Source organism: Leucobacter sp. PH1c (assembly GCF_000633415.1).
Taxonomy (GTDB): domain Bacteria; phylum Actinomycetota; class Actinomycetes; order Actinomycetales; family Microbacteriaceae; genus Leucobacter.
This window is the reverse complement of the sequence record NZ_AYMV01000005.1, coordinates 1-54,533: the sequence shown is the minus strand read 5'-3', so window position 1 is coordinate 54,533 and position 54,533 is coordinate 1. Positions and strand designations below refer to the sequence as shown.

Sequence of the window (54,533 nt, the reverse complement as noted above, 5' to 3'; positions counted from 1 at the left end):
GATCGCACTCGCCTGAGTGCTGTGCGGGCCGGCGGCCCGCGGACCGGGCCGCGGACCCGCGCTACCGCACCGAGGCCCGGCGCATCGCGAACCAGGTGCCCACGAGGGCGAGCAGGATCGCGATGGCGGCGGCGAGCGCGAGGCCCCCGCGGGTGATCCCCGCGAAGATCTCCCCGAGGTTCGGGGCGAGGATCAGCACGAGCAGCGCGAGCGCGAGGCCGAGCAGCAGGCCGAGGACGCCTGGGCCCTTCGAGCCGAAGCGCACCCACACGGCACCGAAGAGCCCGCCGACTGTCAGGCAGAACAGCACTCCGACGAAGCCCGTCACAGCCAGGATCAGCGGATTCCCCGAACCCACCGCGTACGTGTCGAGCACGTACGTGTGCGAGAACCAGTGCCCGGTGAGCAGCTCGAGGCCGAGCAGCACCACGAGCAGCACCGCCACGTAGGCCGCCTGCAGCGCGTTCGAGAGCATCGTGCCGAGGATGAAGTTGCGGCGGGTCGTGCCGAGGGCGAGCGCGAAGGGGTAGGTCGTCGCGACCGCCTGCACCCCGTAGTAGACGAGGAAGCCGGGGAGCGACCAGACCACGCCCATGTTCATCCGCGCGCCGTCGACGTAGTCGGCGCTGCCGATCTCGACGCCCGTCGCCCGCTGGATCGCGAGCGCGATGATGATCGACACCACCAGCACGATCGCGAGGATCGCCGCGGGCACGGTGAGGAAGCTGTCCAGCTTGTTGAGGTGCAGCCGGGTGACCTTGAGCACGCGGTTCATGCGCGGTGTCCTTCCGTGCGGAGCGAGGGGGTGGGATCCGCCGCGGCCTCGTCGCCCACGCCGTAGGCGGCGACGAGATCCTGCAGCGACACGGGGCTGAGCTCGAGCCCGGCCTCGGCGGCTGCGGCTCGGGTCTCGGGGGTGAGCGCCTCATCGACGACCGCCGAGGCGAGCCCGCCGATGCCGCGCCGGGAGAGCAGCGGCCGGCCGGCGAGGAAGGCGTCGAGCGCGGCCGCGCGGCCGGCCACCTGGAAGGCGCCGCCGCGCAGCTCCTCGACGTCCGCGTGGCGCACCACGCGGCCCTGGTCGAGCACGATGACGCGCTCCAGCAGCCGGTCCATCTCGTCGATCAGGTGCGTGGAGAGGATGATCGTGCGGGGGTGGGCCACGTAGTCGCTCAGCAGCTCGTCGTAGAAGATGGCCCGCGCCGTGGCGTCGAGGCCGAGGTAGGGCTCGTCGAAGAACGTGATCGGGGCGCGCGAAGCGAGGCCGAGCACGATCCCGAGCGCGGAGAGCTGGCCGCGAGAAAACTTCTTGACGATGGGCTTGCTCGGGATCCGGAAGGCCTCGATGAGCCGATCGGCGAGCTCCTGCGACCAGTTCGGGTAGAAGATCGCGGCCGCCCGGATGGCGTGCTTCAGCTTGTAGTCGTCGGGGTAGCGCTGGTTGTCGCGCACGAAGCACAGCTGCTCGAGGGTCTCGGCCCGCTCGAACGGGTCGTGCCCCGCGACGCGGAGCGTGCCGGAGCTCGGGCGATCCTGGGCCGTGAGGAGCGACATGAGGGTCGTCTTCCCGGCGCCGTTGCGGCCGAGCAGGCCCGTGATGGTGTTCGCCCGGATGTCGAGCGTGACCCCGTCGAGCGCCACGGCGCCGCGGTAGCGACGGCTGAGCTCGCGGGTCTCGATGGCGATGTCGGTCATGAGGTCGGTTCCCCCTTCTCGGAGATGATGCGGATCAGTTCGTCGGTGGTGAGGCCCAGCGAGCGGGCCTCCGTGAGGAGCGGGTCGATAAACCGCTCGGTGAAGTCGCGCTGGCGCTCCGCCTGGATCTGCTCGCGCGCGCCGGGGGCGACGAACATGCCGATCCCGCGCCGCTTCTCGAGCACCCCCTGCTCCACGAGGAGCCCGAGGGCCTTCCCCGCGGTGGCCGGATTGATGCGGAGGTGCGCTGCGAGCTCGTTCGTCGAGGGCACCTGCTCCCCCGCGGCGTAGACCCCGCGCAGCACCTCGTCGGCGATGCGGTCGGCCAGCTGCAGAAAGATCGGCCGGGTGTCGTCGAACACGCCCCCTCCTTCCCTGGTTCATTACTTCACTAATGAACCTAAGCACCGGAGCGGGCCTTGTCAAGCGGACGCAATCATCAGATGATTGATCCGGGGCTCGGAATCGGCCACGTCCCCGCGGCCGGACCCCCGTATTCGCACGAGATCAGGAGCGCTTCATGCCCGCGCAGAACATCACGGTCAGCCACGCAGACTCGGGGCTCGTCACGGCCCAGGTCACCCGGGCCGAGCGTCTCTCGCCCGGCTTCGTGCGGGTCACGATCGCGGGCGAAGAGCTCGCGGCGTGGCGCCACCTTGGCTTCGACCAGTGGTTCCGGCTCGCCATCCCCGTCGCGGGCGAGGCCACCCGCTTCGACCGGATGTCCGAGCGCTTCGACATGCGCGGCTACCTCCGCTACCTCACGCTGCCGAAGGCGACCCGGCCCGCGATCCGCAACTACACCGTGCGCGAGTTCCGGGCGGACGCGCGCGAGCTGGACATCGACTTCGTGATCCACGGCGGCGCGGCTCCGGGCAGTGCGGCTCCGGGCGGCGCGGACCCCGACGGTTCCCGGCACGATGCGGCCGGACACGACGGCGGGATCGCCGGCCCCTGGGCCGCGACCCTCCCGCTCGGCGCGCGCGTCGCGCTGATCGACCAGGGCTGCGGCTTCGCCGCGCCGGGCGAGCCGGCGCCGCGCGTCCTCCTCGCGGGCGACGAGAGTGCGCTCCCTGCCGTCGCCGGGATCCTCCGCGACCTTCCCGCGGACGCGACGGGCGACGCGATCGTCGAGGTGCCGGATTCCGCCGACCGGCAGGAGCTCGCGCACCCCGCCGGTGTACGCGTGCACTGGCTCGACCGCGCGGCGGAGCCCGCCGCGCGTCCAGGCGCCGCGGCCCTCCGAGCGCTCCGCGAGCTCGACGCCCCGGCCCCGCACCGCGCCTTCGTCGCGGGCGAGCAGCAGCTCGCGAGCGGCGGCCGGAAGCACCTCGTCGGCGCACTCGGGGTGCCCCGCGAGGCCGTCACCTTCTGCGGATACTGGCGGCAGAAGTAGGGCCCGCGCACCCTCCCGGAATTGTGCCGCGCGGGCTATCGTGAGGGGAGGGCGCTGCCGTCCCGGCCCGCCCACCGTCGCGCAAAGGAGCCAGCCGTGACCGCAGCCGACCGCCCCGTTCCCCTGCACCCCATGCACCGGCGCCCGGGGGACCCGGCCTCCGTCGCCCGGCACCGCATCCCCGAGCAGGGCATGGACCCGCTCACCGCCTTCCACGCGGTGCGCGACGAGACGATGCTCGACGGGAACGCCCGCCTGAACCTCGCCACCTTCGTCACCACGTGGATGGAGGAGGAGGCCTCCGAGCTGTACCGGGAGGCCTTCGACAAGAACATGATCGACAAGGACGAGTACCCGCAGACGGCGGCGATCGAGCAGCGCTGCCAGCGGATCATCGCGGACCTCTGGCACGCGCCGGATCCGGAGGCTGCCCCCGCGACCTCGACCGTGGGGTCGAGCGAGGCCTGCATGCTCGCGGGGATCGCCCTCAAGCGGCGCTGGCAGCACCGGCGAGAGGCGGCGGGCGCCGACACCGCGCGGCCGAACCTCGTGATGTCGAGCGCCGTGCAGGTGTGCTGGGAGAAGTTCTGCAACTACTTCGAGGTGGAGCCGCGCTTCGTCCCGGTGAGCGACGCACACCCCATGCTCGACGGCAGCGCCCTCGATGCGGTGGTCGATGAGCGCACGATCGGGGTCGTGGGCATCCTGGGCGTGACGTACACGGGCGCGTACGAGCCGATTGCCGATCTCGCGGCCGCCCTCGACGCGATCGAGGCCGCGCGCGGACTCGACATCCCGATCCACGTCGACGCGGCCTCCGGCGGGATGGTGGCACCGTTCATCCAGCCCGAGCTGGAGTGGGACTTCCGGCTGCCCCGCGTGGCCTCGATCAACACCTCGGGCCACAAGTACGGCCTCGTCTACCCGGGCCTCGGCTGGGTGGTCTGGCGCGACGCGGAGGCGCTGCCCGAGTCGATGATCTTCCGGGTGAGCTACCTCGGCGGCGAGACGCCCACCCTCGCGCTCAACTTCTCACGGCCCGGCGCGCAGGTCCTGCTGCAGTTCTACCTGTTCCTGCGCCTCGGCCGCTCCGGCTACGCCGACGTGCAGGCCGAATCGCAGCGCATCGCGCTCCACCTCTCGGGCGCGATCGGGGCCATGCCGGCCTTCGAGCTCGTGAGCGACGGGTCGACGATCCCGGTGTTCGCGTGGCGGCTGCGGGACGGCCATACGGAGAACTGGACGCTCTTCGACCTCTCCGACCGGCTGCGGATGCGCGGCTGGCTCGTCCCGGCATACCCCATGCCCGACGATCTCTCGGCGCAGACCGTGCAGCGGATCGTGGTGCGCAACGGTCTCACGATGGACCTCGCCGATGCCTTGCTCGACGCGATCCGCGAAGAGACCGCCTACCTGGAGGCGCTCACGAGCCCGCTGCCGCACCCGACCGCGCACCCGGCGTTCAGCCACTAGGCGGCCGGGAGGCGCACCACGACGCGGAGACCGCCGCCGGGGCGCGGAGCGAGCTCGAGCGCGCCGCAGTGCGCCCGCACGATGCTCTCGGCGATGGCGAGGCCGAGGCCCACGCCGTGCGCGGCGCCGGGCGGGCCGCCGCGGGTGCGCGCCGCCCCGCGCTGGAACGGCTCTGTGAGCGTGCGCACGAGCTCGGGGTCGAGCACCGGCCCCGTGTTCTCGACCCGGATCTCCACCGTGCCCGCGGGCGGGCGGGCTCCCGCCGCGCCCGCCGCCGTCTCGACGCGCACCTCGCCGCCGCTCGGCAGGTTGTGCACGATCGCGTTGTGCACGAGGTTCGTCACGAGCTGCCCGAGCAGGGCGGGAGACCCGCTCGCGTGGACGACGGGTCCGTCGATGCGCACGGCGACCCCGTGCCCCTCCGCGAGGCCGAGCAGCGTCTCGCCGGCCTCCTCGGCGACGAGCGAGAGGTCGACGGGCTCGGGCGTGACGGAGCGGTGCCCGCTTCGGCTGAGGAGCAGCAGGGCCTCGGTCAGCTCGATCGCCCGCTCGTTCACGGCGGAGAGCCGTTCGACGAGCGCGTCGGCGTCGAGATCGGGATCGCGCCGCGCCACCTCGAGCGTGGTGCGGGTGATCGCGAGCGGCGTGCGCAGCTCGTGCGACGCGTTCGCGGCGAAGCGCTGCTGCTCGGCCAGGTGCTCCTGGAGCTGCGCGAGCATCGCGTCGAAGCTGTCGGCCAGCTCGCGGAACTCGTCGCCCGGGCCGGGGAGCGCGACGCGCACGTCGAGATCGCCCGCACCGGCCGCGCGGGCGACGGCCGTGATCCGGTCGAGCGGGGCGAGCATGCGCCCGGCGAGGAGCCACCCGCCGACGACCGCGAGGAGCAGGAGGAAGCCGAGCGCCCAGGCCGCAGCGGGGAGGAACGCGCGCACGAGATCGTCGCGCCCCGGCATGAAGCCGTCCGGGATCCAGGCCGCCTCCTGCGGCACGTAGCGGAGGAGGAACGCCCAGACCACCGCGAGGAGCAGCACGCCGGAGACCATGAGGAACCCGACGTAGCTGAGCGTGAGCTTCAGCCGGGCGCTCAGCCCCGGAGCCCGCGTCACGCGGGGGCCTCGCCCGTGTCGATGCGGTAGCCCACGCCGGGCACGGTCGCGATCACTCCCGGCTCGCCGAGGCGCTTCCGGAGCGCGGAGACGGTGATGCGCACGGCGTTCGTGAACGGGTCGGCGTTCTCGTCCCACGCCCGCTCAAGCAGCTGCTCGGCGCTCACGATGCCGCCCTCGGCGGCGACGAGCACCTCGAGCACGGCGAACTGCTTGCGGGTGAGGGCGATGTACTTCCCCTCCCGGAAGACCTCGCGGCGGAACGGGTCGACGCGCAGGCCCGCGAGCTCGCGCACGGGCGGCCGGTGGTGCGCGCGCCGCCGATCGAGCGCGCGCAGCCGCAGCACGAGCTCCTGCAGCGCGAACGGTTTCGTGAGGTAGTCGTCGGCGCCCAGCTCGAAGCCGGAGGCCTTGTCGTCGAGCCGGTCGGCCGCGGTGAGCATGAGGATCGGCATGCCGGAGCCGGAGGCGACGATGCGCTGCGCGATCTCATCCCCGGAGGGGCCGGGGATGTCGCGGTCGAGCACCGCGAGGTCGTACTCCGTGATGCTCAGGAGTTCGAGCGCGGTGTCGCCGTCGCCGGCGATGTCGGCGGCGATCGCTTCGAGGCGCAGGCCATCGCGGATCGCCTCGGCCAGGGCGGGTTCGTCCTCCACGAGCAGCACGCGCATGGCTCCATGGTACGAGGGCGCGCATATCGCGGGCGTATCGAAATCCGGGCGGCCCCGGGAGACCTGAACTACACAGGTGTAATTTCCATCCACAGACCTGTCCCCAACATGTGGATAGATTTGTCCACTGGGTGTGCAGTTCGGGATCCGGCGCGCCCGGGCGTCGCTCGCAGCGGGCCCGGAGCGCCCCGCGACGCGCCCGGAGGCTCACCGCGGCGGCACCCCGGGAGCCCCCGGAACGCCGTGATTCCGCGGAACTCCCGCGCGCGTCGCTCGAGCACCGCTCAGAAAAAACTACACAGGTGTAATTCTCCACAGCCTGGGGACAGCCCTGTGGAGAAGTTGTTAAAAACCTGCGGAATTGAGTATTCCGAACTCCATGGCGCGGGTCACGGCCCGCGTCCGATCGGACACGTCGAGCTTCTCGAAGACGTGGAGCAGGTGGGTCTTCACGGTCGACTCCCCGATGACGAGCTGCGCCGCGATCTCGGGGTTGCTGAGGCCCTGCGCGACCAGGCTCAGGATCTCGGTCTCGCGCGGGGTGAGGCGGGGCCGCATGATGGGCTCGCGCATGCGCGCGACGAGCTGCGCGGCAATCGACGGGGCGAGCACGGTCTGCCCCGCGGCGACCGCCTCCACCGCGGCGATGAGTTCGGCCGCGGGCGCCGCCTTCACGAGGTAGCCGCTCGCCCCCGCCTCGATCGCCGCGAGGATCTGCTCGTCCTCCTCGTAGGTCGTGAACACCAGCACACCCGGGATCGGCCGGGCCAGCTCGCTGGCCGAGGGTTCTGATCGCGGCGGGTATACGGGGAAGGGGTCGGTGAACAGCGGCAGCCGGGGCCGGAGCGAGGCCGGGCCGGAGCCCGGACCCGAGTACTCGCCCCTGCTGATGCTCCGCGTCGCCTCGACGCCGCCGATGCCCGGCATGCGCAGGTCCATGAGGACGACATCGGGCCAGTTCGCGGGCTCCGCGGCGGCGAGGAAGGCGAGGGCGGCCTCCCCGGACTCGGCCTCGCCGACGACGGTGATGCCCGCCTCGGTCTCGAGGAGGCCGACGATGCCGGCGCGGACGATGGGGTGGTCGTCGACCACGAGTACACGGCTCATCGAGCTTCCTCCTGCCCCGCGCCCCGCGGCGCGAGCTCGACCTCGAGAACGGATCCGGCGGAGCTCCCCGGGCCGAAGCGGACGGCCCCGCCCAGCGCCCGCGCGCGATCCGCGAGCCCGGTGAGCCCGAAGCCGCCGGGCGCGGGTCCCGCGGGCTCCTCGTGCCCGCGCGCAGGCCCCACCCCGTCATCGGCGACCGTGAGCAGCGCGCCGCCGCCCGGGGTCCCGGCGAGCCGCAGCTCGACCCGGGAGGCGCGGGCGTGCCTGCGCGCGTTCGCAAGCCCCTCCTGCGCCGCGCGCAGCAGCACCACCTCCTGCTCCCGGTCGAGCGGTAGCGCGGCGAGGTGGCGCTCGACCACGAGCCCCGTGTCGGCCTCCAGCCGGGCCGCCACGCGCTCGAGGGACGCGGTGAGCCCGCCGTCGCCGAGCGGCTGGGTCGTCGCGACGAGCGCCCGCGCCTCGATGACCGATTCGCGCGCGGCCGCGGACACGCGCCCCGCGCGCTCGGCCGCCCGCGCCGCGTCCCCCGCGGCGAGCGCGCGCTCGGTCTGCTCGCTCAGCATCACGAGGCCGGCGAGGGTCTGCGTGAGCGTGTCGTGGAGCTCGCGCGAGAGACGCTCGCGCTCGGCGGCCGCGCCGCTCGCCGCGGAGAGCGCGGCGACCTCCTCCTGCGCGCGGCGGAGCTGCTCCGCGAGCGCGCGGTGCCGCTCCCCCTGCTCGTAGATCGCGGTGATCCACATGCCGAGGATGACGGCGAAGCCGAACGACACCGCGCCGACGCCGAGCGCGGTGCCGAGCGCGTGGTCCATGCCGTACCGCTCATAGGCGAGGAACGAACCCGCGGTCATCGCGAGCGCGAGCGCCCCGCTCCAGCCGACCGCGCGGAGCCGCCCGCGCGTGCGCGCCGCGGCGGGAGCGAGCCGGGCAAGATCGGCGGGACCCACGCCCGCGATGACCCAGATCATGGGGAACACGATGGCCTGCAGGGTGGCGAAGCTCGGGCTGACCGCCGCGCCGCCACCGACGAGGAGCACCAGGGCGGCGAGGAAGCCGAGATCGATGGGCTTCCGCGGCAGATCCCACGCCGCCCGCCGCAGCGCGGGCCGCCCGAGCGCCAGGTAGAGCACCAGGAAGACGGCGAGCACGGCGAGCGGACCCCACACGGTCGCGTCGACCGGGCCGCCCCAGGCGAACGCGCCGATCCCACCCGGGACGCACAGCACCAGGAGCAGCACCGCGACCCCCGCGTCCCACCAGAGGAGGGGGCGGGGGCGCTGGGGCGCGGCCGTGGTCATGGAGTCACTCTCTCACGGACCCCGGACAGAATCACGAGCGCCGCTGCCAGCGGAAGGTGAGCCGGCTGAGCACGAGCCCGATCAGGAGCCAGATCCCGAGCATGAGCACGACCGTGCCGATCGCCCAGCCGCCCCCGAGCTCCGCCGCGGCGAAGTGCTCGGGCAGGAAGACGCTGCGCATGCCCTGCGCGAGCCACTTCAGCGGGAAGATCTCGGCGATGCGCTGCAGCCACTCGGGCAGCATCGTGAACTGCAGGAAGACGCCCGAGATGAACTGCAGCACGAGCACCACGGGGAGCACGACCGCCGTCGCACTGCGCGAGGAACGCGGCAGGGCCGAGAGCGCCACGCCGAGCAGCGTCATGGTCGCGGTGCCGAGCGCGAAGAGCCCCGCGAAGCGCGCCCAGAGTTCCGGTTCGCTCGGCAGTTCGACCCCGAACACGAGCACCGCGAAGGCGAGCAGCAGCGCGAGCTGCGCGAGCACCGTGACGATGGTCACGCCAGCCTTCCCGATGAAGTAGCTGACCGGGGAGAGCGGGGTGGCGCCCAGCCTGCCGAGCCAGCCCTCGCTGCGCTCGCGCGCGATGTCGATCGCGATGTTCTGCACACCGGCGAGGAACGGCCCGGCGGCGATCAGGCCGGGCAGCGAGTACGCGGCCATCGAGATGCCCCCCGTCCCATCGGGGCCGGCGCCCACATCGCCCGCTGCGCTGAACGCCGCGCCGAAGATCCCGAGCAGGAGCACCGGGAAGAGGAAGGTGAAGAACACCACGTCGGGCACCCGGAAGTAGCCGCGCAGCTCGAAGCCGACGGCGCGGATCCCGTCGCCCAGCACCCGCTGCAGCGCGCTCATCGCGTCTCCTCCCGGCCGTCGCGGTCCGCGGGCTCCGCGGTCGCTGCGGGCTCGATCAACCCGAGGTACACCGATTCGAGATCCGGGCGCCGCACCTGCAGCTCCGCGGGCTCGCCGCCAGCGATCCCCGCGGCGAGCGCCTCCTCGCGCAGCCGGGCCACGATCGCCGCGGGCGCCGCACTCCGCTCCTCGCGCGCATTGCCGTCGGCGTCGCGCCAGCTCACCACGGGCACCCGCGCCGCAGCGCCGCCGAGCTCGGCGGGCGGAGCCTCCGCCACGATACGGCCGCCCGAGAGCACGCCGACGCGGTCGGCGAGCCGCGCGGCCTCGTCGAGGTAGTGGGTGGTGAGGAGGATCGCGGTGCCCTCGCCCGAGAGTCCCTCGAGCATGTCCCAGAACTGGCGCCGGGACGCGGGATCGAAGCCCGTCGTCGGCTCGTCGAGGAGGAGCAGGCGCGGCCGGCCGACGATCCCGAGGGCGACATCGAGCCGCCGCTGCTGCCCGCCCGAGAGCTTCGCGGCGCGCGTGCGCGCCTGGGCGCCGAGGCCGACGAGGTCGAGCACCTCGTCGGTGGGCCGCGCGTCGGCGTAGAGGCCGCCGAAGTGGGCAACGAGCTCCCGCGTCGTGTACGGCCCGAGGTCGCCCGTGCGCTGCGCGACGACGCCGAGCCCCGCACGCCAGCTCCGCGGCGCGGCGAGCGGGTCGACCCCGAGGACGCGCACCTCGCCGCGGTCGGCGCGACGCACCCCCTCGAGGATCCCGATCGTGGTGCTCTTGCCCGCCCCGTTCGGGCCGAGCAGCGCGTACGTCTCCCCCGGGGCGACCGCCAGATCGATCCCGGCGAGCACCTCGCGATCGCCGTAGCGCTTGCGGAGCCCGCGCACGCGCACGGGCATCGTCTCCTGCTGCTGTGTCATGCTCCCAGCCTCCCGGGATCGCGGCCCGCGCGGCAGCGACCGGGCGGCGGATCTTCGCATCCACCGATCGGTGGACCCCGCGCGCCGCTCGCGGGCGTAGGCTGGGGCGGTGACCAGCACCGCAGCTTCGACGCCCGCCCCGCTCCCCCGTTCCTTCGCCTCGGACAACTGGGCGGGAGCCCACCCGGAGGTGCTCGACGCCGTCGTCGCGGCGAACGCGGGCCACGCCCCCGCGTACGGCGGGGATCCCTGGACCGCGCGGTTCTCGGAGCTCGCCCGGGAGCTCTTCGGGGCCGAGACGGAGGCCTTTCCCGTGTTCAACGGGACGGGGGCGAACGTGCTCGCACTGCAGGCGGCGCTGCCCCGCTGGGGCGCCGTGATCACCGCCCGCACGGCGCACATCAACGGCGACGAGGCGGGCGCCCCGGAGAAGACGGGCGGCCTGAAGCTGCTCACGGTCGACGCCCCGGACGGGAAGCTCACCCCGGAGCTCGCGGCGCGCGAGGCCTGGGGCTTCGGATCGGAGCACCGAGCGCAGCCGCTCGCGCTCTCCATCTCGCAGGTGACCGAGCTCGGCACCTGCTACACCCCGGACGAGATCCGCGCGCTCGCGGAGTTTGCTCACGGGCACGGCATGGTGCTGCACGTCGACGGCTCACGACTCGGGAACGCGGCGGCCCACCTCGGCGTCTCCCTCGCGGCGCTCACGAGCGCGGCCGGCGCGGACCTCCTGAGCCTCGGCGGCACGAAGAACGGCCTGCTCGGCGCCGAGGCAGTGCTCGTCCTGCGGCCGGAGACCGCGCCGGGCACGACGTTCCTCCGGAAGATCAACCTCCAGCTCGCGTCGAAGATGCGGTTCATCTCGGCGCAGCTCGTCGCGCTCTACGGCGGAGAGCTGTGGCACCGCTCCGCGAGCCACGCGAACGCGATGGCGGCCCGGCTCGCGGCGGGCATCGAGGCGATCGACGGGATCCGGATCGCGCAGCCCGTCGAGTCGAACGCCGTGTTCGCGACGATGCCCCGAGCCACCGCCGCCCGCGCGCAGGAGCGCTTCGCGTTCGGCGCGTGGCCCGGGGATCCCGAGCTCTACCGGCTCATGTGCGCGTGGGACACGACGCCCGAGGACGTCGACGCGCTGCTCGCCGCGCTCGCGGCCTGAGCGGGGGCTACCCCGCCTGCGGCGCGCGGCGCGGGGTGAACCGGGACAGCGCGAACGCGAGCACGAGCGCCGCGATGATCCCGACAACGGGCGGAATCCCGATCCCGAGCTCGCCGGCACCCCAGGCGAGCGCGCACGCGACCGCGTACACGCCGAGGTTCACCCAGTTGACGCGGGGCAGCGCCTCGCCCTCGGGCATCTGCGTGCGCCGCCAGCGGGCGAGGTAGTCGCCGATGATCACGCCACCGAGCGGCGGGATGAACGTGCCGAGCAGGCCGAGGTACTGCGGCAGGTGCTCGCCGACGCCGACGAGCGCGAGCACGGTGCCGATCACGGAGCCCGCGATGACGAACGGCGTCTTGCTCGGGCGCTCGAACAGCTCGGCGCCCGCGACGCCGAAGGAGTACGCGGCGTCGGCGTTCGATTTCCAGAGGTTGCCGAACAGCAGGAAAAGCCCCCAGCCGATGAGGCCGAGCTGGAACAGCACGAGCACGAAGTCGCCCTCGCCGAAGGTGATCGCGCCGATGGCGCCGAAGAAGATCATGAGGCCGTTGCCGATGAGGAAGCCGACGACGCACGCGATGACGGCCTGCTTGCCGGTGCGCCCGAAGCGGGTCCAGTTGGGCGCCTGCGTTCCCGCGGAGACGAAGGTGCCGACGACGGTGGTCACGGCGACCGCGAGCGTCATCTCCCCCGCGGGCTCGATCGCGGCGAGGCCGGCCCAGCCGCCCACCTCCTCGAGCGAGCGGAACATGACCCAGAAGGCCAGGATCAGGATCAGCGGCGTCGAGATGAGCGACACCCAGTACATGCCGCGGTAGCCGTAGACGGCCGTGGCGCACATGAGCGCGCTCACGACCACCATCACGATCGCGCGGGGCCCCGCGCCGTCCCACTCGAAGGCCTGCGCCGTGAGCTCGCCGATCGTGCCGACGACCACGCCGTACCAGCCGATCTGCGTGCCGCCGAGGAGCACGGAGGCGAGCTTCGAGCCGCGGGTGCCGAGCGTGTAGCGCGCCATCACGACCGTGGTGAGGCCCGTGCGGGCGCCGATCCAGCCGAGCACCGCGACGTAGGCGCCCAGCACGAGCGAGCCGATCGCGATGACGACGAGCAGCTCGCGCAGCCCGAAGGCCTCGCCGAGCGCGGCCCCCGCGAGCATCGTCGGGGTGAAGACCGTGAAGCCAAGCAGCACGACCATCAGGGAGAAGAAGCCCTTGCGCGCGTGCGCGGGCACGGGGCTGACCGGGTAGTCGGCGTCGACGACCGGAGCGGTCTCGGCGGACTCGGCGGCGGTGGACTCGGGAGCGGTGCCCCGGCTCACGCGCGGGGCTCGATGCCCGCGGCGGCGGTGCCGAGCTCGGCCGTCTCCACGCCGATGTCCTCGGCCCAGATCTCGGGACGCTCGTCCATCATGCGCTGCATGAGCCCGCGGCAGGTGTCGTCGTCGGCGGCGACGAGCTCCACGCCGCGGCTGCGGAGCCAGGCCTCGGAGGCCTCGAAGCTGTCGCTCTCCCCGATGACGATGCGGGGGATGTCGTAGAGGATCGCGGTGCCCGCGCACATCGTGCACGGCGACAGCGTCGTGTAGAGGGTGCACTCGCGGTACACGCTCGCGGGGAGGCGCCCGGCGCGCTCGAGGCAGTCGGTCTCGCCGTGGCGGATCACGCTGCCGTCCTGCACGCGGCGGTTGCGGCCCACCGCGAGCACGCGGTCGCCCTCGGGCCCGTGGTGCACGAGCGCGGCGCCGATCGGCACGCCGCCCTCGTCCCAGCCGAGCTGCGCCTGCTCGATCGCGAGGTCGAGGTATGTCCGGTCGTGTTCGCTCAATGCCATGACGCACATCGTACCGCGCAGGGGGTCTGCGCCCGGCGCGGGGCGGGGTGCCCGGAGCCCGCCCCGCGCCTCCCGGCTAGCGCGCGGTCGCGCCCGCCCGCCGCCGCGCGCGGATCCGCCCGCTCACCGCGAAGCCGAGGACGAGCAGGAGCAGGCCGTAGAGCACGAGCACGATCGGCCCCTGCACGAGCACCGCGAAGTCCCCGTTCGCGCTCATGGTCGCGTCGCGCAGGCTCGTCTCGGCGAGCGGCCCGAGCACCATCCCGATGATGAGCGGGGCGAGCGGGTAGTCGAGCGCGCGCATGAGGAAGCCGACGAGCCCGATCCCGAGCAGCATGAGGAGGTCGAAGACCGATCCCGAGGTCGAGTAGATCCCGAGCGCGCAGAACACCGTGATTCCCGCGTACAGGTACGGCCTCGGGATGAGCAGCAGCTTCGCCCACAGCATCGCGAAGGGCAGATTCAGGATGAGCAGCACGATCATGGCGATGAAGAAACTCGCGAGCAGCGCCCAGACGAGATCCGGCGCGCGCTCGAACAGCAGCGGGCCGGGCTGCAAGCCGTACTGACGGAACGCCGCCAGCATGATCGCGGCCGTCGCGGAGACGGGGAGGCCAAGCGCGAGGAGCGCACCCATCGCCATGCCCGTCGTCGAGTTGCCCGCGGCCTCCGGGGCCGCGAGCCCGCGGATGGCCCCCGTGCCGAAGCGCGGCCGGGAGCGGCGCGCGTCGAGGCGCTTCTCGAGGCCGTAGGCGAGGAACGTGGGAATCTCCGATCCGCCCGCGGGGATCACGCCGAACGGGAGCCCGATCACGGTGCCCCGAGCCCAGGCGGGCGCCGCCTCGCGGAACTCGGCGCGCGACAGCCAGGGGCGCCCGGTCGGCCGGATCAGCGCCCGGTTCGAGAGGTGCCGTTCGAGGCATGCGACCGTGATGACCTCGCCGAGCGCGAGCACCGCGACCGTGACCGTCACGAGCGAGACGCCGTCGAACAGGTGCGGGGAGTCGAGCGTGAACCGGGGCGCCCCGGAGACGCCGTCGATGCCGATCACGGCGATCCCGAGGCCGATGAACAGGGAGGCGAGGCCCTTCACCGCGCTGTCGGTCACGACGGACGACGTGGCGGCGAACGCGAACACGGCGAGGGCGAAGAACTCGGCGGGCCCGAAGCGCGTCGAGAAGTCGGCGAGCACGGGGGCGAGGAAGACCACGACGATCGAGGCGACGAAGCCGCCGACGAACGCTCCGATGGCCGCCGTGGCGAGCGCCTGGGCGGCGCGCCCGTTCAGCGCCATCTTGTGGCCCTCGAACGTCGACGCGATCGCCGAGGCCTGGCCTGGGGTGTTCATGAGGATGCCCATGGTCGAGTCCCCGAAGAGCCCGCCGAAGTAGACGCCGGCGAACATGATGAACGCGGCCGTCGGCTCGAGCGAGAACGTGACCGGCAGGAGCAGGGCGACCGCCATCGACGAGCCGAGGCCGGGCATCACGCCGACGGCGGTGCCGAGGAGGCAGCCGACGAGCACCCAGACGAGGTTCTGCCAGGTGAGGGCTCCCGCGAAGCCCTCGGCAAGCAACTGCAGCGCATCCATCTCAGAACCCCCAGCCCAGCACGCCCGAGGGGAGCGACATCCCGAGGGCCATATCGAAGACGATGTAGATGATCGAGCTCACCGTGCACCCCGCGACGAGGCTCGCGATGGGGCGCCGGAGGCCGAAACCGCGCGCCACGCCCCAGAAGAGGAGCCCCGCGGCGATGATCCACCCGAGCACCGGGAGCAGCAGCGCGAACGCGAGGAAGCTGAGCACGACCCAGGCGAAGGAGCGCCAGTCCAGGCGCGTGGGCGGCGCCCCGTCGGGGCTGCCCGGCTCGGCGTCAACAGGTGCAGGGCTGCCCGGCTCGGCTTCGGCGGCGGGCCCGGCGGCGGACTCTGCGGCGGGCTCTGCGGCGGGCCCGCGGAACGCGGCGATCCCGAGGATCACCGCGAAGAGCGCGAGCCCCGCGGCGATGATCCCCGGGAAGAACCGCGGCCCGGGGAATGCCGCCCCCTCGGGCACGCGCATCGTCACGATGCCGATGAGCAGGAACGCGGCGAAGGCCAGGAGCACGGCGGGCATGATGAGCCCCGTGAGCACGCGAGCGCGTCGCCCGCGCCCCGGCGCGAGCTCGATCTCCTCGCCGATCACCGCGGACATGGCGGTGGGGTTGTTCGTCGATGTCATCGGCCCATCTCCTCGTACAGGCGCGCGATCCGCTCGCGCTCGTCCGCGAGGAACCCGGCGACGCCGGCCCCCGTGATCACCCGCTCGTTCCAGTGGTAACGCTCGACCGCCGCGGCCCACTCGGGCGTCGCGAGGGAGTCCTCGACGAGCTGCGTGAGCTGCGCGGTCTCCTCCGCCGTGATCTCGGGCGGCGCGGCGAGCATGCGCCAGTTGGCGAGGGTGACGTCGTACCCCTGCTCGCGCGCCGTGGGGATGTCGATGCCAGGCACGGGCTCCTCCGACACGAGCGCGAGCGCGCGGAGCCGCCCCGATTCGATCTGGTCGATGTTGTCGGGGTAGCCGCCGGCGGCCGCGTGCGCCGTGCCGTTCAGCAGGGCGGCGACGGCCTCGCCGCCGCCGTCCGAGGAGATGTAGTTCGTGTCGACCGGGTCGATGCCGGCGGCGAGCGCGAGATCCGTCACCACGAGCTGGTCGAAGGAGCCGCCGCCCGTCCAGGGGACGGCCCCCGGATCCTCCCGCCAGGCGCCGATCAGCTCGTCGAGGCTGTCGTAGGGCGAGTCCGCGGGGACCACGATCACGTCGTACTCGTCGAACAGCACCGCGAGCGGGGTGACATCGTCGAGCGTGGTCGCCGAGCCGTACTGGATCGTCGCGGCGAGGAGCCCCGTCCCGCCGACGAGCACCGTGTTCGCGCGGCCCTCGAGCCGTGCCACGTTGCCGAGGGCGATCGTGCCGCCGGCGCCCGGCATGTTCACCACCTGCACGTTCGCGGCCAGTCCGTTCGCGCGCTGCGCCTGCTGCAGTTCGCGCGCGACGGTGTCCCAGCCGCCGCCTGCGGCAGCGGGGGCCACGAGCGTGAGCGAGGCCTGGATGTCGTTGCCCGCCGCGGCCGAGCTGATCGAGCCGAACGCGGCGATGGCGATCGCGGCGGCCGCGACCGCGCCGCCCGCGATCCGCAGCGCCGTGCGCGCGCCCGGTGAGCGGGCCGCGCCCGCGTTTCGGGCCGTCCTGGGTGCTCGGGGCACTGCCCCGGGGTCTGTGGGTTCCACTCCGTCACTCCTTTGTGCGGGCGCTGTCGCGCCGGGTGTGGTCACTAAGATGGCAGCACTCCCGCCGCCGCTTCGCGCCGCGCGGAGTTGTGCTCATTGATGCTCACGAGAGGCGACGAGGAGGTGGCCGCATGGCGCGAGCGACGCCCGCGCGCATCGCCCGACTCGCGGTGCTCCTCCTCCCGACCGTGCTCGTCGTGGCCGCGGTCGCGGTGACCACGAGCATCGCGTTCGCCGTGCAGGAGCGGAGCATCCGGGAGAGCACGGGCGAGCGCGTCTCCGAGGTCGCGACGAGCCTCGCGAGTCTCGCGCAGGTGCGCCAGGTGCTGAGCGCCGTGGACGGCGACGCCGACATTCCCGCCGCGACCGCCGAGCTTCAGCCGCTCGCGAGCCTGATCGAGCAGGCCGCTGGCGTCGACTACGTCGTGATCGCCGACGAGCGCGGCATCCGGGTCACGCACCCCACCCCCGAGAAGCGCGGCGGGCGGGTCTCGACCGACCACTCGGAGGCGATCGCGGGCCGGGCCTACCTCGGGACCGAGACCGGCACGCTCGGCCCCACGCTGCGCGCGAAGGTGCCGGTGTTCGGCCCGGAGGACCGGGCGGTGATCGGGGCGCTCTCCGTCGGGATCCTCGAGAGCCGCATCTCCGCGGAGCACGCCGAGTCGAGCGGCCGGATCCTGCCCTGGGCGATCGGCGCGCTCGTGCTCGGCACGCTCGCGAGTTCGGCGATCGCGGCGGCCGTCGGGCGCCGGTTCCGGCGGCTCGAGGAGCGGGAGCGCGAGGGGGCGGAGCTGCGCCGCACCGCGGCCGCGCTGCAGGAGCAGGCACACGAGTTCTCGACGCGCCTGCACGTGGTGCACGGGCTCGTCTCGCACGGGGATGCGGCCGCGGCGCTCGACTACATCGGCGGGCTCACGGAGGTCACCGCGGAGGAGCCGGGCGAGGTCTGGCACGAGCAGCCGCTCCTCCGCGCGACCCTCGACGCGCTGCGCGCCGAGCTCGGTGCGCACGGCGCGCGCCTCGAAGCCGCGGTCGCGGGCACCGCGCCCGTCGACGAGGATGTGCTGCTCGTGCTCGCGAACCTGTGCCGCAACGCGGGCGAGGCCGGGGCCGGTCTCGTGCGGTGCACGCTCGAGGAGCGGGACGGCCGCATCTTCGGCACGGTCGAGGACGACGGCCCGGGGATCCCGGCCGCCGACGCGGCCCGGCTCTTCGCGCGCGGGGGCACGACGAAGCCCGCGGCCGCGGGCGCCGTGGGCGGGCGCGGGATCGGCCTCGACCTCGTGCGCCGCACGGTCGCGGGCCGGGGCGGGGCCGTCGAGCTCGACCGCTCCCCGCTCGGCGGCGCCCGCTTCCGCTTCGATCTGGAGGTGCGCGCGTGAGTGGGCAGCGCGCGGGCCGTCTCGCGCCCCTCCGCGTGCTCGTCGTCGACGACGACGCGGGGGCGCGTCTCCTCCACGGCCGCTTCGTCTCGGAGACGCCGGGCTTCGCGCTCGGCGCGAGCGTCGGCACGGGCACGGCGGCCGTCGAGCACGCGCTGCGCGGCGACGTCGACCTCGTGCTGCTCGACATGCGGCTCCCGGACATCAGCGGGGTCGAGGTGCTCCACCGGCTGCGCACGCTCGGCGACCGCTCACCAGATGTGCTCGTGATCAGCTCTTCCCGCGACCGTGTGACGGTTCGGCAGGCGCTCGCGGCGCGGGTCGTCGGCTACCTCGTGAAGCCCTTCACCGCGGCCGCGCTGCAGGGCCGGCTGCGCGCGTACGCCGCGGAGCGCGCCGCGCGCGGGAGCGGCGCGGAAGCCGGGGCGGAATCGACGGGCCCGGCGCACGAGGTCCCCCTCGCGCAGGGCGAGATCGACCGGCTCCTCGCGCCACGCGCGGCGGCGACCGATCCCACGCCCGCCGCGCTGCCGAAAGGGATCGCGCGGGTCACGCTCGATCGCGTGCTCGACGCGCTCGATCCGCGCGCGGCGGTGACCTCGGCGGAGCTCGCCGAGCGCTGCGCGATCTCCTCGCCGACCGCGCGCCGCTATCTCGACTTCCTCACCACCACGGGCCGGGTCGACATCGCGCACCGCTACGGCAAGCGCGGCCGCCCGGAGGTGCTGTACCGGCTCGCCCCGGCCGGCGGCTGACTGATGACGGCGCCGCCGCCGGATCACACCCCGCCGAAGGCGAGGCGCGCGGCGATCACGAGCATGATGACGGCGACCACGCCGTCGAGGATCCGCCACGAGCGCGGCGTCGCGAAGAAGCGGGTGAGCGCGCGGGCGCCGTAGCCGAGCAGGAAGAACCAGCCGATGCTCGCGATGGCGCCGCCGAGCGCGAACCACCAGCGTCCCGGGTCGCCCTGCGCGTTGCCGATCGAGCCCATGAGCACGACGGTGTCGAGGTAGACGTGCGGGTTCAGGTAGGTGATCGCAAGGCAGGCGAGAATCGTGCGCTTGAGCGATCCCGCCGAGCCGTCCTCCGCGACGAGCACAGCGGGGCGCAGCGCCCGGCGAGCGGCCGACCAGGCGTACCAGAGCAGGAAGACGACGCCGCCCCAGCGCACGAGCTCGAGGACGACGGGCGCCCGCTCGATGAGGAAGCCGATCCCGGCGACCCCGAGCGTCTCGAGGAGCGCGTCGGTGAGCCCGCAGATGAGGACCACGGGGAGCACGTGCTCCCGGCGGATGCCCTGGCGCAGCACGAACGCGTTCTGCGCGCCGATCGCGACGATGAGGGAGAGGCCGCTGCCGAGGCCGACGAGGAGGGGGAGGATCATGCTTCGACGCTAGGGCCACGGACGACCTCGCTCAAAGTTCAGGATCCCTCATTATTCTCACCCACCATAAGATGTGCTTCATCGAACGGGAGCCGGGCGGGATCCGGCTTCCTCTCGCCCCGTCCCGCACGATCCCCCGAAGGAGCCCCGTGGACTTCCCCGTCGAGCACCTCACCACGTTCACCGCCGTCGTCGACGAGGGCAGCTTCGAGGGCGCCGCGCGCCGCCTCCACATCACCCCCTCGGCGGTGAGCCAGCGCGTGCGCGCGCTGGAGGAGCGGATCGGCTCGGTGCTCGTGCAGCGCACCCGGCCCGTCGCGGTGACCGAGGCCGGCGCCGCCGTGCTGCGCGCCGCCCGGCAGATCGCGCGCGTCGCCGACGATGTCGCGGCCGAGCTCGGATCGGCGCCGGCCGCGGGCACGCTGATCCCGATCGTGGTGAACGCCGACTCGCTGGCGACCTGGGTGGTACCGGCGCTCGCCCGGGCGGCCGCCGAGACGGGGGCCCGCTTCGAGGTGCTGCGCGCCGACGAGACAGTGTCGACCGAGCGGCTCCGGCGCGGCGAGGTGATGGCCGCGCTCACCGCGACGCGGGATCCCGTGCCCGGCTGCACTTCCACGCGGGTCGGCGTCGACCGCTACCGCGCGGTCGCGAGCCCCGCGTTCGTCGCCGAGCACTTCCCCGCGGGGCTCTCGATCGAGGCGCTGCGCCGAGCGCCCGCGATCGAGTTCGACCGGCACGACGCGTTCCAGCAGCGCTTCCTGCGCCGCATCACGCGCGCCGAGGTGCGGCCGCCCCGCCACTTCATCCCGTCCTCCGCCGAGTTCGCGCACGCCGTCGAGCTCGGCATGGGCTGGGGCATGCTCCCCGAGCAGCAGTGCAGCGGGCCGATCGCGGAGGGGCGGATGGTCGAGCTCGACCCCGCCTCCGCGATCGAGCTCCCCCTCTTCTGGCAGCGCTGGAAGCTGCGCTCCCCCGTGCTCGACGCGCTCTCGCGGGTGATCGCGGAGGCGGCGGCGGCCGCACTCGGCTGAGCGGGCGCGTTCCCCGCTAGCCGCCGAAGCTCGCGTAGCCGGCGATGAGGTACGCGATGAAGGACAGCACGGCGGCCGCGCCCGCGTAGGGCAGGATCGACAGCATCAGGCTCAGCGGCTTCACACCCACCGACTTCGCGGCGAGCACCATCCCGTCGCCGTAGAGGCAGGTGGTCGAGCCGAGCGCCGCGCCGGAGAACACGGCCGTGCCGGCGAGCACGGGGTCGACGCCCATGCCGATCGCGAGCGGGAGCACGACGGGCGTGATAACGACCGCGAGATCCCAGAACGCGCCCGTCGCGTACGCGTAGATGCCGCACACGAGGAACACGACGGCGGGCAGCAGCGCGCCGTACATGACCGGCTGGGTCGCGCCGATGATCCACTCGGCGAGCTGCAGGTCGATGTTGATCTGCTGCATCATGAACGCCAGCACGAAGAGCACCATGACGTAGCCCATGCTCGTGATGCCCTCGAAGGCGTGATCGAGCACGCCCTTCAGGGTGAGGCGGCGCTGCGCGACGTAGAGGATCACGGCGACGACGACGGCAGCCGCCGCGCCCTTCAGGATGTCGACCTCGGTGAGGACCGTGACGAGCACGAGCGTGACGATCGGGATCAGGAAGTTGAACGGCAGCGGGCGCGAGCTGCGGGCGCCGCTGTCCTCGGCGAGCTCGAAGGCGCGCTCCTCGGGCGTGAGCCCCTCGGGCAGCGGGTCGCCCGTGCGGTCGACGCGGAGCTGCTCGCGCTTCAGCGGCCCGACGAGGGGCAGCACGCCGAGGGCGAGGAGCAGGCCGATCGCGAGCGCAAACCAGCCGAAGAAGATGGTGGGCAGGCCCGAGAGGTACGCCCCGAAGCCGGAGCCGTTGACGGTGACGCCGTCCTGCTCGAGCAGGGCCGAGAAGAAGACCGCCCAGGTCGAAAACGGGATGATCACGGCGATCGGCGCGGACGTCATCTTCACGATCGTGCCGACCATGGTGCGGGGCACGCCGTGGCGGTCGGTGACGCGCTTCATGGAGGTGCCGACGGTGAGCGCGTTCAGGTAGTCGTCGATGAAGAGCGCGACCGTGAGCAGCCAGGTGAGGAGGAGCGACTTCCGCCGCGAGTTCACGAAGCTCTCGGTCCAGCGCGCGAAGTCGTGCGCGGCACCCGAGGCGTTGAAGTACGCGATCAGGATCCCGAACAGCACGACCACGAGCGCGAGCCAGTGGACCGTCTCGTTCGTGAGCGAGGAGCCGAACGCGCCGACGAAGGTGTCGAAGAAGCCCCAGCCGCCCAGCAGGACCGTGCCGACGAGCACGCCCGAGAGCAGGCCGAACAGCGCGCGCTTGGTGAGCACGGAGACGACGAGGACGGTGAGGACTGGCAGCAGCGCCAGTGCGGTGTTGTGGACCACGGTGGCCTTTCGGGCGGGACGGGCGGCGCGGCGGTGCCGCCGCCGAGCGGGGTGGGAACGGTGGGGTGGGTGAGTCGGCCCCTGCGCGGGGCCGGTGCGCTACGCCTCGTGAGCGGTGTGCAGGCCGTCGAGGTACGTGGCCCGCACGGGGAGCTCGGCGAGATCGTCGCCGGAGACCTCGAGCGGATCCTCGGCCCAGACGGCGAGGTCGGCGCGCGCGCCCGGACGGATCACGCCCAGGTCGTCGTCGCCCTGCGCGAGGGCGGCGCCCCGCGTGTAGCCGTGCAGCGCCTCCGCGGCGGTCAGCCGCTCCTCGGGCTCGTACACGAACGCATCGCGCGCGCCGGGTTCGCGGCGCAGCATCGACCAGGCGAGGCCGACGCGGGCGTCGAGCTCCGCGATGGGCCAGTCCGAGCCGAGCGCGAGCGGGGCGCCCGCGCGGAGCACGCTGCCGGCGGCCCAGGCACGGGAGGCGCGGACGGGGCCCAGGCGGCGGGCCCACTCGTCGCTGCCGTCCGCGATACGCCACTGGAGGTGGGGCAGCTGGAGGGAGGCCGTGATCCCGGTCTCCGCGAGGCGCGCGAGGTCGCGGGGATCGAGCGTCTCGAGGTGCTCGATGCGGTGCGGAACGCCGGCGAGGGATCGGCTGCCGACCGTCTCGTAGGCCGTGATGGTCTCGCCGACGGCGCGGTCGCCGATCGCGTGCGTCGCGATCTGGAAGCCCGCGGCGTGGAACTCCTGCACGGCCGCCACGAAGTCGGCCTGATCCGGCCAGAAGCCGTCGAGGCCCTGCCCGTCGGTGTCGGCCTCGTAGAGCCAGCCAGCGCCCGTGTCGATGACGCCGTCGGCGTACAGCTTGATCACGCCGCCCCGCCAGCGCTTGCCGCCGCGATCCCGCTGGGCGGCGATGGCGGCGCGCTCGGCGGCCGTGTAGACGGGCTTCACGTCCATCGCGCTGACGATGCGCACGGGGAGGCCGAGTCCGCTCTCGTCGAGCGCTTCGAGCAGGTCGAGGGTGCCGGAGTTGCCGTCCATGATCGTGCCGCCCGTGAGGCCGGAGCGGCGCATCCGCGCGAAGGTCGCGCGCGCCGATTCGAGGGTCTCCTCGCGGCTCGGCTGCGGGGCCACCGCGAGCACGGGCTGGTAGGAGCTGTCCTCGCGGAGCTCGCCCGTGGGAGCACCCGATCCGTCGACGACGATCTCGGAGCTGTCCTCGAAGACGCGGGCGCCCGTGATCCCCGCGCGGCGGAGCGCCTCGGAGCTCACGAGCGCGGTGTGGAAGTCGAAGAAGAACACCATCGCGGGCACGTCGCCCACCGCGTCGTCGATGAGCGCGGAGGTGAGCGGCGCGCCCTCGAACACCGCGTAGTCGAGGTTCCAGGCGCGCACCCAGCCGCCGCTCGTCTCGCGGCGTACCCGGGCGGCCTCGGCGGCGAGCGCGTCGCGGAGACCTGCGATGTCGCGCACGCGCCCGAGGTCGATGCCCTGGCACAGCTCGACGCCCTGGATCGGGTGGAGGTGCGCGTCGATCAGCCCGGGCGTGATGGTGGCGCCCGCCGCGTCGTCGATGCGGGTCTGCGCGCCGCGGAACGCCTCGGCGATCTCGTCGGCGCCGCCCACGGCGAGAATGCGGCCGTCGGCGATGGCGATGGAGCGGGGCGCGGCGACGGCGTCCCCCTCGACCATGCTGTGCACGCGGGCACCCGCGATGATCAACTCGGCGCTCGTGTTGGTCACGGTGTCCTCCCCGGGGTTTCGTGAGACCCCGTATCCTCGACAGTGACGCGGAGCACCATCAATTTACGCAGATTCAATATGCAATGCAAACACCGCGGCACGAGGGAGTTCCATGACTGCGGCGCCTGAGACGCGGCGACCGGCCGGGCGACCGCGCACGGCGGTGCTCTCCCACGAGCGCATTCTCGCCGCAGCGTTCGAGCTCGCCGACGTGCGCGGCGCCGACTTCACGCTCGCCGCGCTCGCGCGGCGCCTCGACGTGCGGCCCTCCGCACTGCACCACTACTTCGCCGGGAAGGACGAGCTGATCGCGGGCATGCGCGGCCAGCTGACCGCGCGGATCGGCGACCACGGCTTCGATGCGCTCCCCTGGCACGAGGCCATCGTGCCCTGGGCGCGGGCCTACCGCGCGACCTTCGGCGCGCACCCCGGCATCATCGCGGCGCTCGCGACCCTCCCCGTGGCCGATGAGCCCGAGTCGATGGTCGACTACGAGCGCATCGCCGCCGCGATGCGCCGCGACGGCTATCCCGAGCACCGGATCGTCCCCGCGCTCGTCGCGATCGAGTCCTTCGTCATCGGCTCCGCGCTCGACTCGCTCGCCCCCGAGGACAACCTGCGCCCCACGAGCAACATCGCGATCGCCCCGACGCTCTCGGCCGCGGAGCTCGCGGCCCGCGCGCACGCCGCCGCGGCCGGGCGGAGCGCTGCGGAGGAGACGTTCGAGTTCGGCCTCGCCGCGCTGCTCGCCGGGCTCCTCGCGGCCGCGCAGACTCCCGCCGCCGCGGCGCCCGCGGAACCGCGCTGATGCTCGGGGTGCTGCAGGGCTTCGCGCTGATCCTCGGCGTGATCGGCGCCGGCACCCTCGCCGCTCGGTTCCGCGTGGTCGAGGGCGAGCAGCGGCGCGTGCTGAACAACGTCGCCTTCTACGTCGCGACGCCTGCGCTCCTCTTCTTCGTGCTCCACGACAGCGACCCCGGGATCATCTTCTCCCCCGTGATCCTCGTCACGAGCCTCGCGGCGCTGCTCGTCGCCGGGCTCTTCGTCCTCGCCTCCCGGCTGTGGTTCCCCCGCGACCTCGCCGCGACCACGCTGGGTGCCACCTGCGCAGGCTACGTCAACTCAAACAACCTCGGCCTCCCCGTCGCCGTCTACATCCTCGGCGACGCGGCCTACGTCGCCCCGCTGCTCCTCGTCCAGCTCGTGCTGTTCGCGCCCGCGGTCCTCGCGATCCTCGAGTCGACGCGCGGCAACCAGCGCGGCGCGATCGTGGCGCTCGGCCGCGCCGCGTCGAACCCGATCATTCTCGCGTCCATCGCGGGCCTCATCGTCGCGCTCATCGGCCTCCCGGTGCCGGAGATCGTGCTCGCCCCGATCGAGATGCTCGGCGGAGCCGCGATCCCGATGGTGCTCCTCAGCTTCGGGATCTCCCTGCGCGGGCAGCGCGCCCTGCAGCCCGGCACGGGGCGCGCGGCCGTCTTCGTCTCCTCGGCGCTCAAGATCCTCGTGATGCCCGCGCTCGCGTGGGCCCTCTCGCTCGCGTTCGGGCTCTCGCCCCACGAGGTGTTCGTCGCGACGATCATCGCGGCGCTGCCCACGGCGCAGAACGTGTACAACTACGCGGCCACCTACCGGCGGGCCGAGACGATGGTGCGCGACACGGTCTTCCTCACGACCTTCGCCTCGCTGCCCGTGATCGCGCTCATCGCGTGGGCGCTCGGCGGCTGAGCCGGAAGGAGTACCGGCAGCCGGGCCCGGGGAATAGCGGGGCCGCGCGCAGCGTTGGATTCTCCCGGGCAGCGCTTCGACCGGCTGCTCCATCCGCCCCCGAACCAAGGAGACCCACGACCGTGAGCCCGCGCACCGCACAGACCAGCGCCCCCGTTCTCGACACCCTCGCCGAGCGGTGGAGCCCCCGCGCCTTCGACGCCGACCACTCGTTCCCCGAGGGCGCCCTGCGCGGCATCTTCGAGGCAGCCCGCTGGGCGCCGAGCGCGAACAACTCGCAGCCCTGGCGCTTCATCCTCGCCCGCCGCGGCACCGAGCGCTTCGCCCAGATCGAGGAGACCCTCGCCGGCTTCAACCGCATGTGGGCCGGCAGCGCCGCAGCGCTCGTCGTGAACGTGGCGGAGATCGCGAACGCCGAGGGCCAGCCGCAGCCCTGGGCTGAGTACGACCTGGGTCAGGCCGTTGCGCACCTCACCGTGCAGGCGCACGCCGAGGGCTTCCACGTGCACCAGATGGGCGGCTTCGACCGCGACGCGATCCGCGCGGCCTTCGAGCTGGACGCGCGCTTCGAGCCCGTCTCCGTCATGGTGATCGGCCTCGTCGGCGACGCCGAGCAGCTGCCCGAGCCGCTGCGCGAGCGCGAGCTCGCCCCGCGGACGCGCATCGAGCTCGAAGACCTCTTCATCTCGCGCGACTGAGCGACCCCGGCGGGTCGGTTCGTCCGGCCCGCCGCTGCCGCGGCCCGGCTACTCAGTGTCGAGCGTAATGCTTCCAGGTGTCTCGTCGAGGCGAAGCGCCCGCACCAGATCACCCGCGTGGACGGTCGACAGGATCACCCTCGAGAAGTGATCGAACTCGCTCACCCAGCCACGATCCTCCGCGGTCGCAACCTCGGGATCGAGATCGATGATCACCGCGTCGCGGCCCTTGCGCGCCAGCACGAAGTCCGTCCCGGAGAAGCTCCGCCAGGTGCCCGAGGCGAGCGTTCCGGGCACGTGGCTGCCCGCCGCGCGCACGCCGCGGAGCCAGACCCACGGGTCCGCCGTGATGATCGCCGACGTGATCGCCGAGCGATCGAGTGTGATGTCCCGTCGCCGGAACGCGGCCACCCGCTCCGCACGCGTGAGCCGGATGACCACCCGGTCCTCGTGCACCTCGACGCGCGCCACGGCTCAGTCCAGCATGTCGCTCTGATCGATGACCGACTCGACGGTCTCGATGAGCGCGCGCTTCAGCGCGTAGTCGGGGTGGTCGGGATCGTCGGCGTCCGCGGGAAGGCCGACCGCTGCGGCCGCCTCGAGCGTGTTCACGCCGACGCAGGCCACGATCGTGTTCTCGGGGAGCTTCGGGAACTGCGCCGCGACCTCCTCGGCGATCTTCGCCGAGGCGACGAGGAGCGCGTTGATGCGGCCGGACTCGATGTCCTCGCGGATGTGCACGGAGGCGGGGACGCCGACCGTGCGGAACGCGAGCACCTGCGTGACGTCGTGACCGCGGTCGATGAGGCCCTCCGTGAGCACAGGGATCGCGACGTCGGAGCGCAGCGTGAGCACGCGGAGCACCTCGCCCGTGTCGATCTCCGACCACTCGTCGAGCAGCGCGTGCGTGCTGTTCTCGCGCTCGGGCGTGCGCGTGATGTGGTAGCCGGCGTCGCGGAACGCGACCGCGGTGGCCTCGCCGACGATGGCGACGTTCGTCTCCGCGGGGATCACCGCGTTGTGGTGCGTGAGCACATCGGCGACGGTCGAGCTGGTCGCCGTCATCCAATCGAACTCGCCGGCCTCGAGACGCTTCAGCGCGTCAACGAGCTTTTCTTCTTCGCTGGTGTGCGCGAAGTCGACGAGCGGAGAGGTGACCGTGTGAGCGCCCTGCTCGCGCAGAGCCTTCGAAACTAAATCCCCCCAGGTGCCGCCGCGGGGGATGAGCACCCGCAGGCCACTGAGCGGTTTTGCCTCTGACGACATAGACCCCACTCACTCGACGACAATAAGAAAGACCAACTATCGAGTCGCTGATGGACCTGGAGCTGGTCGCGCACGGAAAACCGTTCCCCCTATTCTCACCCCGAGCGGGCTCGGACGCAAAACGAGGGCCCCCCGGATGCGGAACGGAATGGAACTGTGACCTCGCACGGCGGGTGCCGGCCGGGGCCGGTACGGCGGGAGGTGCCGGAGCGGCGGACGGCGCCGAAGCGGCGCGCGGCGCGGGGGTCCGGGTGCGGTCAGCGCACCCGGCGGGCGACCATGCGAGCAATGCCCCACACGACGAGCCCGGCGGCGACCGCGACACCCGCGACGCCCGCGGCGAAGGCGAGCGGGTTCTGCTCCTTCTCCTCCGCGATGCGGCGCTTCGCGTCGGCGACCGAGTCGTCGATGCGCTGCGCGTAGTTCAGCCGCCCCTGCAGCTGGGTCAGCGTGTCGTAGAGCTCAGCGCGCGCCTGCGCGGCGTCGGCCGTGCCCTGCTCCCGGTTCCAGCCGCTCATCGCCAGTTTCCTTCCTCGCCGACGCGCGGCATTCGGTACTGCTCGCCCGCGGGCGGCGCCGTGGGCGCTGATCCGGCTCCCCGGGGCGCCCCGGGCTCGGGGACGGGGGTCGTGGCGTTGAAGCGCACCTCGCTCATCGCCGCGACATCGTCGCCCACCCGGCCGAGGGTCTCCTCGGGGACGGGGTTGCCGCGCTTGATGAGCGCGACGCCCGCGAGCACCGCCGCGGCCGCGAGCAACAGCAGGAGCGCGGCGACCGTGAGCGCGGCGAGCCACCAGGGCCACACGAGCGCGAGCGCGGCGATCGCCGCGACGACGAGCGCCTGGAGCATGAAGAACACGAAGAAGAGCGCGATCACGATCGAGCCCGCTCCGATGCCGGCCTTCTTCGCCTTCGATGCGATCTCGTGCTTCGCGTTCTCGTACTCGATCTTGGCGAGCGAGACGACCTGCTGCGGCAGGCGGGAGAGCAGTTCGAAGGTGCCGGCCTGATCCTTCTTCCGGCTCATGCCTGACCCCCGGAGCGCTTCGCGGCCGACTTCCCGGCCGACTTCCCGGCGGACTTCGCGGCCGATTTCCCCGTCGATCGCGCGGCGGGCTTCGCCGCGCTCTTCGAGGCGCCCTTCGATGCCGACTTCGACGCGGGCTTCGATGCCGGCTTCGCGTCCGCCTGCTCCGCCGCCTCGGCCGCGTCCTCCCCGGTCTCGTCCGGCTCGGTCTTCTCCACGGCCGCTCGCGGCTGCGCAGCCGGAGCATCGGGATCGCGGGTCATCGCGACGAACGCGCCCTTGCCCGCGCGCACGACCGTGGCCTTGAGCCGGTCGACCCGCCCCTGGGCGGCCTCGCGCACGAGGCCGACGCCGCGCTGCACAGGTTCCGTGTTCCAGACCGACTGCGCGCCCTGCTTGATCTGCTCGTACCGCTCCCGGCCCGCTCGCGTGCCCAGCACGTATCCCACGGTCGCTCCGAGAACGAATGCGATCTTGCCCTTCATACTGCCTCCAGCCGAAATCGTCCGGTGTTCCTCGCAAGCCTACTCCGGCTTCGCCGCGAGATGCATACCGTTTCCGTTATATGGGTGGGAATTCTCAGTCCGCGATCCCCGCGAGGTGCCGCCGGATCCGCACTGCGCGGGCGCGGGCGTCGGCGATCGCCTCGGGCAGCGAGCCGCCGTGGACCGCGGTTCCGGCCGGCAGCGCCTCCGGGCGCTCGGCGCACCAGACGTCGAGACGATCCGCGGCGGCATCGCGCTCCGCGATCTCGGCATATGGCGCAAACGGCATCCACTCCCGCGGCTCCCCCGCCCGCACGACGAAACCGGCGGCCTCGACGACCGAGCGCAGCTGGCGTTGAGCCGCACGCAGCTCGGCGTCGTCGGCGTGAGCCGCGCTCAGCACACGCGCCTCCCAGCCGTGCGCACCGAGCTCGGCGCGCACGCTCCACCGCTCGCCCGCGTGGTCGACGCTCTGGACGGCAGGGCGCGGTGCCCCAGTGTCCGGGAGCCCGGGGTCCTCGATCGCGAAGCGTGCGGCCGCACGTCGGCTCACGCGGAGCAGCGAGCCCGCGTCGGGGACGAGCGCTTCGGCGCGCGCGGCGTCGACGCCCACGACAATGGCGCGGGCCGCGCTCGGAGCCGCCCCGCCGGACAGCTCGACGGTCCACCCCTCCTCGGTCTCCTCGACGCGCACCGCGGGCTCCGCAGTGAACTCGACCGCGTAGAGCCCGAGCCGCGCGCGGAGGGCCGCGGCCAGCGCGGCCCAGCCGGCGCTCGGTGCCACGCACGTTTCACGTGCAACATGCCGCTCCGCGGTGTCGAGCGCAGCGCCCGAGAGGGTGCCGACGCGCGTGAGCGCCTCGTTCAGCCCCGGGGCGATGAGCGCGGCATCGACGGCCTCCGGGTCGCGTCCGGTGGCCTCGCGCACGAGGGGCTCGACGAGACGCTCGAGCGCCGTGGCGCCGAGGCGCGAGCGGACGAGCGCACCGAAGGAGTGCGTCTTGCCGATCGTCAGCACCGGTCGCACCCGATCGAGCGTGGCGCGGAACGCCGCTGGCGTGCCGAGCACCGCGAGCGAGTCGCTCGACATCGGCACGGCCGGAATGCCCCACACGGCCGGCTCCGGCTCCGGCACCCACGCCCCCTTCGCGCCGCGCAGCAGCACGGGCGCGGGCGGGGTCGCGCGCGGTACCGCGCGCTCCTCGGCCGGGTCGCCGGGGGCGATCGGTGCGGCGATGTGCGCGAGGAACTCGCTCAGCTGCCCCTCGGGATCCGGAACGCCGAGCTCACCCCAGGCCGTGGCCCAGGGATGCGCGGCCCCGTCGGCGGAGGCCGCGTCGGACGCCGCGGCATCGGACGCCGCCGTGGGAATCACCTGCACGCGAAGGCCCACCTCGGCGAATTCGAGGGCGGCAGCGAGCTCGGGCAGCCCGTCGCCGAGCACGCAGACGTCAACCATGCTGCACCCCCGGCACGGTCGGCGCGGCGGGCTGCCAGGCGGGCACCGCCTGCTGCACGAGGTCGATGCGGGTGCGGCCGTGACGGCCGCGCGCGCAGATCCGGAGGGTCAGCCAGATGAAGAGCGCGAGCCCGGCGATCTCCCCGATCACGCCGCTGATGCTGCCGCCGTCGGCCGTCTGGGCGGTCTCGCCGCCGACCGCCGCAGTCATGAGACCGAACGCGATCAGGTTGTTCACCACGTGGATCGCGATGGCGGCCTCGAGACCGCCGGTGCGCCAGGTGAGCCAGGCGGCCACGCCGCCCATGAGGCCCACCGCCGCGAGGCCCCAGATGTCGTAGATGTGCGCGGCGGCGAAGCCGACCGTCGGGATGAGGATCGCGAACCAGGGGTTCTTCAGCCACGAGCCCAGCACCTGCATGAAGAGCCCGCGGAACACGACCTCCTCCGCCGTGGCCTGGAACGGGACGAGCAGGACGATGAGGAGCAGCGACCACAGCGCCGCGCTCGCGTCGAAGTCGGCAGCGGGACCGGCGACCATGGCTCCGGCGGACGGGTCGGTGAGGAACTGGATCCCGATCCCCACGCCGTTCATCACGACGACGGAGAGCACCGCGGCGGCGAAGAGCCGCGCGAGGAGGCCCCAGCGGATGCGGGTCGCGACCGACCAGACCCGGCCGACGGGCCGGATCCCGAGCGAGAGCATCGCGAGGAGCACGGCGGGGATCATGATGATGATCGACACCATGCTGAGGGCGACGGAGACGGGCCGCTGCGTGTCGATCATCTCGGAGGCGCCCGTGGCGACATCGGTGAGGTAGCTCGGGTCGAGGAACATCACGACCGGCATGAACAGGAGCGTCACGGCGACCGTGAAGACGCCGAAGTAGACGCCCGAGAGCAGCAGCAGGAGCAAGGGCTTCCACCAGCGGTAGCCCTGCATGCCGCGGAGCAGCCGGTGGTACTCGAGGGGCTCGGTCTCCACGGTCTGCACCTGCACGGGGGCCTGCTGCGCCCAGGCCCACTGCTGGGGCGGCGGGGAACCCTGCGGCGCGGGATCCTGCGGGGCGGGTTCGGGCTGGGCGGGGAGCTCCGGTCCATTGCTCGTCATGCGTCCATTGTCCCACCTCTCCCCTGGGGCGTCTCGGCTCAGCCCGAGAACACCCCAGATCCGGGCCGGGATCGACCCCGCCCGAAAACGCGACAGCCCCGGACCGTTCCCGGTCCGGGGCTGTCGCGAGGCGGTGCGGCTCGCGCCGCGATCCGGGCCTAGGCGCCGCGGAGACGCGCCGCGAGGTACGCGTGCAGCTCGGCGCGGGGCACGCGCTCCTGCTGCATCGTGTCGCGCTCGCGCACGGTCACGGCGTTGTCCTCGAGCGAGTCGAAGTCGACGGTGACGCAGAACGGCGTGCCGATCTCGTCCTGGCGGCGGTACCGGCGGCCGATGGCGCCCGAGTCGTCGAAGTCGACGTTCCAGTCCTCGCGGAGGTCCTGAGCGATCTCGCGCGCGGCGGGCGAGAGCGCCTCGTTGCGGCTGAGGGGCAGCACGGCCACCTTGACGGGCGCGAGGCGCGGGTCGAGCGCGAGCAGCGTCCGCTTGTCGGTGCCGCCCTTGGCGTTCGGCACCTCCTCCTCGCGGTACGCGTCGACGAGGAAGGCCATGAGCGAGCGGGTGAGGCCGGCCGCGGGCTCGATCACGTACGGCGTGTAGCGCTCGTTCTTCGTCTGGTCGAAGAAGCTCAGGTCCTTGCCCGAGTGCTCCGAGTGCGTCGAGAGGTCGAAGTTCGTGCGGTTCGCGATGCCCTCGAGCTCGCCCCACTCGCTGCCCGTGAAGCCGAAGCGGTACTCGATGTCCGCGGTGCGCTTCGAGTAGTGCGAGAGCTTCTCCTGCGGGTGCTCGTAGAAGCGCAGGTTGTCCGCGTCGATGCCGAGGTCGGTGTACCAGCGCATGCGCTCGGCCATCCAGTACTCCTGCCACTCCTCGTCCGTGCCCGGCTCGACGAAGAACTCCATCTCCATCTGCTCGAACTCGCGGGTGCGGAAGATGAAGTTGCCCGGCGTGATCTCGTTGCGGAAGCTCTTACCGATCTGGCCGATGCCGAACGGGGGCTTCATGCGCGCGGCCTGGAGCACGTTCGCGAAGTTCACGAAGATGCCCTGCGCCGTCTCGGGGCGGAGGTAGTGCATCCCGGCCTCGTCATCGACGGGGCCGAGGTAGGTCTTCAGGAGGCCCGAGAACGCGCGGGGCTCGGTCCACTGGCCGCGGGTGCCGCAGTTGGTGCAGACGATCTCGGCGAGGCCGCCCTCGGGAGCGCGGCCCTTCTTCTCCTCGAACTCCTCGATGAGGTGGTCCTCGCGGTAGCGCTTGTGGCACTGGAGGCACTCGACGAGCGGGTCGCTGAAGACCTCGACGTGGCCGGAGGCCTCCCAGACCTGCTTCGGGAGGATGACGCTCGAGTCGATACCCACGACGTCGTCGCGCTTCTGCACCATGGTCTTCCACCACTGGCGCTTGATGTTCTCCTTCAGCGCCGTGCCGAGCGGGCCGTAGTCCCATGCGGAGCGAGATCCGCCGTAGATCTCACCCGCCTGGAAGACGAAGCCGCGGTGGCGGGCGAGGGCGATGACCTTATCAAGGCGGGACTGTTCAGCCATGTTCGTGTGTCACTCCAAGGTGCAAGCGGGGATCTTGGGAACCGGCCTCGGCCGGCATCAGCCCAGTCTACTCTCGTTCCTGATCGGGGGATCCGGGCGGCGCATGCCGGGCGATCCCGCCCGGGGACGCCGCAGGGCCCGCCCCCGGTCTCCCGGGGGCGGGCCCTGCGCGGTCCGAACTACTTCGCGGTGAAGAAGAGTCGGCGGTTGGCGAACTCGCCGATGCCGACCGGGCCCATCTCGCGGCCGAAGCCGGAGCGCTTCACGCCGCCGAAGGGCAGCTCCGCGGCCTCCGCCGCGATCGTGTTCACGTGGGCCATGCCGACCTCGAGGCGCGAGGCCACCCGCGTTGCGCGAGCCTCATCGGTCGAGAAGACCGAGCCGCCCAGGCCGAGCGCGCAGTCGTTCGCGAGCTCGAGAGCCTCCTCGTCGCTCGACACCTTGTAGACGGTCGCGACGGGTCCGAAGATCTCCTCGCCGTACGAGGGGGCCTCGCGGGGCACGCCCGTCAGCACCGCGGGCGAGTAGTAGGCGCCCGGCCCCTCGGAGAGCACCCCGCCGGCGAGCAGCGTCGCGCCCTCCGCGACGGCCTGCTGCACCTGCGCGTGCACGGTCTCGGCCGCGGTGCGGGTGGAGAGCGGCGCGTACTGGCCGGCCTCGAGCGTCATCTGGTCGCCGGGCACGAGGCCCTCGGCGAGCTTCACGAGTTCGGCGACGAACTCGTCGTAGATGTCGTCCATCACGATGAGGCGCTTGTTCGAGTTGCAGACCTGGCCGCCGTTGTACGTGCGGAAGTTCCACGCCTCGGCCGCGACGGCTGCGACGTCGTCGCTGTCGAGCACGACCATCGGGTCGATGCCGCCGAGCTCGAGCACGCACTTCTTGAGGTGGCTGCCGGCCTGGGCGCCGATGATCGCGCCGGCCCGCTCGGAGCCGGTCAGCGAGACGCCCTGCACCCGCGGATCGGCGATCATCGTCGCGATCTGATCGTGCGAGGCGAACACGTTCTGGTAGCCGCCGACGGGAACGCCGGCCTCCTCCATGATCTCCTGGATCGTGAGGGAGGACCGCGCGCAGATGTCCGCGTGCTTCAGGATGATCGTGTTGCCGAGCAGCAGGTTCGGCGCCGCGAAGCGGGCGACCTGGTAGTAGGGGAAGTTCCAGGGCATCACGCCGAGCAGCGCGCCGATCGGCTTCTGCTCAATGAGCGCCTTGCCCGGGATCGTGCTCGGGATCTCGACGTCGGTGATGAGGCCCGGCCCGTAGACCGCGTAGTACTCGATGATGTCGCGCGCGAACTCGACCTCGTCGATCGACTCGGCGAGCGACTTGCCCATCTCGGTCGCGATGATGCGCGCAAGCTCGTCCTTGCGCTCCTCGAAGAGCTCGGCCACGCGCTTCACGACGGCGGCGCGCTCCTGCACGCTCCTCTCGCGCCACTCGCGGTACACGGCATCGGACGCAGCGAGCGTCTGCTCGATCTGCGCGTCGGTCGCGGATTCGAAGGTCTCGACAATCTCGCCCGTCGCTGGGTTCTGAACTCGATACTTCGCCATTATTTATCGTTTCCTGTCTAGTGTTCAGCACGCATAGTCTGCGCCTGTCCCCCTATCGTCGCACCCCGGCCCGGGGGAATTCGACCCCCGGCTCGCGAAAGTCCGGCAACTGCCAGACAGCGGCGGGCCCAGGCGGGAGATCTCCCGCCCGGGCCCGGGGCTTCGGGGCCGCGCCCCGCCTCCCTGCCGGCTACTGCACCGGCACCTGGCACGTGCGGCGGCGGATCTCCTCCGCGACCGCCTTCGCGTCACCCGAGGGCGCCGTCGAGAGGCGATCCGGGCGGGCAATGAACAGGTAGAGCAGCCCCGTGACGAGCACGACGCCGAGGCCGATCAGCACCACGTAGTCGGTGAAGAAGTCACCGGTCTCACCCGGCCGGCCGAGCAGGATCATGGCGAAGACGCCGTACGCGAGCGCGAGCACGTTCACCACGATGCCGAAGCCGCGCAGGTTGAACGGGCCGGCGGGGCGCCAGCCCTGGAACCGCTGCTTGAGCGACGCGAACACGACCATGTGGAAGGAGAAGTAGATCCCGAGGATCGCGAACGACGTGACCGGGACGAGGATCCCCTCGTTGAAGTAGATGAGCACGCAGATGAGCGCCGGCACGGTGCAGGCGACGATGAGCGCGTTCGTGGGGACCTTGCTGCGCTCGGAGACGCGCGAGAGCCAGCGGTGCCCGGGGAGCATGCCGTCGCGGGCGAAGGAGTACAGCAGGCGGCTCGCGGCGGCCTGCAGGCTGAGCACGCAGGAGATGAAGGCGAGGATCGCGATCACGAGGAACACCTTCGCGCCGACCGTGCCGAGCGTCGCCTCGAGGATGGCCGGGATCGGATCCCCCTCCTCACCCGCGACGATCGCCTCCAGGTTCGGTGCGGCGAGCACGTAGCCCGCGAACGAGAACAGAGCGGAGACCGCGCCGACGACGATCGTCATGAGCATGGCGCGCGGGATCCGCCGCGCGGGATCCGACACCTCCTCGGCCACGTCGCCGCAGGCCTCGAAGCCGTAGAACAGGAAGAGGCCCGCGATCGCGGAGGCGAGGAAGACGGGCAGGTACGAGCCGTCGCCCTCCGTGCCCATCGTGTCGAAGAAGACCCCGAACGAGTGCTTGCGCTGGAAGAGCAGCAGGTAGAGGCCGAGGCCGATCACGCCGATCAGCTCGGCGAAGAGCCCGATGCGCGCGATGCGGGCGAGCCACTTCGTCCCCGAGAAGTTGATGAGCAGGGCGAGCAGCAGCAGCCCGAGGCCGGTGAACAGCGTCGACTCGGGCGTGAGCGTGATCCCGAACAGGCTCGTGATGAAGCCGGCGCCGAACTCGGCGACGGCCGTGATCGTCACGATCATCGCCCAGATGTAGACCCAGGCCGCGAGCCACGCGTAGCGGCGCCCCCAGAGGCGCCGGGCCCACGGGTAGATGCCGCCGTGGATCGGGTACTGGGAGACGACCTCGCCGAACACGAGTGCGACGAGCATCTGCCCGCACGCAACGATCACGATCCACCAGATGGAGGGCGGGCCGCCCGTCGCGAGCGCGGTCGCGAAGAGCGAGTAGACGCCCACGAGGGGCGAGAGGTAGGTGAAGCCGAGGGCGAAGTTCGCCCACAGGCTCATGGAGCGGTCGAACTTGCCCTCGTAGCCGAGGACGGCGAGATGCTCGTCGTCGGCGAGGCGACCGGTGGGTGGGGTGGCGGACATGCGCTGTGTTCCTTTCGGATCGACACTGATCCGGGGCACCGAAGTATCCCCGCTGGAGCGAGCATAGACCCGCGGATGCAGCCGGGAACAGCGCGTGTGCACAGCGGGGCGCCGCGCGCACTGTGCACGCCTCACCTGGCGCGGGAGGCGGGATCAGCGCGGCGGCACGGCGCCCGTCCGGACGGCGCGCGTCAGCGCCACTCCCCCAGCACGAGATTCTCGGGCCGCTCGCCCGCCTGGAGCTTCCCGATCTGGCGTCGAATCAGCGCCACCATCCGGGGCAGCATCGCGGTCGAGTCGCCGCCGACGTGCGGGCTGATGAGCGCACCGGGGCAGTCCCAGAGCGGGTGATCGGCGGGCAGCGGCTCGGGATCGGTCACGTCGAGCGCTGCCCGGAGCCGACCGGCGGTGAGCTCAGCGACGAGCGCATCGGTATCGACCACGGGGCCGCGAGCCACGTTCACGAGCAGGGCGCCGTCGGGCATGCGCGCGAGCTCGGCGGCGCCGAACATGCCGCGCGTCTCATCCGTGAGCGGCACGGCCACGATCACGATCTCCGCGTCGGCGAGCGCATCGCCCAGCTCGGCGAAGCCCCGCACCTGCACCGTCTCGCCCGCGAGGTTCCGCTCCTCGCGGGCCGTGCGGGCGAGCCGGGTGATGCGGGTCTCAAAGCCCGCGAGGCGCGCCTCGACGGCCTGCGAGACCCCGCCGTACCCGACGATGAGCACGCGCCGGTCCGCGAGGCTCGGGAACGAGCGCAGCTCCCAGCGGTGCGCGTCGCCCGCGCGCACGAACTCGGGGATGCCCCGCTGCGCGGCGAGCGTCAGCGCGAGCGCGAGCTCGGCGGTCGAGGTCTCGTGCACGGTCGCGGCGTTCGCGAGCGGCACTCCCTCGGGCAGGTGCTTCGCGACGCCGTTGAAACCGATCGACTGCCACTGCACGAGCCGAGTCTCGACGTCCGCGAGGGCCGCGAGCTGCCGCGTGCCGCCCCAGTACGGCGGCACGACGATGTCGATGCGCTCGCGCGGGGCCGGGCCGACGAGATCCCACTCGACGAATTCGACGCCGGGCACCTCCCCCAGGGCTTCGCGCAGGCCTTCAGCGGGCAGGGAGACGACGAGGTCACTCATACCCCGAGTGTATCGCCGCGGCCGCGCGGTGTCCGGATCGCTGCGGGCCGGATCCTCGCGTCCGCGATACTGGGGGCATGAGGATCGAGCGGCACGCGTCGGGCAGGGGCGCACGACCACGCCGGGGAGCGCTCGCCGGCGCGGCCGCCGGGGCGAGCGCAGCGGTGCTCGCGTCGGCCCTCCTCCTGAGCGGCTGCGCGAGCGGCGCAGCTCCCGAGACCGGCGGGGCGGCCGAGCCCCGGGCGGGGATCGCGCTCCCGCCGGCCGGCGGCCCGCCCGACTACCAGCTCGGCGGCGCGTACCGCCCCGATCCCGCCGTCACGATCGTGGCGCGCGACCGCACGGCCGAGCCCGAGCCCGGGGTCTACTCCATCTGCTACGTGAACGGCTTCCAGACCCAGCCAGGCGAGCTCGGGCGCTGGCCCGACGAGACGCTGCTCCGCGACGACGCTGGAGCGCTGGTCCACGATCCGGCCTGGCCCGACGAGGTGCTGCTCGACACCCGCACGGCCGATCGGCGCGACGCGATCGTGCGCACCGTGAGCCCCTGGATCGAGGGGTGCGCGGAGCGCGGCTTCGCCGCCGTCGAGTTCGACAACCTCGACACGTACTCGCGCTCGGCGGGGGCGCTCGCGCGGGCGGACAACGTCGAGCTCGCCCGGGCGCTCGTCGCCGTCGCGCACGACGCGGGGCTCGCCGCCGGGCAGAAGAACGCGGCCGACGACGCGGAGCTCATGCGCTCGCACGCGGGATTCGACTTCGCCGTGACGGAGGAGTGCCTCGTGTTCGGGGAGTGCGAGCGGTACACGGAGCAGTACGGCGCGCACGTCATCGACATCGAGTACACCGACGAGCTGCCGCGCAGCTTCGCCGAGATGTGCGACGATCCCGGGGCGCCCGCGTCGCTCGTGCTGCGGGATCGCGGGCTCGCCGCCCGCGGCTCCGCCGACTACGCCTTCGCCCTCTGCCCCCACTGATTTCGCGGCGCGGCGCCTCGGGCGCGGCACTCGGAGCACCGCGCGCGGCGCCGTGAGCGCGGTGCCGCGCGCGCTCAGCCGGCGGGGGTACCCACGGGGGCGTGCGTCCACCCGGACGCACCGCGCAGGTACTCGATCCGCGTGTGCTGCCGGTCCTCCCGCGCCTGCATGAACTCGAACTCGCTCGCCCGCAGCGCGTAGCGCTGCCAATCGGGGTTGGGCTCCCCCGTGTAGCTCGGGCGGCCCGCCCAGTCGCGCTGCGTGATCTCGTCATCGAGCGCGACGGCCTCGCCCGTCACGCGCACCTGGCGGCCCGTCTCGCGCCAGAAGAAGAGCATCGAGCAGCGCGGATCGGCGGCGAGCTCGAGCCCCTTCCGCGAGGTGCGGTGCGTGGAGAAGTGGTACCCGTGCGCGTCGAGATCCTTGAGGATGAGCGTGCGGGCCACGGGCATGCCGTCCGGGCGCACGGTCGCGAAGGCCATGGAGTGCGGCTGGCGCTCGCCGCTCGCGATGGCCGCGTCGAGCCACGCGAGGAACAGCGCGTCGGGATCCTCGGGAACGCTGCCAGGATCGAGCACGGGGAGCGGGTGGGGGAACGCGGGGAGGGCGCGGAGCCGGGTGTCGAGTTCGCTCATGGGTTCAGCGTACGCCCGCGGCCACCCCGCGCCAACCACAGGCAATTCGTTGCTTTTGCACAGCACTGGCAGGATGGGGGCATGAGCACGCCCGCCGCCAACTGGTACCCGAATCCCGACGATCCGACCGAGGAGCGCTACTGGGACGGCACGCAGTGGACCGCGCGCGTCCGGCCCCTCGGCGCGGACCCGCTCGCGGAAGAGCCCGCACCGAGCGCCCCGCAGCGGCGAAAGCGCCGCACTCCGCTCTGGGTCGCGGTCACCGCGGGCGTCGTCGGCCTCGTGCTCGGCGGCTCGGGAGCTGCACTGAACGCCGAGACCCGGGCCGACGTCGAACGGCTCGAGCAGGAGCTCATCGCCGCGACCGAGAGCGCGGCCGCGGACGCGGCGGCCCTCGACGACGCACGGGCGGAGCTCGCCGACGTCGAGGAGCGGCTCGCCGAGCAGCAGAAGACCCACGCGTCGGAGCAGCAGAAGCTCGCGCAGAAGCACAGCGATGCCGAAGCGCGGGCGAAGGAGGCGGAGGGGCGCGCGCAGGAGGCCACGACGCGGGCCGAGACCGCCGAGGCGCTCGCGGCGGAAGCCACGCAGGCCGCAGAGGCGGCATCCGCTCCGCGCTCGTTCCTCTCCGCACCCCCGGAGCCGACCGGAACCACGTCCTTCCGCAACTGCACGGAGGCGCGAAACGCGGGTGCCGCGCCCGTCTACATCGGCGACCCCGGGTACGGCCCGCATCTCGACCGCGACGGCGACGGCGTCGGCTGCGAGTAGCCCGCACGCACCGAGCCCCGGCAGGACTGGTGTCCTGCCGGGGCTCGGCCCATTCCTCGGCTACTCGGCGCCGGCGGTGCGGCGTCGCGCCACCACGATCGCGCCGCCCGCGAGCAGCAGGAGCGCGCCCGTCGTGAGGCCGATCGCGAGGAGGCTGTCGCCGCCCGTCGCGGCGAGCGCGTCCGTTCCGCCCGGCGTCGTGCCCGGCGTGGGCCCGGTCGGCTTCGTCGGCGTCGTCGGCCCAGTCGGCGGCTTCGTCTCGCCCGGCTTGGCCGCGGCGAAGTCGAGCGCGAGCGGGGCGCTCTCGTTCCCGGCTGCGTCCGTCGCGCGGAACTCGACCGAGCTCGCGGTCTTCGGCAGTTCGAGCGCGAAGGTGCCCTCGAAGGGCGCGTTCTCGGCGACTCGAGCGTTCGCTGCCGAGCGCGCGAGCGCGGGGCTCTGCAGCTCAGCGACGGACTGCCAGGCGCCGTCGGGCAGGATCCGGAACTCGACGGCCCCGATGCCGGAGGTCGAGTCGCTCGCGCGCACCACGACCTCGCCGCGGACGTCGGCGTTCGGCGTCACGCTCAGCTCGGGTGCGCCCGAGTCGATCCGCACGGTGTGGCTCAGCTCGGCAACGTTGCCGCTGTTATCGGTGGCGCGCGCCCGGATGAGCGTCTCGCCCTCGGCGGACACCTCGATGGCTCCGGTGTAGGGCTGCCACTCCCCGCCGTTCAGCGAGAACTCGACCGCGGGGGCGGCGTCGCCCGCATCGCTCGCGCCGACCGACACGGTGACAGGACCGGTGCGGTGCCAGCCCGCGGCGTTCGGCTCTGCCGAGGGGGCGAAGGTCAGCACGGGCGCCTCGGTGTCGCGCGCGAGCGCGATGCGCACGGAGGTGCTGCCGGCGACGCGCTGATCGAGCACGGCGCCGCGCGAGCCGTCCGCGGCGACCGCCGCGAAGTCGCACTCGGTCGACGGCGCGAGCGCCGTCACGGAACCGGTGTCGTCGGTGCGACCCACTTCGCGCCAGCCCTCGTCGGCCCCGCAGGACATGGCGACGGGCACATCGGCCGCGGCAGCATCCCGCTCGTCGGCGACCTCGAGCGTCACGGTGTTCAGCGCCGCGCGGAACGCGGATCCGCCGATGATCTCGGTGGCGATGCCGATGCGCTCCTGCGAGATGTGATCGATCGTGTCGGAGGGCTTGTGGTACGTCGGCTCGAGCACGATCGAGCTCGTCGCGGACCAGAACATCCAGCTGAAGACCGCGGCGTCGATGCCGACGTCGTGGAAGGACTGGTGGTCCGAGCGCCCGACGGAGCCGCGGTTGAGCTCCCCGCGCCCGGTGACGCCGGAGACGGCGGACGCCTGGGCGAGCACCGCGTTGTTCTCGTTGTCCTTGTTGACGGTGAGGCCCCAGAACTCGAAGGGCTGATCATCCGTGCCGAGGTGCGAGGTGCCGGCCATGTCCATGTTCCAGGCGCCGATCGTGCGGTCGATCTCGGCGGGGGTGAGCTGGTTCGCGTGCACCCTGGAGCCGACGATGCCCTGCTCCTCGGCACCCCAGGTGCCCACTCGGATCTCGGTGTCGAGCGAGTACTGGCTCATGATCCGCGCGGACTCGAGCAGGATCCCCACGCCCGAAGCGTTGTCGCTCGCGCCCGGGCTGCCGAGCACCGAGTCGATGTGCGCGCCAATGTACACGATCGGCGCGGTGCCGTCGGTGTCGCCCTGCGCGGGGCGCACGCCGATGAGGTTCGTGCTCTCGGTGCCGCTCCGGTCCGTGGTGAGCGTGATCGAGAAGGAGCCGCCCGCGAGCAGCTCGCGGATCCGGTTCCCCTGGCCGTCGGCCGCGCCGACCACCTGCATGCCGGTGGCGACGTCCGGGACCGCGCCCGGGTTCGCGAGCGAGCTGTTCGCGGTGGTCTGCGCGTAGATGGCCCCCGCGGCGCCGGCTGCGGCGAGCGCCGCGAGCTGCGCGTCCCGGGTCGCCTTCGTGGCGGTCCAGTTGATGAGGGCGAATTTCCCAGCGACCTGATCGGGGACGATGCTGTCGCCCGCACCCAGGTCGACAACCTCGGCGGTCACAGGCGCGTCGGGTCCGGTGAAGCGCGCGTTGCTCGCGGGACGGAACTGCCAGCTCACCTGCGGGCCGGCGTCGCGGCTCGGGATCGCATTCGCGAAGCCCGTGGCGTTCACGGGGAAGCGCTCGACCTCGGTGGTGAAGCCGTAGGCGTTCAGCTGCTCCTGGACGTAGGCGTTCGCGGCGGCCTCGGCCGTCGTGGCGGCGACGCGCGGGCCGATGTCGACGGCGAGGTGGCGCACGTGCTCGAAGACCGCGGCGTCGTTGACCTGCGACGCGAACTCCGAGACGTAGTCGGGCAGGTAGGTGCCCGTGCCGATGGCCGTGACCGCGCCGCCGGGAACGACGGCGGGGGCGGGAGCGGGGGCCGCGAAGGCGGCGCCCGGGGTGAGCACGAGCGGCAGCGCGATCGCTGCAGCGCCGAACGCTCCGAGCGCGCGGCGACGCTGCTGCGACGGGGGCGCTCCGGTGGGGAATGCAGACATGCGGGGTGGGTGTCCTCTCTGACAGCCGTGTCCGTTCCCGGGCGCAGCCCCTCGCACGAGGCGGCCGCGCAGCGGCGCTCAGCAGTGAACGGCGCAGCGAACGAACCGATCGGCACGCGCGGAGAGCGACGAAATTCCCGGTCAGAACATGTGACGACGGGCGCGGTTGCGCCACTTCTCGAGACTATCGAAGTCGAGGGGCGCGGCGCACGCGTCTCGCCTCGCGGCAGACATACCGCGCGAAAAACCGCGGATCCGCTGCCCGAATGTCGAGGAAATCGCGCCGGCACCGGGGGCGCGGGGGGCGTGAAGCGACGCATCGTGCTCCCGCGCTGCCCCTGTCCCAGGGCGGATCCGGCACCGATGCCTCGCAATCGCGCTGCGCTTCGTCTACCGTCGGAAGCATAACCTAGCAATTCACTATGAGCTAAACAGGGGGAGATTATGATCAGAAACCGAGGCTCGGCGCGCGGAACCGCGGCGCGCGGACGCATCCGGCGCGGCACCGCGGCCGCGCTCCTCGCGGGCGCCCTCGCTCTCGCGCCGCTCGTCGCGGCGCCGGCCGCGCAGGCCGCCGTCGGCGTCATCGAGGACCCGGGGCTCGCCGCCTGCATCAACCGGAGTATCGGGGGCGGCCGCGACGACGCCGAGCCCATCACGGAGCAGGATCTCGCCGGGCTCCGCATGCAGTTCCAGTGCATCGACGGGCCGGCGATCCGGAGCTTCGCGGGGTTCGAGGGAGCGACGAACACGCTCAGACTCACCGTCGTCGGAAGCGCCCACGAGTTCACCACGCCCGCTGCGCTCGCGAGCCTCGGCTCGCTGCCCAAACTCGGCACGGTCTCGTTCACGAACGTGCAGCTCACCGACGCGGGCCTCGCGGGGCTCGCCTCGGCGACGAATCTGCACACGCTCGACATCACCAACAGCCCCGCGCTCACGAGCACGGCGCCCCTCGCGGGGATGAGCAAACTGACGAAGCTGACGCTCACCGAGCTTCCCGCGCTCACCGACCTCGCCGGGCTCGCCGGCCTCACGGGGCTCACGCAGCTCGACCTCAGCCAGGACGGCGCGCTCAGCGACCTCGGCCCCCTCGCCGGGCTGACCGGACTCCTCTCGCTCACGCTGCAGTTCACCGCCGTGAACGATCTGTCCCCGCTCGCCGAGCTGCGCGCCCTGCGCTCCCTCTCGATCACCAACGCGCCCGTCACGAGCCTCGAACCGCTCGCGAACATGCGCGACCTGTCGCAGCTCTGGGCCACGCGCACGGCGATCAGCTCGCTCGCCGGACTCGAGGACCTCTCCGAGCTGAGCCATGTCTGGCTCAGCAACACTCAGCTCACGGGCGGCATCGACGCGCTCGCGAACAAGCCGAAGCTCCAGCTGCTCGACATTCGGAACACGCGCACCGTGTCGCTCGAAGCGCTCGCAGCGAGCACCGCGCTCACCTCGCTCGACGCCGTCGACAACAGGATCCCCAGCCTCGTGGGCCTGCGAGAAGCGGACGCCACGACGAGCCTGCATGTCTCCCAGCAGAACCTCACGGGCCCCACGCAGTACGTTCCGCGCGACGCGACGAGCTTCGTGCTCGACGCATCCGGACAGCTCGCCCTCCGCGACGGCACCACGTTCCCGGAGCTGCGCGAGACGAGCTTCCCCCCGACGGGCCCCGAGCCCGCGCCGGAGCTCCCCCTGCTGCGCTTCACGCGGCTCGCTGAACCCGAGTTCCTCCAGTACAGCTTCGGTGACGGCACGGGCTTCAACGAGTTCGCCGGCCGCATGACCCTGCCCGTCGTGCTCAGCGAGGTGACGAGCGCCGACCGAGCAGACGCCCGCGCGGCGGAGCCGTTCACGCACCAGGTGACCGTGACCGAGGGCTTCCCCGCGACGCGCTTCGCGCTCGACGCAGAAGCGCCCGCGTGGCTCACGATCGATCCCGCGACGGGCCTGCTGCGCGGCACGCCGGACGCCGCCGGGGAGTTCAGCGTGGGGCTCACCGCGGCGGACGCGCTCGGCAACAAGGTCACCCAGCGCTTCACGGTCACCGTGAGCGCGGCCCAGGTCGCCGCGAGCACGGTGCAGATCGGACCGGATCAGCGTGCACGCGCGGGATCGACGCTCACGTTCACCGTGACTCGCGACAGCGCCAGCGAGCGGCGCGCCGCGGGCGGTGCCAGCGTGACCGTGTCCACCGCGGATGGCACGGCCCGGGCAGGAACCGACTACACCGCGGTCACCGAGACGCTCGTGTGGGAAGCCGGCGACACCGCTCCCCGCCAGGTCACCGTGCGCACCGCGCCCGCGCCCGCCGGGGCGGAGCCGGACTCCCGGCAGTTCACCCTGACGCTGTCCAGCCCCGGGGAGCACACCGCGCTCGGCGAACGCCACACCGCGACCGGCACGATCGCGATCGAAGCGACCGAGCCGAGCCGCCCGGATCCGGAGCCGAAACCGGGCCCCGGCCCGAAGCCCGGCCCCGGGACTCCGCAGCAGCCCGCACCGGGCGGACTCGCTGCAACCGGTCAGCCCGCGAGCGCCATCCTCTGGGCCGCGAGCGCCGCCGCCGCGGGCCTCGGCGCCGCGCTGCTGCTGATCCGTCGCCGCGAGACCGCGACCGCGGACCGGACGTAACGGTCGCGCCGCTCCGCGCCCCACGGCCCGGAAACGCAGAAGATCCCCGGCTCTCGGAGCCGGGGATCTTCTCGTGGTGGCGGGTGAGGGATTCGAACCCCCGTAGGCAGTGCCAGCTGAACCCCAGCCATACTCCCCAGGATTGCCCGACGTTGCCCCAGAACGCCAGGCGACATCTTGGGCACTGACGGGCACCGACGGGCACTGTCCAAAACCGCCAGTATTTCGCCAGAGATTGGCCACCCAGCGTCAACCCCGGAGAGATGGCCCAACGCCTGTCCGCTCTCCTTCTCGCTACCCTGGCGCCACAGCGTCGGAGCTTCCAGCACGACCAGCCCTTGTCTTCGAAACTCAGAAGGCCGATGGCTCGACGCCGAACCGGGACGCCGCAAAGGACCCATGCAAAGCCCCAGACGGCACGCTGATGCTCCGCTGGATTAGCGAGGGGCATCTGGGGATCCTCCGCTGCCCAGCGGACCTCAATACACCACCGCGAGGTAGTAGTGTTATTATCTGCGTATGGATGCAGATAATAAGATTTACGCGATGGACCCAGCGTCGGAGTATGTCGACCTCGCTGCGGAAGTGCTCGGCATCCTCGCCGATCCGACCCGGATCAGAATCGTCCTCGTGCTCCGCCGAACCGATGAAATGCCCGTGAACGCTATCGCGGAGCTCGTCGGGAAGAAGCCGTCGGGGGTGTCACAACACCTCGCCCGCATGCGGATGGCACGCATGGTCACGACCCGGCATGAGGGCACGAGTGTGCTCTACCGCCTCACTGACGAACACGCGCTCACGCTCGTCCTCGAGGCGATCAAGCAAGCCGAGCACGCGGTCGCGAACGGGCAGATGCCGCCTCATCACACCGCACCCCAGCAGTAACTTCACGTTCTCCAGCGATCAGTAAGGCCCGCCATGCTTGCCGTCCTCCGTAACCCGACCTACGCGAAGCTGTTCAGCGCGCAGATCATCGCTCTGCTCGGAACCGGGCTCCTGACTGTCGCGCTCGGGCTGCTCGCGTTCGAGATCGCCGGCGGCGATGCAGGCATCGTGATGGGCGTCGCGATGACGATCAAGATGGTCGCCTATGTGGCAGTGTCCCCGGTCACGACCGCGCTCGTCGCTCGCCTTCCGAGAAAACCAGTTCTCATCGGGGCGGACCTGATCCGAGCGGGGGTCGCAGTCTCGTTGCCGTTCGTAACCGAGGCGTGGCAGATTTATGTGCTGATCTTCCTGCTCCAGTCAGCCTCGGCGACGTTCACACCCACGTTTCAGGCTGTGATCCCGTCAGTGCTGCCCGATGAGCGCGAGTACACGCGAGCGCTCTCGCTGTCCAGGCTCGCCTATGATCTGGAATCGCTCGTGAGCCCGATGCTCGCCGCAGCCCTCCTGACCGTCATCAGCTTCCATAACCTCTTCGTCGGCACTGTGATCGGGTTCCTCGTCTCCGCAGCACTCGTGATCGCATCCCGGTTCCCGCGCATCGAGACGCCGCCCCCGACTCGCTTCTTCGACCGGCTCACCCGCGGCGCGCGCGCGTTCTGGGCAAGCCCGGAACTGCGCGGCCTGATGGGCCTGAACCTCGTCGTCGCAACGACCACAGCGATGGTCATCGTGAACACTGTCGTCCTCGTGCAGGGCAGCCTCGGCCGCCCGCAATCCGATGTCGCACTACTCCTCGCGGCGTACGGCGGCGGGTCCATGCTTGTCGCTCTTGGCATGCCGAAACTCCTCGACAAGCTGCCAGACCGTCCGGTGATGCTCACCGGCGGGATCACACTCCCAGTCCTCCTCGCTGCAGTCGCAGGAACGATCGAGTGGCTGACCGGCGCAGCAGAGTGGAGCGCGTTGCTGGCGCTGTGGGCGCTGCTTGGGGCCGCGACCTCGACCGTCCTCACCCCATCCGCACGACTACTGCGACGCAATAGCACCGAGCAGAACCGGCCCGCGGTGTTCGCTGCCCAGTTCTCACTTTCGCACGCCTGCTTCCTCATCACCTACCCGCTCGCGGGCGTCCTCGGCGCTGCGATCGGACTGCCCACAGTTGCGGCGATCTTGGTCGCACTCGGAGCACTCGGAGTCGCTTTTGCCATCCTGGCGTGGGGAAGAGAAGCAGATGCCGCGACCAAGGGACCTCGGCCCGCGCGCACTGCTAGGTGACGCGCGAATCGCCACCGCCACTGCTCGCAGTGCCAGCCCACACGCCTCGCGCGCTCTCGCGAAAGAGAGTTTTCCTAGCATCCTGCACCTAATGCACTTCAGGAAAACCCCACTGTCAGCCGCCCGACCTACAATCCTTTTCGAACACACTTTCGAAAAGGGGTGCCATGAAGCGACAGTGGCGAGCTCTTGGGTGTTGAAGCTTGGTGAACCACTGAGCCAGCTTCCGGCAGTGTGCTCCGTGACGCCGATCACCTTCGCCAGTTCACGGCGCGAGCGCTTCTGGCGTGCCACCTCGACTCGAATCTCTTCGACTATGAGCCCGGCGAGCTCCTCACCGTGCGATGAATGATTGATCATGCACTCGCATTGGACGACTTGTCGTGCGCTGTCAACATGATCATGCATATTGACGAATAATCATGCAGAGGTGAAACTGGGCAGGTGACTGAGAACACTGATAGATCCCGCCGCTTTGCCGACGCGCTCATCTCTGAGATCAAGGCCGAGATGGGTCGACGCGACCTGTCTTCCCGTGGCCTCGGCCGCTTGATCAACAAGTCGTCCCAGTACATGTCAACCCGCCTCGACGGCGGCAACCCCAGAACCGGCGAACGCGTGCCCCTGGGCGTTGGTGATCTTGCGGCAATTGCCGAGGCACTCGGCCTGTCCCTCACCGAGCTCGTGGATCGCGCCGAACGAGCCGCCGACGCCACCCCGGCACCACCAATCGCCCTCGCCGACCGCCGCGCAAGTGTCAGTGGTCCCGACGAGGATCTTGCGCACATCCCCGACAACGTGATCGAGGAGTGGGCAGGCCGATACGCTGCACACCCCAGCGACGGCGAACCCGAGGACCACACTCCCTAAGCCCCTGACAGAAGCTCGGGCATTGGAGGGCCCCGCGGCCCTTCCGTAGATCAGTGCGCCCATTTTCCGGAAGGAGACACAATGCAGCCGCACGCCTACGACCCTGCATATGATCCCGTCGAGCTCCTGGATCGCATGAAGACCCGCATAGTTGTGCACTCGATCGAGCTACCTGCAATCTGGGTGCCCGAGCGCAACATGGTGATCCGCGACAGGAATCTCCGCCCCGACCTAATCCGACCCGTGCTCGCGCATGAATGCGTTCACGTGGAGCATTCCGACCCCGGCGGCCACCACCCGCGCAACGAAGCGCGCGCAAATCTCCACTCCGCGCTACGAATCACGAACCCTGGCGAGTGGGACAAACTCACCGCTTGTCACAGTGACTACGACCGGATTTGCATCGAGCTCGGCATAACCCGCTCCCAGTTCCTTGCTTACCACGAGCACCGGAAGCGCCTCGCTACTGCGCGTGACCGCCTCGAACGCTACGGAAACACGATCTACCGTGCCCCGCGCATGGGTGCTGGGCAATGGGCGCAACGACTTGAGGTTGTCTAATGGCACGACTAGCAACACCGATCGGCTCATGGGGCGAAGTCCGAGAGTACGCCGAGAATGGCACGCGCTACGCCTCTGCGTGGTTCCGCGATTTCGACGGAGTAAGCCGAAGGGTGGTGCGCCAGGGGCGCACCAAGGGAGTCGCGAAGCAACGGCTCCTTGAGGCACTCTCCGACCGCGCCAAGCCTGCACTGGGAAACATCACAAGAGACATGCGGGTGCGCGAGCTCGTGGACATCTATGAGCCCGAGATGCTCGCTGGACCCAACTCCGACCAGACGAAGCGGAACGAACTGAGTAAGCTCCGAACGATCAGATCAGGCATTGGCGAGCTGCGTCTCGCGGAATGCACCCCCGGCCGGCTTGATGCCTTCATCCATGCTGTCGCGAAACAGTACCCAGGAGCCGCGCGGTCACTACGAAGCATCCTGAAAAAGATCATGGTGCTCGCAGTCCTGCATGGTGTGTTCGAGACAAATCCGGTCGCCGAAGTGCGAGCGGTTCGACGCGCGCGACCTGACGTGACGGCGTTGGGAGCAAAGGACCTGCATGCGATCAGGTTGCTCCTGCAGCGGTGGGACTCGGCGCTCTTGTGGGGCAAACACCCCCGCAACGGATCCCTTACCGATGCGACCGACGTCTACACGGCGACCGCGGAGCGCACCTCCGAAGTCCTCGCGCTCTACTTCGATGACTTCAGTATCGATCAGGCCCTCATGCCAGAGGGTGCAAGAGAACCCGCAACTGTCGACATCTCGAAGACCGTGGTTCGGAACCTGCAGAACAAGTACGTGGTCCAGCCCCACCCCAAGACTTCCGAGAGCGTTCGCAGGCTCGAGCTGCCCTACGAGATCGTGCCAATGCTCATGCAACGCAGAATCAGCGCCAAGGTGGGCCTCGTGTTCCCCAGCGAGGTCGGAACAGTACGCTCACCCGATGCATTTCGTCGCGACTGGCACTCCGCGCTCAAGTCCTCTCCGTACGAAGGACTCACGCCCGGCCTCTACCGCAAATCGGTGGCGACTCTCATCGCCCACACGCTGGGTGAACGTGAGGCCGCGGAACAGTTGGGGCACACCGGGCTCGGCAATCTGAAGCACTACGTGGAGAAGAAACGTCGCGGGCCCCAGGTCGCCGCACTTCTCAGCGAGCTCTTCAGCGAAAACCGCCAGTAGACCGCCAGGCGGCATAAAACAGACAGACCCAAGCAACGAAAAAGCCCGGCCAGAAATTCATTCTGACCGGGCTTTTCTTGCTGTGGCGGGTGAGGGATTCGAACCCCCGTAGGCAGTGCCAGCTGATTTACAGTCAGCCCCCTTTGGCCGCTCGGGTAACCCGCCGTTGTCCACGCGAACGCGGACGAGCCAACTTTACCCGCTCGACGCCACGAACGGAAATCGGCCCGGCGCGCCGGGCCTGTCCCTCCGCCCTGTGCCGGGCCGCGCATCCGTGGCAGGATCGGAGCATGACTCCGTCAGCCCAGGCCATCCCCGCAGAGCTGTCCCTCCGCATCGCCCGGGGCCCGGCCGCGCTCGATCTCGAGACGTTCCACCGCATCGCCCGGCTCCGGCAGGAGGTCTTCGTCGTCGAGCAGGATTGCCCCTACCTCGACCTCGACGGCCGCGACCTCGAGCCCGGCACGGTGCAGCTCTGGTTCGCGGACGAGACGGGCGAGCCCGCAGCGGGCCTGCGCATCCTCGCCGAGGCCGAGCCCGGCGTGCGCAGCATCGGCCGCGTGGTCACGGCCGCCGACTGGCGCGGGCGCGGGCTCGCCGGCGCGCTGCTGCGCGCCGCGATCGCGGAGTGCGGCGGCGACGAGGTCGTGATCCACGCGCAGTCGTACCTCACCGAGTGGTACGGCGGCTTCGGCTTCGTGACGAGCGGCGCGGAGTTCCTCGAGGACGGGATCCCGCACACCCCCATGCGGCTGGCCGCGGGGCGCGCCGGGAACGGGCGCTAGGCCCCCTCGAGGATCTCGTCGAGCCCCGGGACGGGGATCGCGAGCCCGTGCCGGTGCGCGCGGGCCGTGATCGCCTGCTCCCGCAGCAGGGTGAGCAGTTCGACGGGGCCGGCCATCGTGACCGTCTCGGCCCACAGCGCGGCGCGGTCGAGGCCGCCCATCCACTCGGCGACGCGCACGGGATCGCCGCCGATGAGTCGCACGCGCGAGGCCGGCGCGTCCTCGGGGCCGAGCGGGCCCGAGACGGCGAGCCGCTCCATCCAGTCATCGTCGCGCTCCAGGGAGACCTCGATCCCCTGCGCGGTCAGCAGATCCGCGACGGGGGTGGGGAGCACCTGCCCCGTGGACACCGCGATCGGCGCGCGCACGAGCAGCGCGGCGGCGAGCACGCGGATGAGCGCGGCGAGCGGGCCGTCCTCGGCGAGCCGCACCTGCGTCACGACGGGGCGGGTGCGCACGGCGTTGCGCTCGACCCCGAGGCCGATCGTGTCGCGCTCGACGCCAAGCGAGGTGCGCCACACGAGCGCGTCGGCGAGCGCCGCACGGCGCACGGCGTCGAACTCCTCATAGGCGAGCGTGGGCTGCGCCGCCTCGATGAGCAGCCGCACCTCCGGGTCGAGCCCGCGCAGGTGCAGCGTGTCGCTCCGGGTGCCCGGCCGCGGCTCCCACGAGCCGAGCGCGAGCAGGCGGTGCGGGCCACCCGCCAGGGTGGGCAGGCCCATCACGGCGTCACCCCAGCCGCCGCCGGGCTGCCGCTCAATGCGAGCGCCCGTCGTGGGCGCGTTGATCGCGAGCGCGGCCGCGCGCACCTGGTCCGTCCACGCGAGGATCTCCTCCGCGTCGTTCGACTGGAGTCCGGCCACGCCGCCGCCGCCCGCTGCGTTCTGCATGCGCAGAGCGTCGGCGAGCGAGTGCGCGTTCGCGACGCCGAGCACGGGCGCGCCGCTCGCGTCCGCCCAGAACGGCGACTGCTCGGTGAGGCCGAGCTTCACGCCCGGGCTCCACAGCCGCCCCTCCTCGTCGAGTTGCTCGGGCTGCACGAGCCACTCCTCACCGCGGTCGAGCTCGGTGAGCGCGCGGAGCGCGGCGCCCGTCGCGGGCTCGGGGAGCGGGCCGAGGGTGAAGCCGAGGGGGTCCGCTCCGCCGGGCCGGGCGGTGTCGCCCGGGCGCAGGGCGCGCACGGCGTCGGCGAGCCCGGCGCGGAACCTGCGCGAGCGCGCCACGCTGCCGAGCAGGATCGCGGCGTGCGCCCCGCGGGGGTCGCTGCCGCCCGCGCGGAAGGCCGAGGCGACGATGTCGGAGATCGCCTGATCGAGATCCGCCGAGGGGGCGACGAGCACCGAGCCGCGCGCGCGGAACTGACCCTCGATCCGCAGGTCGGGGCGCCGCCTGGCAAGCTCGTGCCCCGCGCCGCGGGCGCCGAGCACGATGGCGCGGTCCACTTCGTGATGCGCCGCGAGCTCCGCGATCGTCGCCTCCACGGCGACCGATTCGATGCGCACGGCACCGGCCGTGAGGCCGCCGGCCTCGCACTCCTCCACGAGGGCCGTCGCCGAGGCGAGGAAGCGGGGCGGCACCGCCCAGAGCACGCCCGCGCCGGCGCCGAGCGCGGAGAACACCGCCTCCGCCTGGTGCGCGAGCGGGGTGCCGGCATCGGCGGAGACGAGGATGAGCGCGTCGGGGACGAAGCTCGCCCCGCGCACGGCGCCGAGGCCCGCGGCGAGCTGCCCGGCGAAGCGGGCGGCGTCCACGATGTCGTTCACCTCGGCGTCGAGCTCGGCCGCCGGGGCGCCCGTGTCCGCGGCGAGGGCCGTGAGCAGCCGGTCGCGCGCCGCGACGATCGCGAGGGCCGCGCGGCGCAGGCGCACGCCGCGGGCGGCGGGGCCGTGGGCGGACCACCGCTCGCCGGACTCCCGGGCGGTGAGGGCCACCCGCTCGGGATCGAGGTCGGCGGGCGAGAGGGCGATCGTCGCGTTCGCGGCGTCCTCCGCGCTCGTCCGCGCGCCGGCGTGACGGAGCTGCTCGCGCAGCCACTCGCGGTTCGCGGGGAGGCTCGCGTCGGTGCCCGGCTCGTTCGCGAAGCCCGAGTCCGAGACGGCCGGGATCGCGCGCGGCGGCGCGAACTCCTCGAGTTGGAAGGCGCCCGTCGCCCCCCGGCCGAGACCGAGCACGGCCGCCGTGAGGCCGCCCGTGTCGAAGCGCGCCGGCTCGTCGGGGGCGCGGTAGAACAGGGCGCTATCGCGCTCGCTCGGATCCCACTCGCGGGCGCGGAGCTGGGTGCGGTGCGGATCGGGCGCTGGCTCCGCGGCGAGCTCGACCGCGCGGAGGTGCGCCGCCCACTCCTCCGCGAGGGCGTCCGCGGCGTCGCGCTCGGGAGCGGCGCCCGCGGCGAGCAGCGCGTCCACGCGCGAGGGCGTGGATGCGGGATCCGCGGCCTCTCCCGCGAGTCCGACGAGCAGGTCGACGGCACCGGTGAACTCGCCGGGCGCCACGACCGGCTGCACGAGCCGCACCTCGATCTCGCCGTGCTGCGCCGCGATCGTCTCGGCGAGCCCGGGGACCACGCCGCCGCGCAGCTGCACCGAGGCGAGCTCCGTCGCGCCGAGCTCCTCAGCTACGCTCACGACGGCGGCGAGCACGATCGGATCCTCGCTCGCGATCACGGGGCGGAGGACGGCGGCGCGGCCCGGGTGGAGCGCGAGCTCGACGAGTCGCAAGAGCTGCGCCGCAAGCGCGTCCCGCTCCTCGATGACGGCGACGGGGAGCCCGCTCAGGATGGCGGCGATGCGCTCGGCCCCGGCCACCCCGGCGACGCCGATCACGACCTCGGCGGGAGCTCCGCCCTCGGCCACGCGGCGCTGCGCCCAGCGGCTGATCCGGCTGTAGAGCTCGCGCGACTCGGGGAGCTCGGCGAACAGGCGCGCGCCGATCCGCACCCGGTCGAAGGCGGGGTCGGCGAGGGCCCGTGCGAGCAGCTCCGGGGTCGCCCGGGCCCACCGCACACCGCTCGGCTCGAGGTGGATGGTGGTGCCGTGCTCCGCTGCAGCGGCGAGGATCGGCTGGAGCGCGCACGCGGCGGCCGTCACATCGGCGTCGATCGACCAGTCGGTGCCGCCCGGGACGAGGCGCTCGGGGTCAACCACGAGGTGCCCCACCGCGGCGTGCGCCGCGAGCGCGGCGAGACGACGGGCCTCCGCCGCGGCCTGCTCGGGGCCGTGGATGGCGCGGCCGAGCGGCGCGACGACGGGGACGAGACCGGCGTCCCGGTGCCGGCGCAGCGCCTCCGCGAGCGCGGTGAGGCGGCCGGGATCGGGCGACTCGCCCGCGACGGGGATCCCCGGAGCGGGCAGCTTGGTGGCGAGCACGAGGCTCGACAGCCGGGAGCGCAGCCAGCGGCGTGCCACGGGCATCACGGCCCACGGCATCCCGAGGGAGGCGGCTCCGCCCGCGCGCACCGCGAGGCGATCCCGCGTGCCCATCGAGGCGGGTACTTCGTGGGCCATCTCCCGGAGGCCGACGGCCGAGGCGAACGCGTCGTCCGTGCCGGCGACGAGCTCGAGCAGGCGGCGGGTGAAGTCGAAACTCTCGGGATCCCGGTGCATGCCGCCGAGCGGGGCGCGCACCGCGTCGTCGTCGCGGTTGCGCAGCGCTTCGAGCCACGAGCCGGCGCGGCCCTCCGCGGACGCTGCGGACACGGCCCAGGCCGTTCCCTGGGGAGAGGAGGTGGCTGCCATGACTTCACTCTAGGCTTCGGCCCCGGCAATCGCGGGAGCGCGCGCCGCGACGCCCCGCGCTCCCGGCCCGTACTCAGGCGGAGCGGGGCGCGAGGCGCAGGGCGCGAGGCGCCGCGGGTTCAGGCGAGCAGTGCCCGATCGTCGAACGTCGCACCCTTGATCTTCGCGAACTCCGCGAGCAGCTGCGGCACCGTGAGATGCTGCTTCTCCTCCGCAGACGCCTGGAACACGATCCGGCCCTCGTGCATCATGATGAG

49 protein-coding genes and 1 tRNA gene are annotated in these 54,533 nt (G+C 72.2%); 18 read left to right on the top strand and 32 right to left on the bottom strand.

All coding sequences use genetic code 11. From position 1 onward, the window contains the following. Positions 1 to 61: 61 nt before the first annotated feature. Genes U874_RS0101620 through U874_RS0101610 form a run of 3 tightly spaced genes read right to left on the bottom strand, consistent with a single transcriptional unit; the run spans position 62 to position 2,057 of the window. The gene (locus U874_RS0101620) at positions 62 to 775 is read right to left on the bottom strand and encodes a hypothetical protein (RefSeq protein WP_025132803.1); all 714 of its coding nucleotides are present in this window, start codon (positions 773 to 775) and stop codon (positions 62 to 64) included. Beyond that, positions 772 to 1,695 carry an ABC transporter ATP-binding protein gene (locus U874_RS0101615; protein WP_025132802.1) on the bottom strand — a complete coding sequence of 308 codons (924 nt, stop codon included), beginning with the start codon at positions 1,693 to 1,695 and terminating at the stop codon, positions 772 to 774. Before U874_RS0101615 ends, U874_RS0101620 begins: the two co-directional genes overlap by 4 nt. Further along, positions 1,692 to 2,057, bottom strand: coding sequence for a GntR family transcriptional regulator (locus U874_RS0101610; RefSeq protein ID WP_025132801.1), 366 nt, complete (start codon positions 2,055 to 2,057; stop codon positions 1,692 to 1,694). Before U874_RS0101610 ends, U874_RS0101615 begins: the two co-directional genes overlap by 4 nt. Positions 2,058 to 2,215: 158 nt before the next feature. Here U874_RS0101610 and U874_RS0101605 point away from each other — a divergent pair, with 158 nt between their 5' ends. Next, a complete protein-coding gene (locus U874_RS0101605; protein WP_025132800.1) occupies positions 2,216 to 3,091 on the top strand; it encodes a siderophore-interacting protein in 876 nt (291 codons plus the stop codon). Between the two features lie 132 nt (positions 3,092 to 3,223). Beyond that, positions 3,224 to 4,564, top strand: a complete 1,341-nt coding sequence (locus U874_RS0101600) for a glutamate decarboxylase (protein ID WP_051582755.1) — start codon at positions 3,224 to 3,226, stop codon at positions 4,562 to 4,564. Here U874_RS0101600 and U874_RS0101595 read toward each other — a convergent pair. The 6 genes from U874_RS0101595 to U874_RS0101570 form a co-directional block, all read right to left on the bottom strand. Beyond that, positions 4,561 to 5,670: a HAMP domain-containing sensor histidine kinase gene (locus U874_RS0101595; protein ID WP_025132798.1), complete on the bottom strand. Its 1,110-nt coding sequence runs from the start codon at positions 5,668 to 5,670 to the stop codon at positions 4,561 to 4,563. The two genes, U874_RS0101600 and U874_RS0101595, sit on opposite strands and share 4 nt — an antisense overlap. Continuing rightward, entirely contained in the window at positions 5,667 to 6,341 is a 675-nt protein-coding gene (locus U874_RS0101590) for a response regulator transcription factor (RefSeq protein WP_025132797.1), read from the bottom strand. The genes U874_RS0101595 and U874_RS0101590 overlap by 4 nt, the downstream gene beginning before the upstream one ends. 345 nt (positions 6,342 to 6,686) lie before the next feature. Continuing rightward, on the bottom strand, positions 6,687 to 7,448 hold the full coding sequence (locus tag U874_RS0101585) for a response regulator transcription factor (protein WP_025132796.1): 762 nt from the start codon (positions 7,446 to 7,448) through the stop codon (positions 6,687 to 6,689). After that, positions 7,445 to 8,743, bottom strand: a complete 1,299-nt coding sequence (locus U874_RS0101580) for a sensor histidine kinase (RefSeq protein WP_025132795.1) — start codon at positions 8,741 to 8,743, stop codon at positions 7,445 to 7,447. The genes U874_RS0101585 and U874_RS0101580 overlap by 4 nt, the downstream gene beginning before the upstream one ends. A gap of 31 nt (positions 8,744 to 8,774) precedes the next feature. Beyond that, the gene (locus tag U874_RS0101575; protein ID WP_025132794.1) at positions 8,775 to 9,596 is read right to left on the bottom strand and encodes an ABC transporter permease; all 822 of its coding nucleotides are present in this window, start codon (positions 9,594 to 9,596) and stop codon (positions 8,775 to 8,777) included. Continuing rightward, positions 9,593 to 10,513: an ABC transporter ATP-binding protein gene (locus U874_RS0101570; protein ID WP_025132793.1), complete on the bottom strand. Its 921-nt coding sequence runs from the start codon at positions 10,511 to 10,513 to the stop codon at positions 9,593 to 9,595. Before U874_RS0101570 ends, U874_RS0101575 begins: the two co-directional genes overlap by 4 nt. Positions 10,514 to 10,622: 109 nt before the next feature. Between U874_RS0101570 and U874_RS0101565 the strand changes: the two genes are divergently transcribed. After that, complete coding sequence (locus tag U874_RS0101565) at positions 10,623 to 11,672, top strand: low specificity L-threonine aldolase (protein WP_025132792.1); 1,050 nt, start codon at positions 10,623 to 10,625, stop codon at positions 11,670 to 11,672. A 7-nt stretch (positions 11,673 to 11,679) separates the two neighbouring features. Here the strand turns inward: U874_RS0101565 and codB are convergent, their stop codons facing one another. From codB to U874_RS0101540, 5 genes are all read right to left on the bottom strand, one after another. Beyond that, the gene (gene codB / locus U874_RS0101560) at positions 11,680 to 12,996 is read right to left on the bottom strand and encodes a cytosine permease (protein ID WP_025132791.1); all 1,317 of its coding nucleotides are present in this window, start codon (positions 12,994 to 12,996) and stop codon (positions 11,680 to 11,682) included. Continuing rightward, on the bottom strand, positions 12,993 to 13,508 hold the full coding sequence (locus U874_RS0101555; RefSeq protein ID WP_025132790.1) for a nucleoside deaminase: 516 nt from the start codon (positions 13,506 to 13,508) through the stop codon (positions 12,993 to 12,995). Before U874_RS0101555 ends, codB begins: the two co-directional genes overlap by 4 nt. A gap of 76 nt (positions 13,509 to 13,584) precedes the next feature. Continuing rightward, positions 13,585 to 15,099, bottom strand: a complete 1,515-nt coding sequence (locus tag U874_RS0101550; RefSeq protein ID WP_025132789.1) for a tripartite tricarboxylate transporter permease — start codon at positions 15,097 to 15,099, stop codon at positions 13,585 to 13,587. A 1-nt stretch (position 15,100) separates the two neighbouring features. Next, on the bottom strand, positions 15,101 to 15,730 hold the full coding sequence (locus tag U874_RS0101545; protein WP_025132788.1) for a tripartite tricarboxylate transporter TctB family protein: 630 nt from the start codon (positions 15,728 to 15,730) through the stop codon (positions 15,101 to 15,103). Then, positions 15,727 to 16,779 (bottom strand): tripartite tricarboxylate transporter substrate-binding protein, encoded by a 1,053-nt coding sequence (locus tag U874_RS0101540; protein WP_081809847.1) that lies wholly within the window; start codon positions 16,777 to 16,779, stop codon positions 15,727 to 15,729. Before U874_RS0101540 ends, U874_RS0101545 begins: the two co-directional genes overlap by 4 nt. Positions 16,780 to 16,910: 131 nt before the next feature. Between U874_RS0101540 and U874_RS0101535 the strand changes: the two genes are divergently transcribed. Together U874_RS0101535 and U874_RS0101530 are read left to right on the top strand one after the other, a co-directional pair. Then, positions 16,911 to 18,164 (top strand): ATP-binding protein, encoded by a 1,254-nt coding sequence (locus U874_RS0101535; protein WP_025132786.1) that lies wholly within the window; start codon positions 16,911 to 16,913, stop codon positions 18,162 to 18,164. Next, positions 18,161 to 18,919: a response regulator gene (locus tag U874_RS0101530; protein ID WP_025132785.1), complete on the top strand. Its 759-nt coding sequence runs from the start codon at positions 18,161 to 18,163 to the stop codon at positions 18,917 to 18,919. The genes U874_RS0101535 and U874_RS0101530 overlap by 4 nt, the downstream gene beginning before the upstream one ends. A gap of 23 nt (positions 18,920 to 18,942) precedes the next feature. Here U874_RS0101530 and U874_RS0101525 read toward each other — a convergent pair whose 3' ends face one another. After that, a complete protein-coding gene (locus U874_RS0101525) occupies positions 18,943 to 19,551 on the bottom strand; it encodes a LysE/ArgO family amino acid transporter (RefSeq protein ID WP_025132784.1) in 609 nt (202 codons plus the stop codon). Positions 19,552 to 19,700: 149 nt separating this feature from the next. Here U874_RS0101525 and U874_RS0101520 point away from each other — a divergent pair, with 149 nt between their 5' ends. Beyond that, complete coding sequence (locus U874_RS0101520) at positions 19,701 to 20,585, top strand: LysR family transcriptional regulator ArgP (protein ID WP_025132783.1); 885 nt, start codon at positions 19,701 to 19,703, stop codon at positions 20,583 to 20,585. Between the two features lie 16 nt (positions 20,586 to 20,601). Here U874_RS0101520 and U874_RS0101515 read toward each other — a convergent pair whose 3' ends face one another. Further along, positions 20,602 to 21,984 carry a TRAP transporter large permease subunit gene (locus U874_RS0101515; protein WP_025132782.1) on the bottom strand — a complete coding sequence of 461 codons (1,383 nt, stop codon included), beginning with the start codon at positions 21,982 to 21,984 and terminating at the stop codon, positions 20,602 to 20,604. A 99-nt stretch (positions 21,985 to 22,083) separates the two neighbouring features. Continuing rightward, a complete protein-coding gene (locus tag U874_RS0101510; protein ID WP_025132781.1) occupies positions 22,084 to 23,721 on the bottom strand; it encodes an amidohydrolase in 1,638 nt (545 codons plus the stop codon). Positions 23,722 to 23,833: 112 nt separating this feature from the next. Between U874_RS0101510 and U874_RS14015 the strand changes: the two genes are divergently transcribed. From U874_RS14015 to U874_RS0101490, 3 genes are all read left to right on the top strand, one after another. Further along, positions 23,834 to 24,529, top strand: a complete 696-nt coding sequence (locus U874_RS14015; protein WP_025132780.1) for a TetR/AcrR family transcriptional regulator — start codon at positions 23,834 to 23,836, stop codon at positions 24,527 to 24,529. Then, complete coding sequence (locus U874_RS0101495; RefSeq protein WP_025132779.1) at positions 24,529 to 25,449, top strand: AEC family transporter; 921 nt, start codon at positions 24,529 to 24,531, stop codon at positions 25,447 to 25,449. Before U874_RS14015 ends, U874_RS0101495 begins: the two co-directional genes overlap by 1 nt. A gap of 122 nt (positions 25,450 to 25,571) precedes the next feature. Next, on the top strand, positions 25,572 to 26,147 hold the full coding sequence (locus U874_RS0101490; RefSeq protein ID WP_025132778.1) for a nitroreductase family protein: 576 nt from the start codon (positions 25,572 to 25,574) through the stop codon (positions 26,145 to 26,147). A gap of 48 nt (positions 26,148 to 26,195) precedes the next feature. Here the strand turns inward: U874_RS0101490 and U874_RS0101485 are convergent, their stop codons facing one another. The 11 genes from U874_RS0101485 to U874_RS0101435 form a co-directional block, all read right to left on the bottom strand. Beyond that, entirely contained in the window at positions 26,196 to 26,618 is a 423-nt protein-coding gene (locus U874_RS0101485) for a hypothetical protein (protein ID WP_025132777.1), read from the bottom strand. A gap of 3 nt (positions 26,619 to 26,621) precedes the next feature. Beyond that, positions 26,622 to 27,413: a uroporphyrinogen-III synthase gene (locus U874_RS0101480; protein ID WP_025132776.1), complete on the bottom strand. Its 792-nt coding sequence runs from the start codon at positions 27,411 to 27,413 to the stop codon at positions 26,622 to 26,624. A gap of 257 nt (positions 27,414 to 27,670) precedes the next feature. Beyond that, on the bottom strand, positions 27,671 to 27,931 hold the full coding sequence (locus U874_RS0101475) for a DUF3618 domain-containing protein (protein ID WP_025132775.1): 261 nt from the start codon (positions 27,929 to 27,931) through the stop codon (positions 27,671 to 27,673). After that, positions 27,928 to 28,440: a phage holin family protein gene (locus U874_RS0101470; protein WP_025132774.1), complete on the bottom strand. Its 513-nt coding sequence runs from the start codon at positions 28,438 to 28,440 to the stop codon at positions 27,928 to 27,930. The genes U874_RS0101475 and U874_RS0101470 overlap by 4 nt, the downstream gene beginning before the upstream one ends. Further along, positions 28,437 to 28,889, bottom strand: coding sequence for a hypothetical protein (locus tag U874_RS14580; protein WP_232755841.1), 453 nt, complete (start codon positions 28,887 to 28,889; stop codon positions 28,437 to 28,439). The genes U874_RS0101470 and U874_RS14580 overlap by 4 nt, the downstream gene beginning before the upstream one ends. 130 nt (positions 28,890 to 29,019) lie before the next feature. Next, positions 29,020 to 30,384, bottom strand: coding sequence for a hypothetical protein (locus tag U874_RS0101460; protein ID WP_025132772.1), 1,365 nt, complete (start codon positions 30,382 to 30,384; stop codon positions 29,020 to 29,022). Next, on the bottom strand, positions 30,377 to 31,495 hold the full coding sequence (locus U874_RS0101455; RefSeq protein ID WP_025132771.1) for a CPBP family intramembrane glutamic endopeptidase: 1,119 nt from the start codon (positions 31,493 to 31,495) through the stop codon (positions 30,377 to 30,379). Before U874_RS0101455 ends, U874_RS0101460 begins: the two co-directional genes overlap by 8 nt. Before the next feature lie 158 nt (positions 31,496 to 31,653). Then, positions 31,654 to 33,039, bottom strand: a complete 1,386-nt coding sequence (locus tag U874_RS0101450) for a glycine--tRNA ligase (protein ID WP_025132770.1) — start codon at positions 33,037 to 33,039, stop codon at positions 31,654 to 31,656. Between the two features lie 179 nt (positions 33,040 to 33,218). Then, positions 33,219 to 34,595 carry an NAD-dependent succinate-semialdehyde dehydrogenase gene (locus U874_RS0101445; protein WP_025132769.1) on the bottom strand — a complete coding sequence of 459 codons (1,377 nt, stop codon included), beginning with the start codon at positions 34,593 to 34,595 and terminating at the stop codon, positions 33,219 to 33,221. Positions 34,596 to 34,785: 190 nt separating this feature from the next. Further along, the gene (locus U874_RS0101440; protein WP_025132768.1) at positions 34,786 to 36,294 is read right to left on the bottom strand and encodes an APC family permease; all 1,509 of its coding nucleotides are present in this window, start codon (positions 36,292 to 36,294) and stop codon (positions 34,786 to 34,788) included. Between the two features lie 191 nt (positions 36,295 to 36,485). Beyond that, the gene (locus U874_RS0101435) at positions 36,486 to 37,424 is read right to left on the bottom strand and encodes a 2-hydroxyacid dehydrogenase (RefSeq protein ID WP_025132767.1); all 939 of its coding nucleotides are present in this window, start codon (positions 37,422 to 37,424) and stop codon (positions 36,486 to 36,488) included. Positions 37,425 to 37,501: 77 nt separating this feature from the next. Here U874_RS0101435 and U874_RS0101430 point away from each other — a divergent pair, with 77 nt between their 5' ends. Continuing rightward, positions 37,502 to 38,401: an endo alpha-1,4 polygalactosaminidase gene (locus tag U874_RS0101430; protein ID WP_081809846.1), complete on the top strand. Its 900-nt coding sequence runs from the start codon at positions 37,502 to 37,504 to the stop codon at positions 38,399 to 38,401. A gap of 74 nt (positions 38,402 to 38,475) precedes the next feature. Here U874_RS0101430 and U874_RS0101425 read toward each other — a convergent pair whose 3' ends face one another. Then, the gene (locus U874_RS0101425) at positions 38,476 to 39,036 is read right to left on the bottom strand and encodes a pyridoxal 5'-phosphate synthase (protein WP_025132765.1); all 561 of its coding nucleotides are present in this window, start codon (positions 39,034 to 39,036) and stop codon (positions 38,476 to 38,478) included. Positions 39,037 to 39,117: 81 nt separating this feature from the next. Between U874_RS0101425 and U874_RS15880 the strand changes: the two genes are divergently transcribed. Beyond that, positions 39,118 to 39,807, top strand: coding sequence for an excalibur calcium-binding domain-containing protein (locus tag U874_RS15880; RefSeq protein ID WP_025132764.1), 690 nt, complete (start codon positions 39,118 to 39,120; stop codon positions 39,805 to 39,807). 60 nt (positions 39,808 to 39,867) lie between these two features. On the opposite strand, the gene U874_RS0101415 is transcribed toward U874_RS15880, so the two are convergent. Next, positions 39,868 to 42,357 (bottom strand): M28 family peptidase, encoded by a 2,490-nt coding sequence (locus tag U874_RS0101415; RefSeq protein WP_025132763.1) that lies wholly within the window; start codon positions 42,355 to 42,357, stop codon positions 39,868 to 39,870. Between the two features lie 444 nt (positions 42,358 to 42,801). Here U874_RS0101415 and U874_RS0101410 point away from each other — a divergent pair, with 444 nt between their 5' ends. The 6 genes from U874_RS0101410 to U874_RS0101380 all read left to right on the top strand — a co-directional run bounded on the left by U874_RS0101410 (position 42,802) and on the right by U874_RS0101380 (position 49,757). After that, positions 42,802 to 44,988: a putative Ig domain-containing protein gene (locus tag U874_RS0101410; RefSeq protein WP_025132762.1), complete on the top strand. Its 2,187-nt coding sequence runs from the start codon at positions 42,802 to 42,804 to the stop codon at positions 44,986 to 44,988. Positions 44,989 to 45,534: 546 nt separating this feature from the next. Next, complete coding sequence (locus tag U874_RS0101405) at positions 45,535 to 45,873, top strand: metalloregulator ArsR/SmtB family transcription factor (protein WP_025132761.1); 339 nt, start codon at positions 45,535 to 45,537, stop codon at positions 45,871 to 45,873. A 33-nt stretch (positions 45,874 to 45,906) separates the two neighbouring features. Next, positions 45,907 to 47,151 (top strand): MFS transporter, encoded by a 1,245-nt coding sequence (locus U874_RS0101400; RefSeq protein ID WP_025132760.1) that lies wholly within the window; start codon positions 45,907 to 45,909, stop codon positions 47,149 to 47,151. 444 nt (positions 47,152 to 47,595) lie between these two features. Continuing rightward, on the top strand, positions 47,596 to 48,021 hold the full coding sequence (locus tag U874_RS15450; protein ID WP_157834194.1) for a hypothetical protein: 426 nt from the start codon (positions 47,596 to 47,598) through the stop codon (positions 48,019 to 48,021). Between the two features lie 81 nt (positions 48,022 to 48,102). Next, positions 48,103 to 48,582: a hypothetical protein gene (locus U874_RS0101385; protein ID WP_025132758.1), complete on the top strand. Its 480-nt coding sequence runs from the start codon at positions 48,103 to 48,105 to the stop codon at positions 48,580 to 48,582. Continuing rightward, the gene (locus U874_RS0101380) at positions 48,582 to 49,757 is read left to right on the top strand and encodes a hypothetical protein (RefSeq protein ID WP_157834193.1); all 1,176 of its coding nucleotides are present in this window, start codon (positions 48,582 to 48,584) and stop codon (positions 49,755 to 49,757) included. The genes U874_RS0101385 and U874_RS0101380 overlap by 1 nt, the downstream gene beginning before the upstream one ends. 83 nt (positions 49,758 to 49,840) lie before the next feature. Here the strand turns inward: U874_RS0101380 and U874_RS0101375 are convergent. Further along, positions 49,841 to 49,922: transfer RNA gene (locus U874_RS0101375), tRNA-Tyr, on the bottom strand. Positions 49,923 to 50,047: 125 nt separating this feature from the next. On the opposite strand from U874_RS0101375, the gene U874_RS0101370 reads away from it, so the two are divergent. Continuing rightward, positions 50,048 to 50,542, top strand: a complete 495-nt coding sequence (locus U874_RS0101370) for a GNAT family N-acetyltransferase (protein WP_036057520.1) — start codon at positions 50,048 to 50,050, stop codon at positions 50,540 to 50,542. Here U874_RS0101370 and U874_RS0101365 read toward each other — a convergent pair. After that, complete coding sequence (locus U874_RS0101365) at positions 50,539 to 54,276, bottom strand: aldehyde dehydrogenase family protein (protein WP_232755840.1); 3,738 nt, start codon at positions 54,274 to 54,276, stop codon at positions 50,539 to 50,541. The genes U874_RS0101370 and U874_RS0101365 overlap by 4 nt on opposite strands. Positions 54,277 to 54,533: the final 257 nt, after the last annotated feature.

Coding starts and splice junctions, on each gene's coding strand:
- U874_RS0101425 (WP_025132765.1), bottom strand. CDS start 39,036: ATGAGCGAACTCGACACCCGGCTCCGCGCCCTCCCCGCGTTCCCCCAC.
- U874_RS0101370 (WP_036057520.1), top strand. CDS start 50,048: ATGACTCCGTCAGCCCAGGCCATCCCCGCAGAGCTGTCCCTCCGCATC.
- U874_RS0101600 (WP_051582755.1), top strand. CDS start 3,224: ATGCACCGGCGCCCGGGGGACCCGGCCTCCGTCGCCCGGCACCGCATC.
- U874_RS0101545 (WP_025132788.1), bottom strand. CDS start 15,730: ATGACATCGACGAACAACCCCACCGCCATGTCCGCGGTGATCGGCGAG.
- U874_RS0101570 (WP_025132793.1), bottom strand. CDS start 10,513: ATGACACAGCAGCAGGAGACGATGCCCGTGCGCGTGCGCGGGCTCCGC.
- U874_RS0101380 (WP_157834193.1), top strand. CDS start 48,582: ATGGCACGACTAGCAACACCGATCGGCTCATGGGGCGAAGTCCGAGAG.
- U874_RS0101405 (WP_025132761.1), top strand. CDS start 45,535: ATGGACCCAGCGTCGGAGTATGTCGACCTCGCTGCGGAAGTGCTCGGC.
- U874_RS0101450 (WP_025132770.1), bottom strand. CDS start 33,039: ATGGCTGAACAGTCCCGCCTTGATAAGGTCATCGCCCTCGCCCGCCAC.
- U874_RS0101585 (WP_025132796.1), bottom strand. CDS start 7,448: ATGAGCCGTGTACTCGTGGTCGACGACCACCCCATCGTCCGCGCCGGC.
- U874_RS0101440 (WP_025132768.1), bottom strand. CDS start 36,294: ATGTCCGCCACCCCACCCACCGGTCGCCTCGCCGACGACGAGCATCTC.
- U874_RS0101535 (WP_025132786.1), top strand. CDS start 16,911: ATGGCGCGAGCGACGCCCGCGCGCATCGCCCGACTCGCGGTGCTCCTC.
- U874_RS0101525 (WP_025132784.1), bottom strand. CDS start 19,551: ATGATCCTCCCCCTCCTCGTCGGCCTCGGCAGCGGCCTCTCCCTCATC.
- U874_RS0101550 (WP_025132789.1), bottom strand. CDS start 15,099: ATGGATGCGCTGCAGTTGCTTGCCGAGGGCTTCGCGGGAGCCCTCACC.
- U874_RS0101435 (WP_025132767.1), bottom strand. CDS start 37,424: ATGAGTGACCTCGTCGTCTCCCTGCCCGCTGAAGGCCTGCGCGAAGCC.
- U874_RS0101620 (WP_025132803.1), bottom strand. CDS start 775: ATGAACCGCGTGCTCAAGGTCACCCGGCTGCACCTCAACAAGCTGGAC.
- U874_RS0101475 (WP_025132775.1), bottom strand. CDS start 27,931: ATGAGCGGCTGGAACCGGGAGCAGGGCACGGCCGACGCCGCGCAGGCG.
- U874_RS0101365 (WP_232755840.1), bottom strand. CDS start 54,276: ATGGCAGCCACCTCCTCTCCCCAGGGAACGGCCTGGGCCGTGTCCGCA.
- U874_RS15880 (WP_025132764.1), top strand. CDS start 39,118: ATGAGCACGCCCGCCGCCAACTGGTACCCGAATCCCGACGATCCGACC.
- U874_RS0101470 (WP_025132774.1), bottom strand. CDS start 28,440: ATGAGCCGGAAGAAGGATCAGGCCGGCACCTTCGAACTGCTCTCCCGC.
- U874_RS14015 (WP_025132780.1), top strand. CDS start 23,834: ATGACTGCGGCGCCTGAGACGCGGCGACCGGCCGGGCGACCGCGCACG.
- U874_RS0101410 (WP_025132762.1), top strand. CDS start 42,802: ATGATCAGAAACCGAGGCTCGGCGCGCGGAACCGCGGCGCGCGGACGC.
- U874_RS0101385 (WP_025132758.1), top strand. CDS start 48,103: ATGCAGCCGCACGCCTACGACCCTGCATATGATCCCGTCGAGCTCCTG.
- U874_RS0101615 (WP_025132802.1), bottom strand. CDS start 1,695: ATGACCGACATCGCCATCGAGACCCGCGAGCTCAGCCGTCGCTACCGC.
- U874_RS0101460 (WP_025132772.1), bottom strand. CDS start 30,384: ATGGTTGACGTCTGCGTGCTCGGCGACGGGCTGCCCGAGCTCGCTGCC.
- U874_RS0101400 (WP_025132760.1), top strand. CDS start 45,907: ATGCTTGCCGTCCTCCGTAACCCGACCTACGCGAAGCTGTTCAGCGCG.
- U874_RS0101590 (WP_025132797.1), bottom strand. CDS start 6,341: ATGCGCGTGCTGCTCGTGGAGGACGAACCCGCCCTGGCCGAGGCGATC.
- U874_RS0101495 (WP_025132779.1), top strand. CDS start 24,529: ATGCTCGGGGTGCTGCAGGGCTTCGCGCTGATCCTCGGCGTGATCGGC.
- U874_RS0101445 (WP_025132769.1), bottom strand. CDS start 34,595: ATGGCGAAGTATCGAGTTCAGAACCCAGCGACGGGCGAGATTGTCGAG.
- U874_RS0101555 (WP_025132790.1), bottom strand. CDS start 13,508: ATGGCATTGAGCGAACACGACCGGACATACCTCGACCTCGCGATCGAG.
- U874_RS0101415 (WP_025132763.1), bottom strand. CDS start 42,357: ATGTCTGCATTCCCCACCGGAGCGCCCCCGTCGCAGCAGCGTCGCCGC.
- U874_RS0101605 (WP_025132800.1), top strand. CDS start 2,216: ATGCCCGCGCAGAACATCACGGTCAGCCACGCAGACTCGGGGCTCGTC.
- U874_RS0101430 (WP_081809846.1), top strand. CDS start 37,502: ATGAGGATCGAGCGGCACGCGTCGGGCAGGGGCGCACGACCACGCCGG.
- U874_RS0101455 (WP_025132771.1), bottom strand. CDS start 31,495: ATGACGAGCAATGGACCGGAGCTCCCCGCCCAGCCCGAACCCGCCCCG.
- U874_RS0101480 (WP_025132776.1), bottom strand. CDS start 27,413: ATGTCGTCAGAGGCAAAACCGCTCAGTGGCCTGCGGGTGCTCATCCCC.
- U874_RS0101575 (WP_025132794.1), bottom strand. CDS start 9,596: ATGAGCGCGCTGCAGCGGGTGCTGGGCGACGGGATCCGCGCCGTCGGC.
- U874_RS0101580 (WP_025132795.1), bottom strand. CDS start 8,743: ATGACCACGGCCGCGCCCCAGCGCCCCCGCCCCCTCCTCTGGTGGGAC.